At 45.1% G+C, this 57,671-nt stretch carries 54 protein-coding genes and 1 pseudogene (1 of these 55 running past the window's edge); 21 read left to right on the top strand and 34 right to left on the bottom strand.

Annotated features, from left to right (window positions below):
* A protein-coding gene (locus tag MHO32_RS08440) for a Cof-type HAD-IIB family hydrolase (RefSeq protein ID WP_239211179.1) crosses the window boundary here: on the top strand, positions 1–399 show its final stretch. Its footprint begins 399 nt before the window's first position; only the last 399 of its 798 coding nucleotides appear in the window; its start codon lies off the left edge, out of view; the stop codon is at positions 397–399.
* Between the two features lie 87 nt (positions 400–486).
* On the opposite strand, the gene MHO32_RS08435 is transcribed toward MHO32_RS08440, so the two are convergent.
* Genes MHO32_RS08435 through MHO32_RS08425 form a run of 3 tightly spaced genes read right to left on the bottom strand, consistent with a single transcriptional unit; the run spans position 487 to position 2,457 of the window.
* Positions 487–891 (bottom strand): hypothetical protein, encoded by a 405-nt coding sequence (locus MHO32_RS08435; protein WP_239211177.1) that lies wholly within the window; start codon positions 889–891, stop codon positions 487–489.
* Between the two features lie 10 nt (positions 892–901).
* Complete coding sequence (locus tag MHO32_RS08430) at positions 902–1,993, bottom strand: GGDEF domain-containing protein (protein WP_005447275.1); 1,092 nt, start codon at positions 1,991–1,993, stop codon at positions 902–904.
* A 2-nt stretch (positions 1,994–1,995) separates the two neighbouring features.
* On the bottom strand, positions 1,996–2,457 hold the full coding sequence (locus MHO32_RS08425) for a hypothetical protein (RefSeq protein ID WP_005447276.1): 462 nt from the start codon (positions 2,455–2,457) through the stop codon (positions 1,996–1,998).
* A 276-nt stretch (positions 2,458–2,733) separates the two neighbouring features.
* Between MHO32_RS08425 and MHO32_RS08420 the strand changes: the two genes are divergently transcribed.
* Positions 2,734–3,102 carry a DUF805 domain-containing protein gene (locus MHO32_RS08420; protein ID WP_017189737.1) on the top strand — a complete coding sequence of 123 codons (369 nt, stop codon included), beginning with the start codon at positions 2,734–2,736 and terminating at the stop codon, positions 3,100–3,102.
* A gap of 49 nt (positions 3,103–3,151) precedes the next feature.
* Here MHO32_RS08420 and MHO32_RS25890 read toward each other — a convergent pair.
* The 3 genes and pseudogenes from MHO32_RS25890 to MHO32_RS08400 form a co-directional block, all read right to left on the bottom strand.
* Positions 3,152–4,494, bottom strand: a pseudogene (locus MHO32_RS25890) (BamA/TamA family outer membrane protein).
* 200 nt (positions 4,495–4,694) lie between these two features.
* Positions 4,695–5,534 carry an S-formylglutathione hydrolase gene (gene fghA / locus MHO32_RS08405; RefSeq protein WP_239211173.1) on the bottom strand — a complete coding sequence of 280 codons (840 nt, stop codon included), beginning with the start codon at positions 5,532–5,534 and terminating at the stop codon, positions 4,695–4,697.
* A gap of 188 nt (positions 5,535–5,722) precedes the next feature.
* Complete coding sequence (locus tag MHO32_RS08400) at positions 5,723–6,871, bottom strand: S-(hydroxymethyl)glutathione dehydrogenase/class III alcohol dehydrogenase (RefSeq protein WP_005447284.1); 1,149 nt, start codon at positions 6,869–6,871, stop codon at positions 5,723–5,725.
* Positions 6,872–7,162: 291 nt separating this feature from the next.
* Between MHO32_RS08400 and MHO32_RS08395 the strand changes: the two genes are divergently transcribed.
* The 3 genes from MHO32_RS08395 (at position 7,163) to MHO32_RS08385 (ending at position 9,599) form a co-directional block, all read left to right on the top strand.
* Complete coding sequence (locus MHO32_RS08395) at positions 7,163–7,960, top strand: arylamine N-acetyltransferase family protein (RefSeq protein ID WP_049535081.1); 798 nt, start codon at positions 7,163–7,165, stop codon at positions 7,958–7,960.
* A gap of 188 nt (positions 7,961–8,148) precedes the next feature.
* Positions 8,149–8,661, top strand: a complete 513-nt coding sequence (locus MHO32_RS08390) for a GNAT family N-acetyltransferase (RefSeq protein ID WP_114320328.1) — start codon at positions 8,149–8,151, stop codon at positions 8,659–8,661.
* A gap of 68 nt (positions 8,662–8,729) precedes the next feature.
* Positions 8,730–9,599, top strand: a complete 870-nt coding sequence (locus MHO32_RS08385; RefSeq protein WP_005447289.1) for a LysR family transcriptional regulator — start codon at positions 8,730–8,732, stop codon at positions 9,597–9,599.
* Positions 9,600–9,668: 69 nt separating this feature from the next.
* Here MHO32_RS08385 and MHO32_RS08380 read toward each other — a convergent pair whose 3' ends face one another.
* From MHO32_RS08380 to MHO32_RS08370, 3 genes are all read right to left on the bottom strand, one after another.
* Positions 9,669–10,442 carry a siderophore-interacting protein gene (locus MHO32_RS08380; protein WP_239211171.1) on the bottom strand — a complete coding sequence of 258 codons (774 nt, stop codon included), beginning with the start codon at positions 10,440–10,442 and terminating at the stop codon, positions 9,669–9,671.
* A 234-nt stretch (positions 10,443–10,676) separates the two neighbouring features.
* Complete coding sequence (locus MHO32_RS08375; RefSeq protein ID WP_239211169.1) at positions 10,677–12,599, bottom strand: S9 family peptidase; 1,923 nt, start codon at positions 12,597–12,599, stop codon at positions 10,677–10,679.
* A 280-nt stretch (positions 12,600–12,879) separates the two neighbouring features.
* The gene (locus MHO32_RS08370) at positions 12,880–13,464 is read right to left on the bottom strand and encodes a LysE family translocator (RefSeq protein WP_239211168.1); all 585 of its coding nucleotides are present in this window, start codon (positions 13,462–13,464) and stop codon (positions 12,880–12,882) included.
* A 147-nt stretch (positions 13,465–13,611) separates the two neighbouring features.
* Here MHO32_RS08370 and MHO32_RS08365 point away from each other — a divergent pair, with 147 nt between their 5' ends.
* Both MHO32_RS08365 and MHO32_RS08360 read left to right on the top strand, forming a co-directional pair.
* Positions 13,612–14,052 (top strand): Lrp/AsnC family transcriptional regulator, encoded by a 441-nt coding sequence (locus tag MHO32_RS08365; RefSeq protein WP_045486755.1) that lies wholly within the window; start codon positions 13,612–13,614, stop codon positions 14,050–14,052.
* A gap of 215 nt (positions 14,053–14,267) precedes the next feature.
* Complete coding sequence (locus tag MHO32_RS08360; protein WP_239211322.1) at positions 14,268–15,446, top strand: lytic polysaccharide monooxygenase; 1,179 nt, start codon at positions 14,268–14,270, stop codon at positions 15,444–15,446.
* 56 nt (positions 15,447–15,502) lie between these two features.
* Here the strand turns inward: MHO32_RS08360 and MHO32_RS08355 are convergent, their stop codons facing one another.
* Complete coding sequence (locus tag MHO32_RS08355) at positions 15,503–16,132, bottom strand: HAD-IB family hydrolase (protein WP_017818360.1); 630 nt, start codon at positions 16,130–16,132, stop codon at positions 15,503–15,505.
* Between the two features lie 16 nt (positions 16,133–16,148).
* Positions 16,149–16,478: a DMT family transporter gene (locus MHO32_RS08350; protein WP_005428450.1), complete on the bottom strand. Its 330-nt coding sequence runs from the start codon at positions 16,476–16,478 to the stop codon at positions 16,149–16,151.
* Between the two features lie 187 nt (positions 16,479–16,665).
* On the opposite strand from MHO32_RS08350, the gene MHO32_RS08345 reads away from it, so the two are divergent.
* The gene (locus tag MHO32_RS08345; RefSeq protein ID WP_005447303.1) at positions 16,666–17,412 is read left to right on the top strand and encodes a hypothetical protein; all 747 of its coding nucleotides are present in this window, start codon (positions 16,666–16,668) and stop codon (positions 17,410–17,412) included.
* Positions 17,413–17,652: 240 nt separating this feature from the next.
* On the opposite strand, the gene MHO32_RS08340 is transcribed toward MHO32_RS08345, so the two are convergent.
* The 4 genes from MHO32_RS08340 to MHO32_RS08325 all read right to left on the bottom strand — a co-directional run bounded on the left by MHO32_RS08340 (position 17,653) and on the right by MHO32_RS08325 (position 20,575).
* Entirely contained in the window at positions 17,653–18,471 is an 819-nt protein-coding gene (locus MHO32_RS08340; RefSeq protein ID WP_239211167.1) for a helix-turn-helix transcriptional regulator, read from the bottom strand.
* 16 nt (positions 18,472–18,487) lie between these two features.
* A complete protein-coding gene (locus MHO32_RS08335) occupies positions 18,488–19,273 on the bottom strand; it encodes an EAL domain-containing protein (RefSeq protein ID WP_009695967.1) in 786 nt (261 codons plus the stop codon).
* Between the two features lie 331 nt (positions 19,274–19,604).
* Complete coding sequence (locus tag MHO32_RS08330) at positions 19,605–19,916, bottom strand: cupin domain-containing protein (RefSeq protein WP_005447308.1); 312 nt, start codon at positions 19,914–19,916, stop codon at positions 19,605–19,607.
* 8 nt (positions 19,917–19,924) lie between these two features.
* On the bottom strand, positions 19,925–20,575 hold the full coding sequence (locus MHO32_RS08325; protein WP_005447311.1) for a Qnr family pentapeptide repeat protein: 651 nt from the start codon (positions 20,573–20,575) through the stop codon (positions 19,925–19,927).
* Positions 20,576–21,081: 506 nt separating this feature from the next.
* On the opposite strand from MHO32_RS08325, the gene ompW reads away from it, so the two are divergent.
* From ompW to MHO32_RS08300, 5 genes are all read left to right on the top strand, one after another.
* Positions 21,082–21,726: an outer membrane protein OmpW gene (gene ompW / locus MHO32_RS08320; RefSeq protein WP_009695968.1), complete on the top strand. Its 645-nt coding sequence runs from the start codon at positions 21,082–21,084 to the stop codon at positions 21,724–21,726.
* 455 nt (positions 21,727–22,181) lie between these two features.
* Positions 22,182–23,153: a TAXI family TRAP transporter solute-binding subunit gene (locus tag MHO32_RS08315; RefSeq protein WP_017189728.1), complete on the top strand. Its 972-nt coding sequence runs from the start codon at positions 22,182–22,184 to the stop codon at positions 23,151–23,153.
* Between the two features lie 77 nt (positions 23,154–23,230).
* A complete protein-coding gene (locus MHO32_RS08310; protein ID WP_239211165.1) occupies positions 23,231–25,831 on the top strand; it encodes a TRAP transporter permease in 2,601 nt (866 codons plus the stop codon).
* A gap of 258 nt (positions 25,832–26,089) precedes the next feature.
* Positions 26,090–27,115: an HlyD family secretion protein gene (locus tag MHO32_RS08305; RefSeq protein ID WP_005447317.1), complete on the top strand. Its 1,026-nt coding sequence runs from the start codon at positions 26,090–26,092 to the stop codon at positions 27,113–27,115.
* Positions 27,112–28,599 (top strand): MDR family MFS transporter, encoded by a 1,488-nt coding sequence (locus tag MHO32_RS08300; protein WP_009695971.1) that lies wholly within the window; start codon positions 27,112–27,114, stop codon positions 28,597–28,599. The genes MHO32_RS08305 and MHO32_RS08300 overlap by 4 nt, the downstream gene beginning before the upstream one ends.
* Before the next feature lie 95 nt (positions 28,600–28,694).
* On the opposite strand, the gene MHO32_RS08295 is transcribed toward MHO32_RS08300, so the two are convergent.
* Positions 28,695–28,940: a Rho-binding antiterminator gene (locus MHO32_RS08295; protein ID WP_009695972.1), complete on the bottom strand. Its 246-nt coding sequence runs from the start codon at positions 28,938–28,940 to the stop codon at positions 28,695–28,697.
* A gap of 157 nt (positions 28,941–29,097) precedes the next feature.
* On the opposite strand from MHO32_RS08295, the gene MHO32_RS08290 reads away from it, so the two are divergent.
* From MHO32_RS08290 to MHO32_RS08275, 4 genes are all read left to right on the top strand, one after another.
* Positions 29,098–30,231 (top strand): MBL fold metallo-hydrolase, encoded by a 1,134-nt coding sequence (locus MHO32_RS08290; RefSeq protein WP_239211164.1) that lies wholly within the window; start codon positions 29,098–29,100, stop codon positions 30,229–30,231.
* Between the two features lie 456 nt (positions 30,232–30,687).
* Positions 30,688–31,455 carry a hypothetical protein gene (locus MHO32_RS08285; protein ID WP_005447325.1) on the top strand — a complete coding sequence of 256 codons (768 nt, stop codon included), beginning with the start codon at positions 30,688–30,690 and terminating at the stop codon, positions 31,453–31,455.
* 260 nt (positions 31,456–31,715) lie between these two features.
* The gene (gene ygjK / locus MHO32_RS08280; RefSeq protein WP_239211162.1) at positions 31,716–34,406 is read left to right on the top strand and encodes an alpha-glucosidase; all 2,691 of its coding nucleotides are present in this window, start codon (positions 31,716–31,718) and stop codon (positions 34,404–34,406) included.
* 516 nt (positions 34,407–34,922) lie between these two features.
* The gene (locus MHO32_RS08275; RefSeq protein ID WP_005447330.1) at positions 34,923–35,648 is read left to right on the top strand and encodes a hypothetical protein; all 726 of its coding nucleotides are present in this window, start codon (positions 34,923–34,925) and stop codon (positions 35,646–35,648) included.
* Between the two features lie 29 nt (positions 35,649–35,677).
* Here the strand turns inward: MHO32_RS08275 and MHO32_RS08270 are convergent, their stop codons facing one another.
* The 3 genes from MHO32_RS08270 to MHO32_RS08260 all read right to left on the bottom strand — a co-directional run bounded on the left by MHO32_RS08270 (position 35,678) and on the right by MHO32_RS08260 (position 37,088).
* Complete coding sequence (locus MHO32_RS08270) at positions 35,678–35,929, bottom strand: TIGR03643 family protein (protein WP_005447331.1); 252 nt, start codon at positions 35,927–35,929, stop codon at positions 35,678–35,680.
* A gap of 103 nt (positions 35,930–36,032) precedes the next feature.
* Positions 36,033–36,452 carry a VOC family protein gene (locus MHO32_RS08265; RefSeq protein WP_005447332.1) on the bottom strand — a complete coding sequence of 140 codons (420 nt, stop codon included), beginning with the start codon at positions 36,450–36,452 and terminating at the stop codon, positions 36,033–36,035.
* 39 nt (positions 36,453–36,491) lie between these two features.
* Entirely contained in the window at positions 36,492–37,088 is a 597-nt protein-coding gene (locus MHO32_RS08260) for a LysE/ArgO family amino acid transporter (RefSeq protein ID WP_009701836.1), read from the bottom strand.
* A 210-nt stretch (positions 37,089–37,298) separates the two neighbouring features.
* On the opposite strand from MHO32_RS08260, the gene MHO32_RS08255 reads away from it, so the two are divergent.
* Positions 37,299–37,760, top strand: a complete 462-nt coding sequence (locus MHO32_RS08255) for an ecotin family protein (protein WP_009695978.1) — start codon at positions 37,299–37,301, stop codon at positions 37,758–37,760.
* A 253-nt stretch (positions 37,761–38,013) separates the two neighbouring features.
* On the opposite strand, the gene MHO32_RS08250 is transcribed toward MHO32_RS08255, so the two are convergent.
* From MHO32_RS08250 to MHO32_RS08225, 6 genes are all read right to left on the bottom strand, one after another.
* Positions 38,014–38,880 (bottom strand): helix-turn-helix transcriptional regulator, encoded by an 867-nt coding sequence (locus MHO32_RS08250; RefSeq protein ID WP_239211160.1) that lies wholly within the window; start codon positions 38,878–38,880, stop codon positions 38,014–38,016.
* 153 nt (positions 38,881–39,033) lie between these two features.
* Positions 39,034–40,281: an MFS transporter gene (locus MHO32_RS08245; protein ID WP_239211158.1), complete on the bottom strand. Its 1,248-nt coding sequence runs from the start codon at positions 40,279–40,281 to the stop codon at positions 39,034–39,036.
* Complete coding sequence (locus MHO32_RS08240) at positions 40,281–42,254, bottom strand: TonB-dependent receptor (RefSeq protein ID WP_239211157.1); 1,974 nt, start codon at positions 42,252–42,254, stop codon at positions 40,281–40,283. Before MHO32_RS08240 ends, MHO32_RS08245 begins: the two co-directional genes overlap by 1 nt.
* Positions 42,255–42,305: 51 nt before the next feature.
* Positions 42,306–43,994: an ABC transporter ATP-binding protein gene (locus MHO32_RS08235; protein ID WP_152163927.1), complete on the bottom strand. Its 1,689-nt coding sequence runs from the start codon at positions 43,992–43,994 to the stop codon at positions 42,306–42,308.
* A complete protein-coding gene (locus tag MHO32_RS08230; RefSeq protein WP_239211151.1) occupies positions 43,987–45,657 on the bottom strand; it encodes an ABC transporter ATP-binding protein in 1,671 nt (556 codons plus the stop codon). The genes MHO32_RS08235 and MHO32_RS08230 overlap by 8 nt, the downstream gene beginning before the upstream one ends.
* 215 nt (positions 45,658–45,872) lie before the next feature.
* A complete protein-coding gene (locus MHO32_RS08225; RefSeq protein WP_101905787.1) occupies positions 45,873–46,364 on the bottom strand; it encodes a VOC family protein in 492 nt (163 codons plus the stop codon).
* Positions 46,365–46,727: 363 nt separating this feature from the next.
* Here MHO32_RS08225 and MHO32_RS08220 point away from each other — a divergent pair, with 363 nt between their 5' ends.
* On the top strand, positions 46,728–47,174 hold the full coding sequence (locus tag MHO32_RS08220) for a hypothetical protein (RefSeq protein WP_005447343.1): 447 nt from the start codon (positions 46,728–46,730) through the stop codon (positions 47,172–47,174).
* Between the two features lie 35 nt (positions 47,175–47,209).
* On the opposite strand, the gene MHO32_RS08215 is transcribed toward MHO32_RS08220, so the two are convergent.
* The 8 genes from MHO32_RS08215 to MHO32_RS08180 all read right to left on the bottom strand — a co-directional run bounded on the left by MHO32_RS08215 (position 47,210) and on the right by MHO32_RS08180 (position 54,687).
* A complete protein-coding gene (locus MHO32_RS08215; protein WP_005447345.1) occupies positions 47,210–48,148 on the bottom strand; it encodes a LysR family transcriptional regulator in 939 nt (312 codons plus the stop codon).
* 94 nt (positions 48,149–48,242) lie between these two features.
* Positions 48,243–49,493 carry a hypothetical protein gene (locus MHO32_RS08210; protein WP_239211149.1) on the bottom strand — a complete coding sequence of 417 codons (1,251 nt, stop codon included), beginning with the start codon at positions 49,491–49,493 and terminating at the stop codon, positions 48,243–48,245.
* Positions 49,494–49,555: 62 nt separating this feature from the next.
* Positions 49,556–50,284: a class I SAM-dependent methyltransferase gene (locus MHO32_RS08205; RefSeq protein WP_152163924.1), complete on the bottom strand. Its 729-nt coding sequence runs from the start codon at positions 50,282–50,284 to the stop codon at positions 49,556–49,558.
* Positions 50,285–50,423: 139 nt separating this feature from the next.
* Positions 50,424–50,741 (bottom strand): DUF4144 family protein, encoded by a 318-nt coding sequence (locus MHO32_RS08200; RefSeq protein WP_069687880.1) that lies wholly within the window; start codon positions 50,739–50,741, stop codon positions 50,424–50,426.
* 155 nt (positions 50,742–50,896) lie between these two features.
* Positions 50,897–51,607 carry an HAD family hydrolase gene (locus tag MHO32_RS08195; protein WP_017189718.1) on the bottom strand — a complete coding sequence of 237 codons (711 nt, stop codon included), beginning with the start codon at positions 51,605–51,607 and terminating at the stop codon, positions 50,897–50,899.
* A gap of 204 nt (positions 51,608–51,811) precedes the next feature.
* Positions 51,812–52,102 carry a putative quinol monooxygenase gene (locus tag MHO32_RS08190; protein WP_009695991.1) on the bottom strand — a complete coding sequence of 97 codons (291 nt, stop codon included), beginning with the start codon at positions 52,100–52,102 and terminating at the stop codon, positions 51,812–51,814.
* Between the two features lie 143 nt (positions 52,103–52,245).
* Positions 52,246–52,782, bottom strand: a complete 537-nt coding sequence (locus MHO32_RS08185; protein ID WP_009701579.1) for a DUF924 family protein — start codon at positions 52,780–52,782, stop codon at positions 52,246–52,248.
* 57 nt (positions 52,783–52,839) lie between these two features.
* The gene (locus MHO32_RS08180) at positions 52,840–54,687 is read right to left on the bottom strand and encodes a M3 family metallopeptidase (protein WP_239211147.1); all 1,848 of its coding nucleotides are present in this window, start codon (positions 54,685–54,687) and stop codon (positions 52,840–52,842) included.
* Positions 54,688–54,929: 242 nt separating this feature from the next.
* Between MHO32_RS08180 and MHO32_RS08175 the strand changes: the two genes are divergently transcribed.
* A complete protein-coding gene (locus tag MHO32_RS08175) occupies positions 54,930–55,301 on the top strand; it encodes a hypothetical protein (RefSeq protein ID WP_239211146.1) in 372 nt (123 codons plus the stop codon).
* Between the two features lie 79 nt (positions 55,302–55,380).
* Positions 55,381–57,069, top strand: a complete 1,689-nt coding sequence (locus MHO32_RS08170; RefSeq protein ID WP_239211145.1) for an amidohydrolase — start codon at positions 55,381–55,383, stop codon at positions 57,067–57,069.
* Between the two features lie 38 nt (positions 57,070–57,107).
* Here MHO32_RS08170 and MHO32_RS08165 read toward each other — a convergent pair whose 3' ends face one another.
* The gene (locus MHO32_RS08165) at positions 57,108–57,281 is read right to left on the bottom strand and encodes a hypothetical protein (RefSeq protein ID WP_005428284.1); all 174 of its coding nucleotides are present in this window, start codon (positions 57,279–57,281) and stop codon (positions 57,108–57,110) included.
* Positions 57,282–57,671: the final 390 nt, after the last annotated feature.

The raw sequence follows: 57,671 nt of genomic DNA, 5'->3' as shown, positions 1-57,671 counted from the left end.
TGCGAATACGTGCCGGATTTGCTGGCAGTAGAGGACGAATTTATCAAGGTCGCAATCTGTCACTTTGATGGCTCTGAAGAATTGGTATTCCCTACAATGAGTGAGAAGTTTGGTCACAGTCATCAAGTGGTGGTGAGTGCGAAGATCTGGCTTGATGTGATGAACGCAGAAGCGTCAAAAGGGGCGGCGATCAAGCACCTTCAACAAACCATGGGTTTCGGTCCTGAAGAGACGATGACGTTTGGTGATTACCTCAATGACCTAGAAATGCTGCAAGTGAGTGAGCATTCCTATGCGATGGAAAACGCACATGAAGCAGTAAAAAAAGTGGCGCGCTTCTCAGCACCAAGTAACCGTGATTCGGGTGTGATGAAGGTCATCAAAGAAAAAGTGCTTTAATCGCCGCTTAACGAATCTCAAGCATAAAAAAGCCCCGCCATTTGATGAGCGGGGCTTTTGTTTGTCTAAGGCTCAAACAGGTATGAGTTAGCGTACGTATTTCGCTGTCGCACTTACAAACCAGTGTTGTAGCTTGCCATCTGGGTTTTCTACCCACAAATCATTGTGGTAACGGTAAATACGACCATTCACGGTTAGAGCTAGCATGTTGTCGCCGGTTTGCTCCATACGAATAAACTGGTCAGAAGTTACCAAAAACGGCTCTAGGTTTTCGGTGCTTGCGCCTTTGTATACAACAAAGTAACCGAACATGTTACCCGCGTCAGGGTCTGTAGAGTGAATGCGATGACCAACTAGTGTGTAGTTGTCGTTGAGCGCCTCTTTGAGAGTTTGTGCGCCCACTGTCTCGTGGGATGGGATAAAGACCCAAGCCAACACACCAAGCGCGATCACTAGCAGTAATAACACCGCTCGCATGAAATTTTTCATCATGGTTATCCGTTTAACGTTGGAATTTCATTTTGTACATGCGCTTATCCGCTAAATTGATTAGGAAGTCAATGTTGTCGGCATCTTGCGGGTAGCTCGCTGCACCTAAACTGGTGGATAGGGCTCCGGCTTGGTCGGAGGCGAGAATCGGTTTCTCAAACACTACATGGACGTGGTGCGTTGCTTCGGTAATTTTGTTCTCGTCGGTTGTGTTGATGATTACGGCAAACTCGTCACCACCCATGCGATAGACAGTAAAGTCATCCAATGCCATGTCGTTTAAGCGCTTTGCTATCTCGATTAAAGCGATGTCACCCGCTTGATGTCCCAACGTATCGTTTATGTTCTTAAAGCCGTTCAGATCGAGTAGGAGCAGCGAAAACGGGGTTTTGGTTTCTTCCTTGCGATGTAAATCGAGAAACAAAGCACTGCGGTTGGCAAGATTCGTCAGTGGATCACTTAACGCGAGTTGTTTGTGGAACTTCGATTCTTGCTTATAGAAGTAGGTCAGCAGCGCCACAGTAAGCACGAAAATGCCCAATAAGATGTATTGTGCTTGCAGCAAATTGTACGCACGAACTTGCTGTTGCTGATAAAGCGGGCTTGCAACACGGAAGTTCTGGGTGACGTAGTCAATCATTTCCATGTATAGATTTTGCGTTGCGCGGTAAAACTGATTAGCAGCCACACTGCTGCCTGTTTTGGCTTCAACTAAGATGGGTTCGAGTTGTTGAAATTTATCGAATAGAGAGACAAAGTACACGCGTACTTCTTCTCTTGATAGGAAAGAGTCCGCTTCTTTGTTGTTGATCAGCAAATCAAAACGGCTCCAAGCTAACTCATATTGCAGCTCGGCTCCATCAATGTTCATCACGCTCTCATTGAGCCGACGCGCTTCACCCACTAATTCCGATAACTCTTTAGATAAATGAAATAAAAACCAAGTCGCTTGGTTTTGTTGGGCAGAGTAGCTTTGGGTAAGTGCTCGGGTTTCTTTCAATAATACGATGTTGGCGAGCAGCAATGTCGATGAAAAAATCAACAACAATAACTTACTCTTAGTCGAAAATGGACCTTGTTTTGTAGGATGGGGTTTCGCCTTCATTGTTATTCTTCTTTCACGCTGATCCTGTTGATTTGCCAGACCATTTGCGAATGGTATGGGGCAATGTCTAGTTCTGGGTATTTATTTATAGAATAGATCAACCAGTAGGGACCTTTGTTTCGGATCTTGATGTATTTATGATTTTGTTTGTACGCCACGATAGGCTGGTAACGAAGGATATCTTCACGAGATAAATCGGAGTGGTAGTCATTCAATGCACGTACTTCAACACGCTGGGGTACTTGTCCAAATGCATTTTGTAATAGGATGCTTAACTTAACACCTTCAAACTCGGCTGGCGTTTCGAGCCAAGGTAGTTTGGTGGTGTAGGTAGTTTGAGGCAATGACTCTAGGTCTTTTAATGCCACAACAACATCGGATTTCTCAGGACTGCTAAACTGTATCGTGTTTGCAAAAAGTGTCGGTGCAAACAAAAGCAAAGCGAGTGCCACTGTTTTTCTCATCTTGTGCCCTTTGATTTATTGCCCTTGTTTCGGCGGGATAGCGTCACTACATCGATCCGCAGAAATTTCGGTTATTTATTAATAATAGAGCCAACTTGATGGATTTATATAATACGTTATGGGTGAAAAGTAACCGTTGGTGGAATATACGTCAAGGTTAATGACATAGTTAAAAATAGAACTATTGGATGAATACATTATTTAGTCTATTTTGTGTGCAGTTTGCCTCACGTTGTCTAACTTTCGCGACACTTTCATCTCATTAGGAGAAGCGATATGTTTGATTGGTACTACAGGGTCATCCTCAATTACTCCAACTTTAGTGGTAGGGCTAGACGCCAAGAGTATTGGTACTTTACGTTAGTGAATGTGTTGGTCAATTTAGTGATGGGCATCATCGATCGAGTGATCGGCAGTGTGATGCAAATGGACAATTTTGGCTTCTTTGGTGTGATTTATGCCCTGTTCATTATGATCCCATCGATTGCGGTTACCGTGCGGCGTTTACACGACTCAGGACGAACTGGGTGGTGGGCGTTGATCGCTTTTGTGCCCATCATTGGTGTCTTAGTGCTGCTGTACTTTCTCATCCAAGACAGTGAAGAAGGCTCGAACCAATATGGTGCGAACCCGAAACATGAGTAGAGATTTGGCTCTGAATCCAGCATCTTGAAGTTACTGGGTATAAGTGGGTTTAGATGCCTGAGCCCACTTGGAAATACACTGCACTGTCTTCATCGCTAAAGGCGAAGTCCATGCCTGCTTGCAGACCATAACGACGAGCGATGAGGTAACGAAAGCCCACGCCGTAAGCGTATTCGGCGTTGTTTTCGAATAGTGATGCTTCGGTTGAAGCGTAGCCAAAGCCGCCGAAAACATTCGTCGACCAGCGCGTGTTCCACTGATAGCTCAGTTGTGATTCGACTGACAGTGTCTCGTCCCCTTGATAACGATTTCTCGCAACGCCACGCAGTTCAATGTCTGGATAAGACGCTGGTGGTAAAAAGCGTTCGTCAGTGTAAAGAGATTTGTATTGACCACGTAGCGCTAGCGACCATCGATCCGCTAACTCCCAATAGTTAATGCCTTCCACATCCAGTTGTTCGTATTCGTAATCACTGCCAATCGCGTCGTTGTACCAAAGGTATTCGGCTTTGTAGTTGTAGCCTTGCGTCGGACTAAAGAAGTTGTTTCTGCTGTCCCATTCCAGTGTCAGACCCAATCCAGAGGTAGTCGGAGAGGTATTGGTCAGGGTTTGCAATAACTTATCGGCAACAGGGGAGTTGGTGATTTTCTGATCGGTGACGAAATAGAGCTGTTTCACACCGATAAACAGCGGGGCATCAATATACCCAAGTGACTTCAAGATGCAGGATTCAGAGCGTTGTCATTGATTCGAGTTCGATTCTTGATTTAGACCCGCTAGACCTTTAAATCGCCGCCGCGTCTACAAACCCAGTCATTCTCGCTGAACCGAGCATCTCGAGGTTACTTGGGTATAATGCGGTATTGAAGATGGTTGAGCATGCCACCGCCAGTTATTTCGAAATCTAACCCTTTGCCGTTAAAGACGCTATCTAAGCCCGGCAAGGTGGATTGCGGATAGAAGGTCATATTGAAGTCGCCATAACCCACTCCACCTAGGTAACGCACCGTGTCTTGCGCCCACGTCCGGCGGTGCCCTAAGAAGCCCATCCAAGTGCCGTTTTCGGTGGCGAAACCACCGATTGCAGTAATGGCTGGTGTTAGTAGCTGCGCACCACCATCGAGAGAGGTTTCTGCCAGTTTGCGCCTTTTCTCCCGTTGCTCATCGGATTCATGCAAAAACACGCCAGTGAAGCCCAAGCCATAGCCCACGGCGGGCTCGGTAATCACTATCGGGACGGGCAGAAATCCATAAGCGTTTTCAGCCAGATATTCTCCCATGTCCAATTGCCCATCAATGGGATCAAAAAAGTTGATTGCCTGAGCCATTGGAGAGGCGAGCAAAAAGCTGAAACAGGTGGTACTAATGATAACTGACGATGGTTTTTTCATAGGGTCCTATTCGGGTCTATAGACCCTAGTAAGCGAATAGCGCTCCCTTACAAGTTAGACACCAATCAGAGCAATTGCAATGGTGGTTTTGTAAAGAGAAGGTGAGTGTTTTTAAAACGCAAAAAGCCACCCAATAAGTGGGTGGCTTTGTATATTTAACCATTCAGTTTTTTATCGTTTTTCTTATGTCACAACCAAGGTTAAGCAAATAAGTACTCAGCGTGGAAGTTCAAGTGTTCAGCGATAAAGCTAGAGATAAAGAAGTAGCTGTGGTCGTAACCTGGCTGCATGCGCAGTTCAACTTCAGAATCATGAGCTTTTGCTGCCGCCAGTAACGCATCAGGCTTCAATTGCTCAGCAAGGAAGTTATCAGCATCACCTTGGTCTACCAAGATTGGCAATGGTGATTTTGCTTGTTTGAGTAATTCACTTGCGTCGTATTGTTTCCAGCTTTCAATATCGGTGCCTAGGTAAGCGGTAAACGCTTTCTGACCCCAAGGGCATTGCATTGGGTTACTGATTGGGCTGAAAGCAGAAATTGAGCGGTATTGATCTGAATTCTTCAAACCAATGGTAATTGCACCATGACCACCCATGCTATGACCCGAAATCGACTTCACGTCAGAGACAGGGAAGTTGCTTTCAATGATCGCAGGTAGCTCTTGGGTGATGTAATCGTACATGTGGTAGTGACGCGACCACGGCTCTTGAGTGGCGTTTAGGTAGAAACCCGCGCCTTTCCCTAAATCGTAGTTCTCGTCGTCTGCAACGTCGTCACCACGTGGGCTAGTATCCGGTGCCACAATGGCGATACCTAACTCAGCAGCCATGCGAAACGCACCGGCTTTCTGCATGAAGTTCTCATCAGTACACGTCAAACCAGACAACCAGTAAACCACAGGCACTGGGTTTGATTTGGTTGCATTTGGCGGCAAGAAGATCGCAAAGCGCATGTTGCAATTTAAAGCGCGAGATTCGTGTGTATATTGTTTATGCCAACCACCGAATACTTTGGCTTGGCTTAGGCTTTCAATGGTCATGGATAATCTCTCGATAAAACAATGTTTGTTTAAAACTGTGAGTATTTAAAACAACGATTTTTAACGGTGGACAAGACCGTTAAAGACAGCGGATGGCTCTCTTCCCAAAAGAAAACGTGTCCAAGAGAGAAGAGAGCCTGTTTCAAATTTTCAAATATCAGTCACATTACGTGAACCGTTATCTTGGATTATTTATCCATGTGAAGAACGGTACGGATAGATTCACCTTTGTGCATCAGTTCGAACGCTTCGTTCACGTCTTGTAGACCCATCGTGTGCGTGATGAATTCTTGTAGACCGAACTCGCCAGCCATGTAACGGTTTACGATTTCTGGAAGCTCAGAGCGACCTTTAACGCCACCGAAAGCAGAACCGCGCCATACGCGACCAGTTACCAGTTGGAATGGACGAGTTGAGATCTCTTGACCTGCACCAGCAACACCAATGATTACTGACTCACCCCAACCTTTGTGACAGCACTCAAGTGCTTGACGCATCACGTTTACGTTACCGATACATTCGAATGAGTAATCAACACCACCGTCTGTCATCTCAACGATAACGTCTTGGATTGGCTTGTCGAACTTCATTGGGTTGATGACGTCTGTAGCACCAAGTTGTTTCGCTAGGTCGAATTTACTTTCGTTGATGTCGACACCGATGATGCGGCTTGCTCCAGCCATACGAGCACCGATGATTGCAGAAAGACCGATACCGCCTAGACCGAATACAGCAACTGTGTCGCCTTTTTCAACTTTAGCTGTGTTTAGTACCGCACCCATACCAGTGGTTACGCCACAACCTAGAAGACAAACTTCTTCAAGTGGTGCTTCTTTGTTTACTTTCGCTAGTGAGATTTCTGGAAGAACCGTGTACTCAGAGAAAGTAGAACAACCCATGTAGTGGAAAATAGTCTCACCGTTGATAGAGAAACGGCTTGTGCCATCTGGCATTAGACCTTTACCTTGAGTTTCACGAACTGCCTGACATAGGTTAGTTTTGCCAGATTTACAGAACTTACACTCACCACATTCAGCTGTGTAAAGTGGGATAACGTGGTCGCCAACTTCAACGCTTGTTACGCCTTCGCCAACCATTTCAACGATACCGCCACCTTCGTGACCAAGGATTGAAGGGAAGATACCTTCTGGATCGTCACCTGATAGTGTGAATGCATCAGTGTGACAAACACCAGTTGCTACGATGCGTACTAGCACTTCGCCCGCCTTTGGAAGTTGTACATCAACTTCTTCCATTTTAAGTGGCTCGCCAGCAGCCCATGCAACCATTGCTTTTGATTTAATGTGAGTTTGACCAGGTTTGATTTCAAGCGACATTGGATGTTTCCTTTATATTCTCAGTATATGGAGTGACGTCATAAGCGTAGTTGAGGTTTGTTCACTGCGCTGCGTCGTTTTGTTGGTGCCCATTTTAGGTGTTTCATGAAGAATGATAATCCGGCTAAATTGAAAATGATTTTTACGTATGTGTAATAATTAGTTCGATAACGTCATTGTTAGTGCGAGTGAGGTTAAGAAGAATGACAAAAATCGCATTGGTGTTTGACCTCAAGTGCAGTTGAGGGTTTAGTGTTGTTGCCACCGTAAAAACGTTGAATTGGAATGGGTATGAACCAAACAGATCTTCAAGCCTACTTAAAGAAAGTAGGTATCTCTCAATCGCTGAATATCAATACTGATACTTTGTTATTACTACACAATGCTCAGCATCGTCGTTTGCCTTTTGAGAACTTTGATATTGCGCTTGGGCGTGGCATTTCAGTTGCTGAACAAGACATTATTAACAAACTGATTTATCGCGAGCGTGGTGGCTATTGCTATGAATTGAATGCATTACTTTTTAATGTACTGAAAACCATCGGCTTTGATGCACGACCGTTGTTGGGGCGCGTTCATTTGTCTGGCACACCATCAGGTCGAACGCATCAATTCACTTTGGTGACCATGGGGGAAGATAAGTGGATCGTTGATGTGGGGTTCGGTTCTAACACGCCACGCGCACCACTACCCTTTGTACTCAACCAAGATATTCATACTGACCTTCAAACATTCAGATTTATCGAACATGAGTTGGTTGGCTATATGTTGCAAGTTCAATCCTATGATGACCCTGAGCAATGGATTGATTTGTATAGTTTAGACTTTGAGCACGTATTTGACGGTGACATCGTATGCGGCAATCACTACACATCGACTTCACCAAATTCCCATTTCACTTCGAGTCGAGTTGCAGCGTTGGCGACAGATAGCGGCATCATTACTTTGTTCAATCACAGTTTAAAGTACCGAGCAAATGGTGAGGTCGTTGAGATTGAGCTGGAAGCGGGAGAAACGTATCTATCTGCGCTTAAAACCCATTTTGGTATCGCTCTTGATGCTGATTACTCATCTTTAAAGCCAGTGTAAGAGTCGTAACTGAGGGGGAATCGTGCTCGAAATGAGACTTCAAGCATCGCGTTACGCTTAATTTCCTTACTTATCGGCTCAAAAATGGAAAGCGCAGCTCAACCTGCGCTTTTTTTATTTGCGCTATATCTCAGTAAGTGAGTTTTCAAAGGTTTACTTTTAACCTTGAAGAATAAATGAGGTAAATCATGCGCTTTGAATACTTGCTTGATGATGAAGTCACCCAAGAACTCGATGCTAAGTTAAGAGCTTTGCTGTCCACTTGCTTCACCAAGAAGCAAGACAAAATCTTTCAAACTCAACGTTATTTCAATGAAATACCTCGTCACCGCTATCTGATTTGGGATGGCGATAAACTCGCTGCCCACGTTGCCGTACACGAAAAACAAGTCATGATTGATGATCAATCTTTTCCCATTAGTGGTATTGCAGAAGTCTGTGTTGACCCCGGTTCTCGCGGGTTAGGGCTGGTGAAAATCTTGTTGGAAGCGGTTCATCAGGATGCATTGGAGCGAGGCGACGCATTTTCTGTTTTATTTGGTCGCACGCCAGTTTATCGATCCAGTGGTTATACACCCATCAATAACTTGAAGATAAAAGTTGCCCCAAATCATTGGGTCAGTACTGATGACACCATGGTATGCTCTCTGAAAATTATTTGGCCACAACAGACGGTTCATTTAGTCGGCTATCCTTTTTAAACGGGTTTTCTCCGCGATTAACTTTGTGTGAGAATACGCAATAAATTGAATTCCATAGGATCAAAATCATGGCGAATTGGGAAGGCGTCAGCGAATTTGTCGCCGTCGCAGAAACCAACAGCTTTACCGGCGCAGCCAATAAGCTCAAAACATCGGTCGCGCAAATCAGCCGTCGTGTATCAGCGTTAGAAGAACGCTTGGCAGTGAAATTGCTTCATCGTACTACGCGTAAAGTGTCGTTAACTGAAGCTGGTCAACTTTATTACCAACAGTGTAAGCACCTTGTGGAAGGGTTAGAGTTAGCTGAGTTGGCGGTAACTCAGATGCAAGCCGAACCGAAAGGTGTGCTCAAAGTGACTGCGCCCGTGACCTATGGGGAAATGAATCTTGCTCCGCTGCTGCACCAGTTTTTAGAAAAGTACCCGCAAGTAAATCTCGATCTGATTCTTACTAACCAAAAGCTCGATTTGATTGAGCAAGGTGTCGATGTGGCGATTCGTTTGGGACGCTTGCAAGACTCGAGCTTGATCGCTAAACGCCTTTCATCGCGTCAGCTGTATGTGTGTGCCAGCCCGGCTTACTTAGAGCGCTCTGGTGAGCCGCATACCTTGTCTGAACTGAGTCATCACCAATGCTTGGTGGGTACCGCTGACTATTGGCACTTCAAAGAGCAAAAACGTGAGAAGTCTCTGCGTGTCTCTGGTCGTATTAAGTGCAACAGTGGTTTTGCCTTGGTGGATGCAGCGAAACGAGGCTTAGGCTTGGTACAACTGCCAGACTATTACGTGCAAGAGGCGTTAGACAATGGCGAGCTGGTGGAAGTATTAACTGACTACCGAGACGATCGCGAAGGTATTTGGGCGCTCTATCCGCAAAACCGTAACCTGTCGCCAAAAGTGCGCTTACTGATTGATTTCTTGGCTGAGAGCCTAAATTAGAAATAGGTACTTATGTGTTTAAAAGCTAAGTAGCAAATCTTGTTACTTAGCTTTTTTTGCGCTCTTAAATCACTGTTCGTTTAGCTCGGCATCTTCGCGTTTGATGACCTTATGACCATCTTCTGATACGCCTTGTTTCCAGTAACTGCTGAGGTAAAGGTTTTCACGCTCCACTTCTTTTTCGTTGCGGAAGTATTGGCGTAGCGCGCGCATTGAGTCGAACTCACAAGCACACCACACTGCTGCTTCACCCGTTTTCCATTCTAGTGCGCGGACTTTATCTTCGAGTGATTGCTCGGTGACCCAATGGATTTCCATACCTGCTGGCGCTTCGAGAGCTTGGATATCCGCTTCAGAAATCACGCTGATCACGGCATAACCTTTTGCGTCTTCTGGCAGAGTGCGAATCTTCGCTGATAGCGCTGGCAACGCCGTCATATCCGCAGCCATAAAGAACCAATCAGCTTCTGTGTTTAAGTTCGAGATGCTGCCAGGACCTGCGATGTTGATGGTGTCGCCTTCTTTGGCAGACATTGCCCAACGCGCGGCAAAGCCACATTGTAGGTCTTTAGTAATGTGGCGAACGAAGTCGACTTCAATCGTGCATGCTTGTGGATCGAAGCGACGAATGGTGTAGGTACGCATAACTGGACGGTTTTCTTCAGAAAAGCCTTGGATGTCAGTACCGCCTGTTTCGTTGAACAGCAGCTTGATGTAGCTGCCTTCGCAATCTTGTGGAAAGTTGCCTAGTGCTTCGCCTTGCAGGGTAATACGCTGCATGTTAGGCGTTACTGTTTGTGTGTTGATAACAACGAGGCTTTTTGGTTGTGGTTTCTTTTTCATTTTAATTCACATTTCACTACATTTGATAACTATTCTCTTTCTCATCTAAGATTAACAGCATCTCAGTAAGGCAGATAGCGTCTTTATCTAAATTTACACTCTGATGTGAAAATCGGCGATTTAATTCCGACAGACCTCGCCCGAATGAACACTTCGTCATCCATGTTTATAAGATTTGGGTTTAAAGAATAAAAAAGGGCACCGAAGTGCCCTTGGTAGAATGAGAGAGGTTGCTTATTGCGTTTGCTCTAACAAATGTGTCTTTAGGAATCGATCCATCGCTTGGTAACCATCGAGGCGATTTTCAAGAGAGCGGAAGCCATGACCTTCATTCTCTTTCACGATGTATTCCACTTCGACGCCACGTTCACGAAGAGCATTGACGATTTGGTCAGATTCGCTTTTCACTACACGCGGGTCTTTCGCGCCTTGTAGAACCAATAATGGAGCTTTGATTTGGTCAACATGGAATACCGGTGAGTATGCTTTCATCATCTTCGCATCTTCTGGGTTATTCGGATCGCCAACTTGCTCATGCAGCATAGCTAGGAATGGTGCCCAGTATGGTGGAATGGAATCCATGAAAGTAAAGAGGTTGGACACACCAACGTAGTCGATACCACACTTATATAGGTCTGGCGTGAACGTCACACCAGCTAATGTGGCGTAACCACCGTAGGATGCGCCGTAGATACATACTTCACCATCTTGTGCGTAGCCTTGGTCAATCGCCCATTTAACGCCGTCAGTGATGTCATCCTGCATCGACTGACCCCATTGCTTAAATGACTTCTCCCAGAATTCACGACCATAACCTGTTGAACCACGGAAGTTCATCTGTAGAACGGCAATACCACGGTTTGCAAACAACTGAACTTCTGGTTGGAAGCCCCAGTGATCGCGAGCCCAAGGACCACCGTGCGGCAGAACAAGCAGTGGCAAGTCTTTCGCTTCACGGCCTTTTGGTAACGTTAAGTAGCCATGGATGGTTTCACCATCACGAGCGGTATATGTGATTGGCTTCATCTTCGCCATATCTTCTGGCTTATGCCAAGGTGCGTTTGCAGCTAACTTCTCAAGTTGGTCTGAATCACGATCGTAGTAGTAGTAATTAGGACGGTCGGTGTCGCTGTAGGTCACGACGATCATTTTTCTCTCGTCGCGAGTGGTGTTGTTCACCGAGATTTCAACACCCGGTAGCTTTTCTTGCAGACGCTCAAAAGTCTCTTCATAACCTTTATCAAGGAAATGGTACTGACGTTTGTCTGTCACATAAGAGATCGTTGTGAGCTTGTTGAGTGCATTTGAGTAACTTGCACTGGTGACGTCCACTTCTGGGTGAGAGAAGATCTCGCGCACTTCTTTGTTAGCCTTCACATCATATTCGATGATCGCTGATTTATCGCGAGTGATACGTGAGGCAACGTACAGGTTCTTGTTATCTGGTGTAAATGAGATTGGAGAGAAGTCTTCTTTGAAGGTGAGGTTCTTCAATGGACGGAACTCTTCATCCACGGCATCACGGTACAGAACCGCTGTATTTACGCCGTCTGAAGTTGAAATCACGCGGATGTTCCCATCGTGGTCTGTACCCCAGTAACGCACATTCCCTGGGTTTTGAGCCACAAGCGTGTTCTTACCCGTTTTTAAGTTATGACGATAAACATCAAACACTTGCGGGTTACGTTCGTTGGTCGTGATAAGAATGTCATCTGGTTGGCTTTCTAAAGTGTCGATCACATAAGCCACTACGCCAGATGTAGGTGTAATGGTTTGCTCTTCACCCGTTTTGACATTGACCGTTACGAGATAGAAGTTTTCATCACCGCCCGTATCGCGAGAGTAAATAATGGTGTCATCACCAACCCAGTAGTAGTAAGCGATGTCACGACCAGTAATTGACGTAATACGTTTCACATCCTCTGGCTTACCAACTGGATGAACAAATACGTTTTTACGGTCTTGCCATGGTTTCATCATTGAAATGTAATCTCCAGCAGGGGAGATTTGGTAGCTAGAGACTTCAGCATTACGGAAGAAGTAATCTACGGGATATTCCGGTGGGATAACTTCGGCAGTCGTCGTGGTTGAAGTTTGGCTACAACCCGCGAGTAGTAGACCAAAAGCGGTAGCAAGAATAAGCTTGCGAGTACGCATTGTATAACGCTCCTTGTGTGACGGACCTGTCAGCATCGTGCTTGTCGGTCAGAATGAATCGATAGTCGCTATTCAAGAACAAAAGCGACAAAGCAGTGAAAGAAAAGCCAAAATCGAATATATCGATAGGGCTTATGTTTGAGGGTTTTTAATATTCTTGTCACTGCTGTTGCTACTATGACCCAATCCATCCTTGGAAGTGGCGATTTTTTGTACTTACCGAACAAGGGACTAGTCGAAATTTGGCATAAGTCACACTTATCTTTCGCTGTTTTGTCATTTATATCATTGGGATAGTCGACAAAAGCAAAAGTGCTGCCATGCCATAGTTGAATCCTTTCACTCGTTTGGAGGTAGTAAGCCAGCGCTGAAGCTGGATACCAGCAGCGGTCCAAAAGGTCACGGAAGGCAGATTCGCGAGGCAAAAAATACCCGCGATGAATGCCAGTTCTAGCCAAGAGCCACCACTGCTGTATACCGTGATTGCGGTTAATGCCATTGACCAACCTTTCGGGTTGACCCATTGAAATGCTACTGCACCTAAAAAGCTCATTGGGCGGTAATCATCGTTGACTTCCGTTTTACTGCTGGTGGCAATTTTATATGTTAGGTACAGCAAGTAAGTCAGACTCAATACTTTAAGAATGCTATGCGTGTTCGGGTAAGCATGGAACAAGCTCATTAAGCCAATGCCAACTAAGATCAGCATTGCGCCAAAGCCGAGGGTAATCCCCAGCATATGGGGGATAGTGCGTTTAAAGCCGACATTGGCGCCAGATGTCATGAGCATGATGTTGTTTGGACCCGGAGTGAAGGTCGAGACAAACGCAAACAGCGCGAGTGCACCAAGTTGAGAGTATTCCATAGTGTGTTCCTACAAATATGTTTGCCACAAAGTGATGGGCAAGGGGTTACGTTTTCTGACCGGTCAAACACAATGATAGGTAGAAGTGTCATCAATTTTGTGCTTTTATTTGATGAAAATGCTTCGCTTAAACAACAAAAGAACATTATGGATAGATTTGACGAAAGAATATTGCAAGCACTGAAATCGGACGGAAGAATTTCCAATGTAGAGCTGTCTGAGCGCGTTGGATTGTCGCCGTCTGCTACTTTGCGCCGCGTACAAGACCTCGAACGCAAAGGGACTATCAAAGGCTATCGCGCAGTGTTGGACAATCAGCAAATGGGCGTTGGTTTTGTCGCTTATGTGTCGATAGGTTTGGCGTCGCACTCAAAGCAAGCGCAGCTCGGTTTTGAAGATCATGTACGTTTTGTGGATGAGGTGGTGGAATGCCATAACATCACAGGGGCAAATGAATATTTGTTGCGTGTCGAAACTCAAGATCTTGCGGCATACAAAGCGTTTCATGCAGACGTGCTTGGTGAATGCGAATATGTCAAAGCAATCACGACCATGGTGGTGATGGACACACCAAAAGATGAACGATAACCGCTATAGGGAACATTGTGTTGTAGCACATCAATTTGAAGTGACTCGAAAGAGTGAGTCGAGTATGACTGCAGTCCACATAAAATGCTGGAAAGCAGGCTACAATCTGACAATTCCAGCATTTATTCTCACCTTCTAAATAATCGCATCCTGCTAGTTTTTCTACGTCGTTGCTTGGTTCGCGAGCAGCGTGATAGAAAATTTAAGGATGAATGATGAAATCATACGTAACCCTTCCCCTAGTGAGCTTGGGCGCGATTGCAGCGTTAAGCTCATTTAATGTTAATGCCCACGGCTGGGTCGAGTTTCCAAGCGCACGTCAAAATACCTGTTATTTAGACGGTGGCTTTTGGACCAATGAAATTCCAAACCAAGCGTGTAAGGCTGCTTATGACGAGTCGGGGGCATACCCATTTGTTCAGCGCAGTGAAGTGGCGGCTAACGTGCCAAATTATCGTGATATGGCACATGTACAAGCAATCGTTCGTGATGGAGTGCTGTGTTCTGCAGGCGATGCGGCGAAAAAAGGTCTAAACATTCCATCGCCAAATTGGCAGCGTACCAATGTCACCCCAGACGCCAACAACCAAATTGAATTGGTGTTCTATGGCAAAGCTCCACATAACCCTTCTTATTGGGAGTTCTACCTTTCCAAGCCAACTTATGACGACACGCAACCTCTTACTTGGGACGATTTAGAACTGATCGATACGGCTGGTGACGTTTATGTTGATGCAGAAAAACGCTACCGCATGCAAGTGACCTTCCCTGCTGATCGTTCGGGTGATGCGATCCTTTACACTCGTTGGCAGCGTATTGATGTAGCGGGTGAAGGTTTCTACAACTGTAGTGATATTACGTTGAATGGTAATGGCACCACACCACCAACTGACCCTGTCGATCCCACCGATCCGGGTAATAACCTCACGTCACTTGGCTATTTTGTTCCACAAGGGTTTGGTCCTGTCGAGGCGGGTGATACCGTGCGCTTTCGTACGTTTAATGAAACAGGTACTGAGATCGTCGACCTTTCACTCCCTATTAATGCCAATAACACGACGACATGGGCAGCAGAACTGGCAGATCAATTTAACTCACAGCAAACCGGTGATTGGTATGTAGGTATTTGGCATGAAGCGATGAATCACTACATGTTCGATACGAACAATGTTTATGCGAACCAAGTATTGGCTCCGAGTGCCAATTTTAGTTACGCATTATCGTTGATTAAAGGCGATACTCAACCACCAGTCGAGCCAACCAATCTTTGGAGCAAAGACGCGGTGTACAACCAAGGCGATGTCGTAACGCACAATGGTCGTGAGTGGACCGCACAATGGTGGACTCGTGGCGAAGAACCTGGAACAACAGGTGAATGGGGCGTTTGGCGCTAGCATTCTTTCTTCCCAAATAAATAAAACCCTTCTCGATTGAGAAGGGTTTCTTGTTTTTAACTGTCGGAACGACTAGCAGACCAAGGTTGCCAATTCATCGTGGCATGCTTTGCCAATTTGAGCATGGGGATGTCTTCATGTGTATCGCCATACGCGTAGATGGCTTGATATTGACTAACGTCGAACTTTGCTTGAACGCGTTCGACTTTCCTTTCCAAACTGCAGTCTTTACTGTGATAGAGCCCGCTAATGCGTTTGCTGTTCCCAAGGAGTTCACTGCACAGCAAGTGGTAACCTTGAGTGTCGCACCAAGGTTTTAAGTAGGCGTTAAGTGACGCGGAAACGACTACGATCGTATCTCCTTGAGCATGATGCCAATCTAATCGTGTTTTGGCTTCAGGGCGGATGTGTTGCACGATGATCTCTTGAGCAAACCGTGCTCCTAGTGTTTTCACTTCTTCGGTTTGTCGCCCCACAAAGGCAACAAAACTGGCGATTGGACGCATTCGTCTAGCAGGGAGGAACCCAGCTTTGTACATCGCATAAAATGGCAAGATGATAATGTTGCCTAGCCACTTGCGTGGACCCGTCACCGAGTAGTGAAGGAACAGGCTAAACATGTCCTCATCGGTGATGGTGCCATCAAAATCAAACAGTGCTAAAGCGGGCTTTCGAGAATCTGACAATCTACTGCCTTAAGGGTTAATGTGCGTGTCCGTGGGAGAAGTTTATCACCATCACGCCTGCAGCGATAAGTGCCATACCAATCCAAAGGCTGGTATCCATATGCTGGCGATACACTAGTTGAGAAATTAAGGTAACAGATACGATAGCTAAGCCAGCCCAAAGTGCGTGAACGATACCCACAGGCATACCGCCTTTCATTGCTTGTGCTAAGCAGACAAATGCTGCCAAGTGACCCAGCAAAACTAGTGTTGCTGGCAGTGGCTTGCTAAAACCGTCAGTCGCTTTAAGTGCAACATGTGAAAGGGCTTCTGCGCCCACGCCTAAAAGTAAGAAAAACCAGCTCATTGTTATCATTCGTCTTCAGTTGTTGTGGAGTGCGCTTAGTATATTGATGTCGAATAAAATGATAATCCTGCAAAAAATCAAATAACTTTTACTTAAATGTAATAATAGTGGCGTCTTACATACGCTTACACCAAGTCTTGGTTGTAGTCGTTACACTGCCGCCGTCTTTAGAGAGGAGCGTGTATTGATGCATAAAGCGATAGCGGCGACTGCGGTGATATTGGCATTGAGTGGGTGTGGCGGTGAAGGGATGTCAACGGATTCAATTCCCAAGTTCAAAGACCCTAGAGCAAGCTATCAAGTGGATGGGATCGATTTGCTCCATCACTCTATTACTGATGCAATCAGCGATGATTTACTTGGTTTTGAAGCAGAAAACTTATCGCGCAAAGTCACCTATACCCTAGACAGACTTTCTTTGGGTTTGCTGTGGGAGTTTAACGTGAGCACTTTAGAAGAGCTGCAAGCGCTAGTGCCCAATGTCGGTGACAGCAAAACCTCTTCATTCTGGAAATACCATCTCATGCGTCTTTCGCCTGATATGGTAATGGTGAGCACACCAGAGGAAATTGCGCACTTCTATTATGAACAAGAAATCATTGAAACACGCTTTGGTATCTCTACCTACAAGTTCAGTGAAAAACCGACACGTATCACCATGGTGGTCTACCCTGAAGGCATCAGTATTGAAGCATTCAATGAAGGCTATCAGGCAGAATATGACGAGAGTAAAGGCACTTACACAGTGCGACTGCAATATGAAGACGCAAATCAAAGCAGTCATTACGAAAAGCTGATTGTCGAGTTGAACGGTGATCAAGTTCGGCTTGAGAAGGGCACAAGTACGATGGAAGGTCTGGAAGTAAAAGACCACGCTAAGCAAAGCCATCGCTTCGAATATAATCGCAAACAAAACACACTCTCTATCCAATAACGATTTATTGAATATTGAAGTGGTGACTAGGTTCATTTCTGAGTAACGGTTGGGAGACTGGCTCGGAGGTCATGACTTCAATTCTATTTGCGCTTTACCAAGACCCTTTGCGCATTGGGGGGAAGAGATATTTCTTCCCCCCGTTTTTCTTGTGACTAACAGCGCCAATTAACTGCGATTTTCGCTTCTAGAAGGGGGAGTAAAAGTGTGGTCTTGGACGCAATAGATGACGTTGGATGATTACAGCTTGGCTTTGATGAAGTCCAAACCATCAGTATCAACAAAACCGGACGACTTGATCAGTCGACTCGGTTGAACCCCATAACGTCTCTTAAACACCCGACTAAAGTAATTAGGGCACCCAAACCCACTTTTGATCGCTGCTTGCTTGATCGACATACCTGACATAATGAGCGAAACTGACTTTTTTAACCTGATATTATTGGTTAACTGGGTAAAGGTAATGTTCGAGTTTTTGAGCTCAGTTAATAAGTAACTCTTGCTGATCCCTGTTTTTATCGAAACATTCTCCAACGTCCATGGGTACTCAGTGTCTGCTTGAATACAGTTAGTCATCTTATTTATGAGCTTTACAGATGATAAAATGTTCGCTTTATCGAACTCACTACAACAGCTTAAAAAAGACGTAAGTGCGAAGACGCTGATTGAGTGAACCATACATGACGAAACGTCAGATAAACAATATTCAATCGAAGAGTCGAAGTAGTCATTTGTATTAAATAACTTCTCTTGATCATCTCCCGTTCCAAAATCGAAGAAGTAATAATTATCTACAATGACTCTTAGCATTTCTTCTGTGTAAGTGAAGCGTTCAACTTCTATTTCTTTGTCCTTATTGATTGGTCTAAGTGAGACCCAACATTTAGAGTGCGCGGGAACATAAATAATGTCCCTTCCTTTAATCTGTATCATTCGACCACTCACACTAACAAAGCCTATCGCATTGGACACTCTGACTAATAAATGCCGAGAGACGTATGCTTCTATTAATAACTGTGGACTTTGATATTTGAGCGCTTTAAATGTAACTTTTTTCATAGGAATATAAACAAGTCTACGCGGACAAAACTGTTTCGAATCGAGGTGTTTCCTTTATCTCTCTAAAGTTCAATAAATCGAGAGTTTCAGAGAGTGAGAGCGGGTAATAATAGTTGTAACCTTGATGAAAGACCTCAGGATGAAGAAATGCAACTCGTTGAGAGGATGTTTCTACACCTTCTACAATGATCTTCTTGCTATGGAATTTAAGTAAAGGAATCAGCATTCCGATCATGGTCAAGCCATCTTGGTATAGCAAGTAACTCTTATCGAGTTTTATTGCATCCCAATCAATGCATTGCAACGCAGAGGTTTTGAGCTTCTCATCATGATGATAGTCGTCCAACCAGAATTGGTGTCCTTGTTTTTTGAGTTTAACGATGTTTCTTTTGGCAGCGTTGACCTCTTTAATACTTTCTATCTTCGTCACTTCGATGATGATGGGATTTTCAGTATTTTCTATGACTTCATCAACGAAGGATGAATCAAGTAAACAACTAAGAGGTAGGTTGAGTGATATATTTAGGTTAAACTGAGATAAATTGTCATTTAAGAATCTGATTTGACATAGAAAAATCTTTTTTATGAACTCATCATTGATATATTCAAAAAACTCCTCGCTATTCAACCTCTCCCCACTTGAATTAACTAAATGAGACAGCACTTCATAACCGTGAATCTTATAGTTCTTTGGATCTACGATTGGCTGAAGCTTGAACTCAAGGCTGACAAAATTTTGATTATTCCAGAAAACACTAACAATATTATTGTCAATTGATATTTCTTCTATTTTTATAGTCATCTGTTTTTATTCCTTAGGCAAACGTTTTTATAAAATACTAGATGACAGAATCACGTCAAAGAAATTATTTTAAAGATCCCAATAATATCTTTTTAAGATATTTTGTCAGAATTATGACGCCATCTCTATAGCGTCAGTGAAATCTAATTACCCACTAATATATATAATACTAATATTTTCATCTAACTCTTAATAGGCATGGTTTTTTATGCGGATTTTAATGGTTGGCTTTATTATTAAATAATAAAGCCAATTGCTTGAAGTGATAAAAGTGTCAATAAGTGAGCTTTTAAAGAAAGTTTAAAAGGGAGGGAATAGGCGGTGAACTATCTCATTGATAGAAGATCGCTAGCCATATTGTCTCTTGCTCTGGGTCGGTCCAACTTACTCGATGCTTCGTGTGCGCTGGAATGTTGACGTGATCGCCCGCTTCCAAACGCTTCTTCGTGCCGTCCTCATAAGTCAGTTCACCTACGCCTTTTAGCACCAATACCCACTCATGGTCTTCTTGATCGTACCATTCGCCTTCTGGCGTCGTTTGCCCCTTCGATACAATACGCTCAATTCGGAGCTGTCTGTGTGTGAGTAAATCTTCAAATACCTCTTCACTCAAATCACAAGGTAGGTCTTTTAAAAGGTTCATAATGTTTCCTAAATAACGATCAGGCCAAATGGCGAGAGCAATTGTTCTTGTTGCCAGTCGCAAATCTTAACACCGTATAAAGAGACGCGGCGGATGTCCAAACCCTCTAAATCAACATGGGTCAGGTCGCTTTCTTCTATATTAAAGCTGCCCCATTGTTCAGGGCTGAATTCTCCACGTGATAGATCCGCACCTTTAAAGCTTGCACCCATCAAGTTGGCACCATTCCATCGGTTCTCAAATAGATCGCATTTCTCTAGCAGTGCGCGCTCAAAATTAGTGTAAGCCAAGTTGCAACCCGTAATGTAGGCGATACAAAAGAACACAGTATTGCTGACACGATTAGCGAAATTAGCACTTTGAAAGTTTGCACCCTTCAAATCGCATTTACGTAACTCAATGCCGACGCAGTCTGCGCCATTAAACTGAGACATCGCTAACATGCAGTTGCTAAAACTGGCATCTTTAAGTTTGGCATAGCGAAAGGTACAGCCTTCAATGTCGCTTGGTTGGATAAAGCGGCAATCAATAAACTTCACATCACTGAGATCGGCGTGGTCAAAGTTGCATTGATAAAAGCGGCAATTTTGAAAAGTGGTGTTTTGCAAATCGTGATGCGAAAAGTCTTCCTGTTCGAAAGTGAGATCGGTCTTAATCATGGCTTTTTATCTTTTCCTTACTTGGTTAGATGCAGACTATCACTCTAAGTAACTGATTTTCCAGAAATATAACTCCTTGTATTTCAGTGGTTTACAGACCCCGAAAATCGCCAATTTAAGCGGTCAAACAGGCTGTTTAAAGTCGATGTTTTTTAAAAATAACCCGAGCGTATCGAGAAAAAAGTTTTGTTGAGCACAGAGGCTTACAGAAGAATTGAAATGAGAACTGCGACGTACTCTTCTCACACGCACAGTTTGCATTACAGAATTGTATCCGATTTGCATAATTTGTTGATCAAATTGGCGTTTTTGTATACGGAAAAGCTATATTTTTCACAAATTGATTTCCATCAAAATAGTAGGGTTTCTATATGCTATTTTGCGCGCAGCTCAAGAAAATAGTGATACTCGCGTGCTTCAAGGTTTTGGATTGATAACAGAACCGTCCGAAAAGGAAGAGCATAGCGGAGTACAAAAGAAACAAAGCCCTACAAAAGGAAATAACAATGAAAAAAACAATCTGCAGTTTAGCAGTGGTTGCTGCGTTAGTGTCTCCAAGTGTTTTTGCTCACAGTGAAGGTGACTTCATTCTACGTGTTGGTGCGGCATCGGTTGTACCAAACGACAGCAGTGACAAGATCCTAGGTTCTCAAGAAGAGTTAAAAGTAGATTCAAACACTCAACTGGGTTTGACGTTTGGTTACATGTTTACTGACAACATCAGCCTGGAGATTCTAGCGGCAACACCATTTAGTCACGATATCTCGACTGATCTTCTTGGTCTTGGTGATATCGCAGATACTAAACACCTACCACCAACAGTGATGCTGCAATACTACTTTGGTGATTCGCAAAGCAAGTTCCGCCCATACGTAGGTGCGGGTTTAAACTACACCATGTTCTTTGATGAGGGCTTTAACGGTAAAGCCAAAGATGTAGGTCTTACTGATCTAAAATTGGATGACTCATTTGGTTTGGCTGCCAATGTAGGTGTCGATTACATGATCAATGAAAGCTGGTTCCTAAACGCATCCGCTTGGTATGCAAACATCGAGACCGAAGCGACTTATAAATATAAGGGCGCAGCACAAAAGACTGACGTAAAGATCAACCCTTGGGTATTCATGATCAGCGGTGGTTACAAGTTCTAAGAAAAAGCAGTAGCAAAAGAACAATAAGATTATTGGCATGACTTTTAGGGGCAGTTGCGGGGATTGCCCCTCTTTTTTATCTATTCTTTCTGGTTTTCTTTTCCTTCCCTATACCTCTTCTCTCTCCCCATATGACTACGATAGTGGTGCACTACTTTGGTATTTGTAAACACGTGACCAAAAAGATGAATTTTCTGTTAATTCTCGGTTGCTGAGAAAAGTGCAAAATTACCATAGCTAGGTTTTGAAATTGTTCTGATAAATTCGATTGGAAGTGTTCGGTTAATTATTAATCGAACGCTGAAATAAAAATTACAAAATGAAGCTAAGGACTGGCTGACTAAGGAAAATTACTCATGAAGTGCGAAATTTTCACACGAGTATTTTCCGGTTTTGCTGTCTTTAGCTGAGAAAAATGTCTTTATTTTTCAATCGATAGACAGGAAGAACCTAAAATGAAAGGAACCACACTCATTGCAGTATTTGCTTCGGCAGTCTCGCTGTTCTCATACAGTGAGAAAATAAGTGCGGCAGAGAAATTTATTACTATCGGCACCGGTGGTCAAACGGGCGTTTATTACGTTGCTGGACAGTCGATCTGTCGTTTCGTAAACCGTGGCGCAGCAGACCACAGCATTAAGTGTAATGCTCCAGCTAGTGGGGGTGGCGTGGCAAACGTAAATGGTTTGCGCAGTGGTGAATACAACTTCGGTATCATGCAGTCAGACCATCAATACAAAGCCTTAGAAGGCGTGGCTCCTTTCCAAAATAACCAACCAATGACGGATATTCGTGCCGTTTTCTCCCTACAAAGTGAAGTGTTCACGATTCTTGCGCGCAAAGACGCGGGTATCACCAGTTTCGACGATTTAAAAGGCAAGCGCGTCAACATCGGTAACCCTGGTTCTGGTCAACGCGATACGTTTGAACAAGTGATGCAAGCAAAAGGCTGGTCGCAAGATGTGTTCAGTTTGGTATCGGATCTGAAGCCAGCAGAACAAGCTTCCGCAATGAGTGACAATAACATCGATGCAATGAGCTACTTCGTCGGTCACCCAAACGGCGCGATTCAGGAAGCATCAACCACCACCGATGCTGTGCTAGTACCAGTGACTGGTCCTGAAATCGACAAGCTACTTGCTGAGCGTGCGTACTTCACCAAAGCAACTATTCCGGGCGGAATGTACCGTGGCAACCCGAACGATACTCAATCTATCGGCGGTAAAGCGGTACTTTCAACCACAGCAGAGACGGACCCTGAGTTAGTGTATCAACTGACGAAATCTGTGTTCGATAACCTAGACCGCTTCAAACGCCTGCACCCAGCATTTAAAGACCTGAAAGAATCAGAAATGATTGAGGTGGGTCTGTCTGCGCCACTGCATGAAGGTGCGGTTCGCTACTACAAAGAGCGCGGCTGGTTGTAACTCTTAACACCTTCGATTTTTAGCAAGCGCTGCGATGGATTCTCAGCGCTTGCTTCTCTGTTGTTTGTGAGAAAATTATGGATAAGACGATCTCCACGTCCCATGCTGACATGCATCCGAATGAGCTGTCGGCAGAAGAACTGATTGCCCAAGATGTGGGTGCTCGCCTGCCAACCGGAATCATGGAAAAGCTGATTGCGGGTTTGGCGTTACTGTGGTCTTTGTTTCAACTTTGGATAGCGTCTCCGCTCCCATTTATTGTCGGTTTCGGCGTGATGAATGACACCGAAACGCGCGCCATTCACCTTGGTTTTGCCCTGGTGCTTGCCTTCCTCGTTTTCCCCGCTTTTAAGCGCTCTCCACGCGATCGTGTTCCTGCCTTCGACATCATGTTGGGTTTGATTGCTTGTGCCTCTTCGCTGTACTTATTTGTTATGTACGAAGCACTAGCACAACGTCCGGGCAGCTTAACCACTGAAGACTTTATTACCGCATTGATCGGCTTGCCTTTGCTTTTAGAAGCCGCGCGTCGAGTGCTTGGTCCTGCTTTGCCGGTGATTGCATTGGTGTTTATCGGCTACAGCTTAGCTGGTCCGTATATGCCGGGTTTATTGTCCCATCGCGGTGTTCAGTTGGATGCGCTGGCTAACCACCAGTGGATCACCACGGAGGGTGTGTTTGGTATTGCGCTTGGCGTATCGACCAGCTTTGTCTTCTTGTTTGTTCTATTTGGTGCGTTATTGGAACGCGCTGGAGCAGGGCACTACTTCATTCAATTGGCATTTAGCATGTTGGGGCACCTGCGTGGTGGTCCTGCAAAAGCAGCCGTGGTTGCTTCGGGCTTAACGGGTTTGATTTCGGGATCGTCGATCGCCAACGTGGTAACCACGGGGACGTTCACTATTCCTATGATGCGCAAAGTTGGCTTCTCTCCTGAGAAAGCGGGAGCAGTCGAAGTGGCATCATCGGTGAACGGGCAAATCATGCCTCCTGTTATGGGAGCCGCAGCGTTTTTGATGGTGGAATACGTCGGCATTCCTTATGTTGAGATCATCAAACATGCCTTCTTACCTGCCGCAATTTCTTACATCGCATTGCTTTATATTGTCCATCTAGAAGCACTCAAGTTGGGCATGCAGCCAATTGATGCCGCACGCTCAAAACCTTGGCTAGCGAGACTCACGGGATTTGCATTTGGCGCGGCGTTGATTTCTGGATTGTCGATGGCAGTCTACTACGGTTTAGGATGGTTGAAGCCAGTATTGGGTGACTTTGTATTACCTGGGATGGCGTTAATTCTGGCTACGGTTTACTTGGCACTGCTAAAAGTCGCCGCAAGTAATGAGCCGCTACCAGAAGAAGATCCAGATGCTCCACTAGAACAGTTACCAAATACACGCGCAGTCTTACTCTCTGGCTTGCATTACCTACTGCCTGTGGTGGTTTTGGTGTGGTGTTTGATGGTCGAGCGTCTGTCTCCGGGGTTGTCTGCTTTTTGGGGTAGTGTGATTCTGGTGGTGATCGTTTTGACTCAGCGTCCTCTTTTGAGTTGGATGCGTAAAGATGGCAAACACGATTATGGCAACTTCAAAGACGGCTGTATCGACTTGCGTGAAGGCTTGATTGCTGGTGCGCGCAATATGATCGGCATTGGCATCGCGACCGCCACCGCAGGCGTAATTGTTGGTGCGGTATCGCAAACGGGGGTTGGCTTAGTATTGGCTGATTTGGTTGAGATGCTGTCTATGGGTAACTTGCTGTTAATGCTGATGCTCACGGCGGTATTGAGCCTGATTCTAGGCATGGGCTTGCCAACGACGGCGAACTACATCGTGGTATCGAGCTTGTTGGCGCCTGTTATCGTTACGCTGGGTCAACAACACGGCTTGATAGTGCCGTTGATTGCGGTGCACTTGTTCGTGTTCTACTTCGGCATCATGGCGGACGTAACACCGCCAGTAGGTCTGGCGTCTTTTGCTGCAGCTGCGGTGTCGAAAGGCGATCCGATCAAGACGGGCTTAACCGCGTTTTACTACAGTTTAAGAACCGCGGCTTTGCCGTTCTTGTTTATCTTCAATACGGATTTGTTGTTGATTGACGTGGATTGGGCGCACGGTATCGCCATCTTTGTTATCTCTACTATTGCGATGTTGATATTCGCTGCTGCGACGCAAGGTTGGTTCCTGACTCGTAATCGTTGGTACGAAGGCGTGTTGTTGTTGCTCGTAGCATTTACCTTGTTCCGTCCAGGGTTCTGGATCGACATGGTGGTGGATCCGTACCAATCGAGCAATCCTGCCCAACTGGCACAAACGCTTGAACCGCTTGAAGAGGGCGGTGTACTCAGAATGCGAATCAGCGGTGAAGATGCGGTAGGTAAGATGCGTGAATTCTCGGTGCTGCTTTCGGTTCCTGAAGGGGAAACCGGACAAGATAAGCTGGATGCACTTGGCATAGCGACTTATCAGCAAGATGAACAAACTTTGATTGATATCGTTAGTTTTGCTAGCCCAGCAGAGGCGGCAGGATTGCAGTTCGACCAACAGATTGTCGATGTGCGTGTGCCAGTTGAGCGTTATCGCAAAGAGTGGATGTGGATTCCAGCAATGTTCTTGTTTGGTGTTGTGATTTGGTTACAACGTCGACGTGTGGCAATGCAGAACGACACAGCATGTTGATAGTTAAAGAAAAATAACCTAACAGCCCCGTTGGAGCCAAGACTGACGGGGCTTTTTTCTGTCTGAAATATTCATCATTTCTATTTTCAATGTCGCGGAATTATTAGCGCATTCTATACTTTATGTTTGATTACTTTGCGCATCATTTGAACAAATGATCAACGCTCAAAATCGGATCTTAACCTTTCAGATCATCTTGTTGTTCGAAAGCGGAAAAATCCTACACTGATCACATAATTGAACACTTGGACAATATAAATGAGCGACGATATCGCGAAGAAATCCTCTTCGAAATCTAAAATGACCAAAATCCTTTTCCTACTCGTTTGTGCAATCGCCTTTGGTGCGATGTACTGGTCTTGGCAATATTCCGATAGTCACCCGAGTACGGAAGATGCGTATGTAAGAGCTAAAATCCTATCTGTCGCTCCACAGGTTCAGGGTCAGGTGGTATCAGTAGAAGCGAAAGATTTCCAAGTCATCAACAAAGGTGACTTACTGCTTAAGATTGATTCTCGCCCTTACTTATTGGCAGTGAAACAAGCGAAAGCCGCTTATCAGTTGGCCGTTCAACAACACGATGTGGCAGACAAACAAGTGACCGAAGCCGTGGCTGGTTTGGATGCGGCGCGTTCTAACTTGACTGAAGCGCAAGTGGAGTACAAACGTACCGATTCTCTTGTGAAACGTAAGTTAGCGTCTGACCAAGACCTTGATACGGCGAAAAACAAACTCGCTAACGCGCAAGCTGGTCTAGAGCAAGCGCGAGCAACAGTTGAAAAAGCAATCGCAAACCGTGGTGAAGAAGGTGCAGAAGCGGCGGTTGTTCAACAAGCAGCAGCGCAACTTGCACAAGCTGAATTGAACCTGAGCTACACCGACATCACTTCTCCAGTCGATGGCATTGCAGGTGAAATCAACACTCATACGGGTTCGGTAGTAAGCATCGGTCAAACACTATTCCCTGTGATCATCAAAGACAGCTACTGGGTGCGCGCGAATTTCAAAGAGACTGACTTAACTCACATCAAAGCAGGTATGCACGCTGAAGTCGTGATCGACATGTACCCAGATGTGGTTTGGGATGCAAAAGTGGAGCAGTTATCGCCTGCAAGTGGTACCTCTTTCTCATTGATGCCACCAGAAAACGCAACCGGTAACTGGGTGAAAATTAAACAACGCTTCCCTGTGCGTTTAACTTTAGAGGTACCTGAAGGTGCGCCACAGTTGCGTGTGGGGGCGAGTTCTGAAGTCACTGTTGATCTAAAAAGTAACGCACAATGAGTAACGAAATTACGGCAGATAAACGGGGTATCGCCACCGTCGCCGTGATGCTTTCTGCCATCATGGTGCTGATAGATATGACCGTTGCCAACGTGTCGCTTTCGCACATGATGGGTGCACTAGGCGCAACGGCAGACCAAATCACTTGGGTGCTGACTGGCTACAGCATGGCAGAAGCGATCTTCATTCCGATGACCAGTTTTTGGGTATCGCGCTTTGGTGAACGCAAAGTCATGCTGGTGGCGGTGATTGGTTTTGTCATTGCGAGTGCCTTCTGTGGACAAGCCAGCTCGCTCGAAGAGATGGTGGTATTTCGTATCATTCAAGGTGCGTTTGGTGCTTCGGTTATTCCATTGGCGCAATCCACATTGGTTCAGATTTACCCTTCTGAGCAAAAAGGCAAGGCGATGGCGATCTTCTCTATCGGTATCTTGCTGGGTCCTATCTTAGGTCCGGTGGTGGGCGGTGTGATTACCGATAACATCAACTGGCGTTGGATTTTCTACGTTAACTTACCATTTGGTTTGGTGTGTACCGCGCTGATTTATCGCTACATCCACATCAGCAACAAGTCGAAACCAAACTTCGACTGGTGGATCATTGGCTATATGGCGCTCGGTGTAGGTGCGTTGCAGTTCGTGCTCGATAAAGGGAACGATGAAGACTGGTTTAACTCACGCATCATTCAAACCGCTGCACTGCTAGCGATAATGGGCTTAGTCATGTGGATCTACCGCAGCTGGAAGACTAAGAGTCCAATAGCGCCGCTGTGGCTCCTCAAAGACAGAAACCTCATGGTCTCATCTTTGATGATAGCGGTCGTTTCGATGGCGATGTTTGGCTTGACCACTCAACAGCCTATGCTGCTTGAGAGCTTGTTGAACTATCCAGTATCGACCACAGGTATGTTGATGGCACCACGAGGGTTAGCGTCCGCCTGTATGTTAATTTTGGTCATCATCATCAACCCGCAATTTGATCCAAGGTTGAAGATTGTATTCGGTTTAACCTGTATTGGTATTGGCAGTTATTTTATGACCCTATACTCGACAGAAATTGACACTTTCTGGATCGTGATGCCAAGTATGATTCAAGGTATGGGCTTAGGTTTGACTTTCTCGACTTTGTCGACGCTGGCTTACATGACGCTACCAAAAGAACAGTCAGTAGCAGGGGCGAGTATTTTTAACTTGTTCCGAACCATTGGTAGCTCATTTGGTATTTCCATCGCTACCACATATCAGTACCGTGATGGACAACAGCAATGGCACGCTTTGGGTGAAGGTTTCAATCCTTACAATCCTGTGTTGCATGATTGGGCTGCTAAGCAAGGATTGTCGATTACTGATCCTGCTGCATTGGAGCAGTACCAAAGCATGCTCCATCAGCAATCGCAAATGGTCGCGTTTGTGCACACCTTCCAGTTGGTCGGGGTGATGTTCGTGATCATGATGCCGATGTTGGTATTTATCCGTTCAAAGTAAACCTCTAAACATAAACTAAAGCGCCCTTAACTCAGCCAGTTAAGGGCGCTTTTTTACATCTGATTCTTAGGGGCTTAGGAGTTGATATCGGACAATCAACCGAAGGTGACTTCACTGAAATGCGGATTGTCTTTGAGTGCTTTCATCGCGACTAACTGTTCGGTTGGAAACGAAATGCGTTCACCTTCAATATCCAAAAATAAGCATTCTTGGCGTTCCATATCGTAACCAGTATCGAACGCGCTACCTTGGTGCTTCTCACCGTTCTTGAGCGTAATTTCTACGGGTAGCTTAAACATACAGGCGATTTCAATAAAATCGTATTGGCTGCAGGTCACCATAATTTTTCTCCTTTTCTGTTCTTTATCAAGACCGACTAAGAACAGGAATCCTTCTCTGAAACCTAATCTTCATCTTACGCCCTATTTTGGTCATGAAAAAGACACACAAGCAGGCTTAACTAAAACCATAGTTTAGTGAACAAGACGTAGATAGGACATGTCTGAAACGACACTTAAAAACACGTACTTGGCTCGTGAGCGCGCAACGCAATCACTGATTACTCCTCATACTTACTACGCGCAGTTGGCGCATCGCATCAACCACTCAGCTCAATTTGAAAATGGACGCGTCAAAGATAAGATGCCAAACGTGCCAAACCCTCAGTCATTTTGGCAAGTGTGTTGGGCTTACATGGGCGGGCGTTCGCCGCTCAGTCCTGATAAGCAACTGCCTTATTCAGCGATAGAGCCCACGCGGTTTTTAGAGCGACAACAAGCGATGCGAGTCACTTGGCTGGGGCATTCCACTTTGATGATTGAGACCGATGGTGTGCGCATCCTGACTGACCCTGTGTTCGACTACGCGTCGCCGTTGATTGCGAAGGCGTGGTTTGAGCGCAATATTCCCAATACATCAGTTCGCGACAGCTTGCCGACTCCCGATGTCATCCTGATCTCTCATGATCATTACGATCACCTCGAAGCATCGACTATACGTTATTACTCTGATAGATCTGTAACATTTTACGTGCCACTAGGTGTCGGTAAGCATTTGATTCGTTGGGGCGTTAGACCAGATAACGTAGTGGAATTCGATTGGTGGGAGAGCGTTCAGTACGCCAACGTCGAGTTGATTTGCACGCCCGCTAACCATAATTCAGGTAGAACTTATCTGGATAAGAATGCCACTTTGTGGGCGTCTTGGGTGGTGAAAGGACAACAAGAGACGCTTTATTTCAGCGGGGACACTGCTTACGACAATCACTTTGTACAAATCGCTCAGCGCTGCGGACCGATAGACATTGCTTGTCTGGAAGTCGCGGCAGATGTGAAAGGCAATCAAGGTTATCCGGTAGAGAATTGGGGGCACATGCAAGCCCATCACACAGTGCAAGCTTTTAAAGATCTGCAAGCAAAGAAGCTGTTGCCAGTACACTGGGCAACGTATGAGTTGTTTACTCATAAATGGGATGAGCCGATTGAGGATTTGATAGCACATTGCCAAGTGGATCACATTGAGTTACTTACCCCTATGGCAGGCGAGAGTTTTTATGTCGCGCAACAATATAAAAACAACGCATGGTGGCAGGTGGAAAAATTATGTGAGCAAGCTAGAAAAATAAGGGTATAATATGACGACGCTTCAATAATATCCCTACCAATTTAACCAACTTTCTTGGTCCTTATAACAAGCTTTTTACTGGTCATCGAATCAATAAATTACCAGCAAGTCACCGTTTTTCTGTGATCTCTCACGTGACTAATTTTCTAAGTGCAACTTTTTGATACTCACCACCTAAAAATTTAATCTTTAAAAAGAAAACTTTTACTAAAAAACTAGGTGAACTTAATTTTATGCATCAAAACAATTATACTCATCGCATACTGATAAGGCTTGCAATAACTGGTTAAAGCTTAATCTTGGTGGGTAAAAATTGATCGGTTAATGCTTGGTAAAAAGTCTCATCATTGAAACATATTTAATAGATAGAAATTGCTGGAAATATTTGGAACCGGCATCACAAGAGTAGGGATTTCTTGAATATATCATCAGGGATGCTGACAAAAATAAAATAGGCATTGTTCGATGAATAATTCTGCAACGTATTTACTTGCTGCTTTGCGAGAAAAAATTAAAGAGAAGGGTATTTGTTATTCTGACCTCTCTATTGGAATGGGAATTCCTCTATCAACGATTAAAAGGCAGTTGCATAACACGTCTTTAGGGTTGGATAAAATACTCTCGTATGCCACTCATTTAGATACCGACTTAGTCGAATTGTCCATGCGTGGTAAACAGCTGCAACAAGAAAATGAGCAATTTATCACCGACACTAACAGTGAAATATTTCACCAGTATCCGTACCTATTTGATTTTTTGTATTTATTACGTCGGAAGGAATGGTCTCCGCAAGATATTGCGAGCAAATACCAATTGACCCATACCTCGATCACGCTTTATTTCCGTGCGTTGGAAATGATGGATTACATCGAGCTAAAAGGTGATGACCAATACCGTTTTAAAGACCAAGGTCGTTTTATTTTCGAAGAAGGTTCTAAGCTCGATACTTTGTTTGCTAAGCGCTTTCGAGATGAAGTGTTTAGCCATGATGTGCGACCACCGATTTGCATGGGACGCATTGCTATCACTGAAGAACAGGAAGAGAAACTGGCGAACGAGGTGTACAATAAACTGATAGAATTTGATGTGCAAAACAAGAGCGGAGAAGGCAGTAAGCGACTCCGAAACGTCTTGATGACTTACACTCCGGGCAATCAGATATTCCTTTCGGATACGATTCCGAATATTGACGGTGAATTATTAAAAGCCATCTCAATGGCGAATGAAAAATAGTGACTATTTAATCATAAAATAAAGAATTTATATTAAGTGGATGTGTTTGATAATGAATGCATCAAAGACCCACTATTATCCAAAATTAATGACCTGTTATTTAAATAGGTCAAACGAAGAAGAGACAAATTAACCGATCTCTTCTCAAATCCAAAAGTGAAATAAATAAGGCTGAATCTTCATCATCGAAACTCGGCAGGGTATGTCTCGACCTTTTTTCGCCTGATCAGGACCAAAAGCCAATAAATGAGGGATATAACATGCACTTTAAGACTTCTTTATGTGCGATTGCTGTCGGGGTTGCTCTAACACTAAGTGGATGCAACAGTAGTGATAATGACTCTAACGTGGATGCGCCATTGAAAGCGGCTGAATTCCATAACACCATCAACCGTGCAGGTGTGCCAGTGGCACTGCGCGATTTGCATGGTGGTCACCTTCGCTACATTCCTATGTTTGATAATGGTTCGTGGCATGGTCACACGCTAGACACCAAAGGTGGTGAGATCACGTTAGGTGGTACCGCGTTGCTAACCGAAGAGTATGTGTCATTCATGGCGGCGCGTTTCGACCGTTTGGCGTTAACGGTTGATGGTAAACCGATGCCGCTTAAGCTGACAGAAGCATACTCACAGCCAGGTGCGCTGATCCAAACATACACGGGTGATGATGGTGTCGAAGCGAAGCTGGAAATGCGCTTTGTCACCGACCGTACTTCTTTGGTTAAAACGACAATCAAAAACCCAAATAAACTGGCTATTCAAGGCGAATGGGATGGCGAGTTAATGCAAGATTATCGCGCGGATGATGGTCAGCTATACAAGAACGATGACAGCACAGTTCGCAGCGTTGAAGAAGCTTACCCTACCTATTCTCGTGCTATCACAGCCACCGATAACGGTGTAGAAGTATCTTTTGGTGCAGTTCGTGACTCATGGTCTCTACTGACTTCGGGTGATTCGAAATTCGAAGTGACACGCTCTATCAAGCCAGAAACTTCAACCATCAGTGATGACAAAAAAGGTTTTGTACAAACCGCGTCCTTAGGTAACGGCGAAGAAATCACATTGTACACGGCTTACACTCACGTGCAAAACACCAAAGAGCAAGCTTCTGAGTTTGCTAAATTGGACGATGTGATGGCAGACCCGAACGGTTACATGCACAAATCGGCAATGCGCTGGGAAGAATACCTAGAAAAAGGTCTAACGAATGACGCGGCTTCTAAAGAGCATGAATTCGTTGCAGTAAAAGCGATGGAAACGCTCAGTGCGAACTGGCGTGGTGCTGCTGGCGCGATTGACCACGACACCGTAACGCCTTCTGTTACCGCGCCGTACTTCTCTGGCAACATGACTTGGCCGTGGGATACGTGGAAACAAGCGTACGCGATGTCTCATTTCAACCCAGACGTTGCGATGGAAAACATTCGCACGGTATTCCAATACCAAGTTAAGTCTGACGACCCTGTGCGTCCATGGGATGAAGGCTACTTGCTTGATGTGGTGACATACAACTTACCGGCTGAACGTTGGCAAGGTATGTCTGCGGAATACAAAAAAGTCTTCCCACTGGCAACAGACGGTTTGAACTGGAACGAACGTAACACCAAACCATCTCTTGCGGCATGGGCAGTATGGGAAGTGTATACCGCACTAAAAGACGAACATAATCGTCCGGAAGAAGCGAAACAGTGGTTAGAAGAGATGTATCCGAAGCTCGTTGCATTCCACGATTGGTGGTTACGTGCTCGCGATACCAACAAGAACGGCATTCCGGAATACGGTGCAGCGAAAGACCCAATTCACACCGTATTTGAAGATGACGTGAATGATGGATCTTGGGGACCAGATGCGTCTGTAGACGACATGAAATTCCAGTACAAAGACGAAGCAAATGGTGACCAGTGGATCAAAGAGACTGGAATCGAGAAATACAATGAGTTGCTGACTTCTGGTGATTACACGGCGATGAGCATTCCGGCAAAAGTGGCTGCTGGTTGGGAATCAGGGCGCGATAACGCGGGTGTGTTTGGCTTTATCGATACCATCGATGACTTGCAAGGTAAGTCTGATCTACCAACGCAAGAAGAAGCAGAAGTGATTGACCAAATGGGGCGCTATGCTCACAACACCAATGGTTTCGACAACACGTACGATATGGTGATGGGTGCACAAGGCTCGGAGATCACTTACCGTGATACTTCAGCTGCGAACTTGGACAAACTGGCTCAGGCGAAGAAAGACTGGGAAGTGAAGTTCAATGAGAACACCAATGACGAGAACAAGTTGTCAGGTTATTCGCTCATGCAAGAGTCGGTAGACCAAGCCTCTTACTGGTACTCAGATAATCTGTACCTATCGCAAATTGCAGAGGTTTTGGGTAAAGCGGAGAAAGCTGCTGAGTTTAAAGCGAAAGCGGATGACACCAAAGAGTACATCAACCGTTGTATGTTCGATGAAGCGACAGGATTCTACTACGATATCGAAGTGGTACCTGGAGGTTTGAGTAACCAATGTGCGGGTCCAGCTCTAGTCAAACGCGGCATGGGTCCTGAAGGTTGGTCACCATTGTTCAACAACGCAGCGACACAAGAGCATGCTGATAAAGTGGTGAAGAACATGCTTGATACCAGCAAGTTTAACTCGCCGAAGATCCCGCTAGGTACCGCATCAATGGATAACCCAGCTTACGGTCCAGACATTTACTGGCGCGGTCGTGTGTGGCTCGATCAGTTCTACTTCGGTGTTCGTGGTATGGACAACTACGGCTACGGCGTGGAAGCTCGTCAGATGGTCGATAAGTTATTCAAGAACGCTCAAGGTCTAACGGAAGCAACGCCAATTCAGGAAAACTACAACCCAGAAACTGGTGCAGTACAAGGTGCAAATAACTTCTCATGGAGTGCTGCCCACCTCTACATGTTGTACAACGGTTTTGTGGGCAAATAAGTTTTGCGCCCCTGACAACGTAAAGCATTAAGCGTTGTAGATGACCCCCTAGCATCTACAACCGCTTAACCCCTTCAAATTAGGCTCAATAAGATCAAACCGGACAGTGAAAGCTGTCCGGTTTTTGTAGAGCTAAAACACTAATTTTCCGCTGTTTTTGAAAAGTTGTTTGCCATAGAAATTGCGCTACAGAGAGATTTTTCTTTACATATTGGTAAGTTAGTTGTCCGCATTTCATTCTGTCGATTTGCAATAGATAACATTTATAAAATGATCGTTTAACCATGCTGTAACAATGCATATGCTGCAAGTATTAGTGAGGTCATTTACATTCATGCAAAAGCATTAGAGTAACCCCAAATCTCGCCGCTGTTCAGCCGCTCCGAGCCAAAATCATTCCAACACTCTACTCTGCCGCCTGAATTTTCCTCACCTTGAAGAGCGTATTGATAAATACCTCACTTTCTACGTTGTCAGCATGACGTGTTGCGTTGCAACACCATCAAGGAAGGTGACATGAATTGTTTACAGACCAGCCTTTATAATTTGTTAGAAGATAATAACTTTGTGCCCTCTAATGAGTACAAAGCCTCTATTGCAAGCTACCTTTATTCGGATTCTTCCCTTACACCAAAAGCGATGAATGAGCTCACTCAAGAGATTTTTCAGAGTAAGCAAACCATGGCGTATTACCTGTTGCACAACGCCATCAATGAGGAAGAGGGCGCAGAGCGGCTCAAGATGATTGCCAATCGTTATGCGCAAGGGGAAATGAAGCAGCAAATCATGCACCATTGTCAAAACGACTTAAATCACTCCGCTATGTATGCCAGCTTAATCCCGTTGACGGGATACCAAACTGAGGTATACCAAGAAGCCAAGTCGAGTGATTTCAATTTTAACAACGTTAGCAACTTCTACGACGATATTAAAATTCACCTTTTCCGCGCGCATTCTGTTGAAATCCGTTCATGGTGTTTGCTGGTCGCGCAGCTTAGTTTTATTGATCAATCTGATGTGCCTTACCTGAAAGAGATGCGCCCAACCATTCAAAAAATACTGGATGATGAGGTGAAGCAGGTCTCTTATACGGCTCAGCACGTCAGCCAGTGGCTGGAAGAGGACCCGTCTTTGTGTCAGGTGTTCACCCAGTGTATGAACCACACTTACCGAGAGACATGGGACTATCTAGCCTCAATGGCTGAGTTCATGCGCGATAGTGCGCCGTATTTTATGGTTTAAGCACATAGCATTAGAAATTTAAGAGAGGCTCAACGTTGTTTGTACTGTGTTGGGCAATAGCCACGCTTCACTTCTGGAGAGCGCAGTTTTAGGTGTTTGGTTTTCCTGCCGGAGACTCGGTGTCGCCAAAGCTTAAAACTGCTCGGTTGTAAGTGGTGGCGCATTAAGTTAATAACCCCTTTCTCGTCCAAACCAAATTGATGTTGGATGGCTTCAAACGGGGTTCTATCTTCCCATGCCATTTCAATAATTCTTGATAGCATGTCATCGCTAAAGGTCATTCGTTAATCCTGTTCTGCTGTTGGATACACACATACGTAACGCGCAGCGATTGGGATTCATTTAGGGATGTTTCTGGTCGAAAATGGGTGGTTTTCTGGTGCATTATTTCTGTGGTTTCAGCTCGACCACATTGCCTTCTGGATCTTCCAAGTAGACAGAGCGCCCGAAGCCTTGGGCACCATATCTTTCAGCAAACTCTGCAACATGCACATTGTTTTGGCGTAAGTAAGACAGCAGTTCTTTTTCCTCGAAAGGGGCAATTTGCACGCAAAAGTGGTCAAGGTTACGACCGTTTTGACTGGGCGATTTTCCACCTAGCTTTCCGAGTTCGCTATCGACCGTCACCAAATCAATGATCGCCATTCCTGCACGAAGCTGAGTTAACCCCAAGTCTGGTAATTCACGCTCTATTGGGCATCCTAATATATCTCGGTAAAAGTGCAGCATCGCGCCGAGATTGTCTGTTCTTAGTACCACGTGGTCGAGCGCTTTTACTTCAATTGGATTGCTTGTATTTGCCATGACGTTGCCCTTTTTTCCATGATGAGAAAAGTATACGCACTAAACCAGCAAGCTGATCGCCAGAGCCAGCATGACAAAGCCAATGATGAATTCCAAAATCTGCCAAGAACGCGCATGTTTGAAGATCGGGATAAGCAGTTTTGCGCCATAGCCTAGGCTGAAAAAGAATACGAAAGAGGCACAAACAGCACCTATCGCAAACTGCCATTTATGTGGTTCATATTGAGTGGAAATAGAGCCCAGCAACACCACTGTATCAAGATAAACATGCGGGTTTAACCATGTGAATGCCAAGCAAATCAGTGCTGTCTGCCATGCACTTTTTGAGGCATCACCTTCAGGGTTCATTATGTGTTTTTGTGTGAATGCAGAGCGTAGGCTACTGATGCCGTACCAAGTTAAGAATGCTGCGCCAGCGTAACGTGCAATTGTCTCGATCAAAGGAAACTGAGTTACCAAGTAACCGAAACCCGCGACACCAAGAGAAATTAAAATGGCATCAGACAAGGCGCATAAGAAGCACACTAAGAATACATGATGCTGTTTGATGCCTTGTTTTAAAACGAAGGCATTTTGCGCCCCAATAGCCAGAATTAAGGAAATGCCCAGCGTAAAACCAGCAAGATAGGTGGTCATTTTCTCTTCCTTGAATTGTGACCAAATCAGGTTTTAAACCATAACCTTGTCGCCAAATCGCTGCAAGGTCCAGATTAGAGACTTGCCAGAACTGTTCGATAGGGGGATACGTCGTAATTGTGAGAGCCGTGAGCAATTTGCATCGCATATTTACACTAATTTGGTGTTCCCAGTTACAATATGCACGTCCATATGAAAAAGGAAAAAACGATGAAAGCAGTTTGGTTAGCTGCCGGTGCTATGGCACTGAGCGGATGTTCTGCAATGAATTCAGCAAATGATGTATCTCGCCCATCAGCAGAGATGTTTCCAGAAATGGAGAGCATGACAAAACATGTTTTCTATGTAGACCCAGCAAGCAACGAAGCAGATAAGCGTGTAGAGTTGGTGGTTGGTAAAATGATGGAAACAGATTGTAACCGCGTATCTTTAGGCGGCTCTGTGACGGAGCATACATTGGAAGGTTGGGGTTATACCTACTATCAAGTTGATTCTTCAGCGGGTGGTGCTATCTCAACGTTAATGGCTTGTCCTGAAGATATGGAGAAGGTCGAAACGTTCGTGCAAATGCCGACTCGTGATTTGTACCGTTACAACAGCAAGCTACCAGTCGTGGTTTACGCTCCCGCTGATTTGGATGTCGATATCCGCGTATGGGCTCCTGAAGAGTGATCTTGAAGCCTAGCAAAGCCGCTCTGACTTATAGTGGCTTGTTAGGATTAGTGGCTTGTTAGGATTAGCGGGTTGTTCGTCGTCTGCACTTTGCGCCTGAATATTCATATCAAAGGTGATGAAGCCATCTTGGCTGTCAAAGAGGTATCTCAAAGCGCACCCCGCCTCAACAAGTCATTTAATAAGTGAAAGGCTTGGTTCAGTACCAAGCCTTTTTTCTATATCACGCTTTTTCGTCGCTGTGCGACACCGATTACTGTTTTGGAGAGCGGCTGCGAAATGTTTTGGGCGTAAGTCCGGTGTGTTGTTTGAATACCTTCGAAAAATAGCTACCACTTTGATAACCCAAATCTAAGGCGATTTTGGTGATGGACTCATTAGGGTTGGCTAAACGTTCTTTGGCAAGGCTGATGCGATAAGCTTGGATCCAGCTTGCGACGCCCATATTGAACTGCTCTCTAAAGGATTGCTTTAGATAACATTCATTCGTCGCGAGTTCTTTAGATAAGCCCGGTATGTTCCAATCAATATGGGGCTGCGTTGCAATGAGATCGCACGCTTGCTCGGCGAGAGACTTAGGCTCTTTGTGCACCATGAGTAACGCAAGCAGTTCTAAGATTTTTCCTCTTAGCCATACTGTTCGGGCTATACCTTGGAAGTCATTGTTCCAAATCGATTTGGCAACGTTAAGAATCTCTCCTGTAAGTGGCATTTGCCAACCTGTTTCATAAAGATCGAAAGGCTTAAATGATGAGCCCCTATTTTGAGGAAGAAGATTTTTAGTCAAGCTATGGTGTAATGGGAAATGAATCCGAATGTTCTCAATTCGACCTCCTTCTCCTAGCTCAATAGGATTTACAGGTTCAGGCTTCGGCAAAAGGGATGCTATGCATCGAGAAGCAAAAGATGCTGCAGGGTAATCAGGGTATTTGGGGCTGAAGGCGTGGTTAATACCAGCAAAGCTGATATAGAACCCCGCGTCTGCCGGATCATTGAACTGAATGTCCGTTGTTGCTGTACAGTTAACGATGTAAGCATTCACATCATCATCGAGAGCAACAACATCAAACGTTCCATCTACGCCACCTACTAAGTTTAAGCTCTTCACGATATTACTCATTGTTTCAGCCTTCGTCGTTTTCTCGTGAGCATCTCCCTGATCAATTAATATAAATGATAATAGATATCATTTGTAGGGATTATTGAACTAAGTCGAGTTCACAGAGAAAGAAGCTCTGGATATACCTAGAGCATCTTTAACGACAGGGCTTGGTTAAATTTGTGAGATGAGACTCGCCTTCTCATTTGGTTTTAAGACTGGGATTATGAAGATAGCGACGAGGCTAAAAGCGATCATTAACATAAAATGCACTGAATACCCGAAAGCGCCGATCAGTGCCCCGCAAATGATAGCCATCACGATTGCAATGAACATATCCATCGATTGGAAAAGAGAGAAGTTCACACCTGACTGATGTCCGGAGGCAAACCCCATCATTAGAGTATAAAGCGCAACAAATTTAGCCGACGTAATGATGCCATTAACGACAAAGATACCCGCGATTAACCATCCTTGCTCAGCAATATTTAAGTCGTATGCTAAATAGAAGCTAAAAAACACAACTTCAAAGACCATCATTTGTAGTAACACATTGAGTGCTAGACTTTTTTTGATTAGCCAGCCACCTAGCACTACGCCAATTAAACCGGTAATCACTCCTCCACCTGCAACCAAAAGACCCAAACTTTCTAGCTGTATACCGCTGTCGACTAAGAAAGGCATCATCATTGATAATGCCCCTCTCGTTCCGAGTTGCGATACGGTCACAAGGAGCAGTCCAATCCTTACTTCAGGGTTAGAAAATGCAGCTTTAAGGGAGGGCGTGCGAGCTGTTGGCACGCTTTTCTGATTGGCGCCGTGATTCCAGAATAAACAAAGCGTTGGCATACTGAATAATAAAGTCAGAAGAGCCAGACCGAATAATGCGGTTTGCCAATCGAGCAATGAAGTCGCATAGATAAATAATCCACCGCCAAAAACAGCCCCTAGATACGAACCACCAACTTGCATGACGTTGCCTAGGTATCTTCTTTTTGCCTCCAACTGGTCAATCGCCAGACCGTCTGTAGCGATATCAGCGAAGCTGGAAAATAAGCTGATAACCAAAACACCAGCAAACAGGGTCATTCGATTCTCGATCGTTCCAATGACGCAAAGCGCAACGAGTATGGCAATTAAAACTAGCTGAGAACCAAAAATAATGATGGCGTGATTTTGTAAACTCGCTCCCTTTTTGCGTTGCCGTTCGATCCAAGGTGACCACAAAAATTTAGCGACCCAAGGAAGCATTGCAAGGTAGAACAACCCTATTTGGGAGGTATCTATGCCCTCATGTCGCATTATCGCTGGCAAGCCTTGAAGTGTGAACATACTGACTAAGCTTTGGATGGTATAAACGCTCACCAGAACGGCGAGCAATGGTTTGAGTTTGATTCCTTGAGCGCTAACCATAGGTTTCATTACCACTCGTACTTCGCTTTCACACCAACTTCTCTACCTGTACCGTAATTGCTGTATGTCTGACCATAAGAGAATGCGTAAGTGGTGTAGTCTTTGTCAGTAATATTGTTGCTAAAGAGCGAGATAGACAGAGCTTCGCTATAGTCGTAGTTAATGGATAGATCGACGAGAGTGTACGCACTTTGTGATAGTGAGTTAGCTTCGTTAAAGTAGATTTTAGAGTTATAACGAGCTTGAGAGTTGATCGAAATGTCGCCTTTGATTCCTGTTACTGGTAGGTAATAGTTAAAGCCCAACGTTGCCGTGGTGTCTGGCGCGTAAGGCAGTCGATTCCCTTCAAAGGTACTGTTGTTTGATTCAAATGTTGAACGTCCAAAAGTCCCGGCAGCAGTGATGGTCAGATCATCGGTTGGGTAGAAAGCGAACTCAGCTTCGATACCTTTACTCAGAGCCTCGCCCATATTTTTAAGAGTTTGATGCCCTGGCGTACCGGTATATAGTTGAATATCATCCGTTTTAATCCAGTACAATGCGCCACTAAAATCGATTTTTTGATTCGCAAAGTTGGTGCGCCAGCCTAGCTCGCCATTCAGTGATTTTTCCGCGTCATAACCGCTTGCATCTGCATTGCTCAGAGGAACAACGTTGTAGCCCCCCGGTCGGTAACCACTGGTTATGGAAGCGTAAAGTCGAGTGTCCTCATTCGCTTGCCAACCAATTGCAGCTTTTGGTGAAACCGTCGATTCTGTCTGTTCCTTGTTATAAGGATTGATAAACCATGCCGGGTTACCGTTGAAGTCAGAGTTTACTTTTAGGTATGAAGCTCGGACGCCAAGAGTGACATCCCACTGTGGTGCAAACTGGTAGTTTGTCTGCCCAAACAACGCGTACGTGTCATAGTCCAATTTATTTCGTGCGTTATTGGCTGAAACGTCCAAACGGCGATATTCCAAGTAGCCGCCAACTACGTAGCTAAAATGATCGTTGTATTGTTGGTTTAGACGTAGCTCTTGGCTGAACTTGTTTTGATCTTCTTGGTAGTAGCCATAGACATATTCGCGGTCTATCTCGCGTGTTTGATAAGCGGTGATACTTGTGATTTGAGAGGAATCTAAATCGTAACCAAGATTCAGCGCGAAAGTATTAACGTCTCGCTTAAGTTTGGGGATTGGTGCGTCTTTTACACCAGAGTCATGTTCACTCTCAGTGAGGTACCACTCCTCATGGCTGTCGAGCTTATCTGCGGCGACTGATAGGGTTGCGCTAAGTTTTGAGTCATTTGGTAAGTAGTGAAAGCGAACTTTTAATGCTTGCTCATCGGCATCGTTTGCGTCTTTTTTCCCGCTGGTGGCGTGTTTAATATCACCTTCATCGTAGATATATCTAGCTGCAATATCCGCTGAAATGGAGTCAGATAAACGGGTAGCGGCGACAGCATCAACTTGCTGACTCAAATTAGAATATAAAGCAGAAGCTTTAACTTCGGTGGCGTCAGTTTCACGACGAGTCACGATGTTAATGACACCGCCTTGCGCGTTCCCACCGTAAAGTGTGCCTTGCGGACCGCGCAGCAATTCGACTTTTTCCACGTTAATCAGCGGTTGAGTGACAAAAGCGTTATCTTGCAGGACGCCATCAACATAAATGCTCACGGTTGGCGAATAGTAGTCAGGTGAACTAATCCCACGAACGGTGGTGTTGGCGTAAGTTCGGTTCCCGCGAGTTTGTATAAGCAGTCCAGGGAATACCATCTCGAGATCTTTGACCTGATAAATGCCTGCTTTTTCGAGTTCTTCTCCCGTTTTGACCACAACTGAATTGTTCACTTGCGATAAAGGAGTATCGAACTTGGTTGCTTCAACGATAACCACTTCCATTGCTGGTGGCGTATCTTCGGCATAGGAGTATGAAGTACCTAAAATTGTGAGGATAGCGCTCGCAATGACGGTGCGCGGCGAAGAAATCTTGTACATACTGTTTTCCTTGAATCTGAATAAGTTAGCACTACTCACAGCGCTGAATTTTTAATTGTTATGTTGAGCTTCCCACAGAGACTGGTAGTGGGAAGAGGTTGCGATTAATTGGTCGTGCGAGCCAAAATTCTCAATGCGACCGTGGTTCATCAAATAGATGCAATCTGCATCAGCAATGGTGTCCAAACGATGCGCTACTGTGATCATGGTTTTTGAGGCAAAACACTCGGTAATGCTATGCAGTATTTCCCGTTGTTTGGGTTGGTCGAGTGCGGATGTAAACTCATCAAGCAGCACAATGGGCGCATCATGAAGCAACGCTCTTGCGAGGGACAAGCGTTGACGTTCTCCACCCGATAAATCCTTGCCATTCTCGTTTATTTCGGTGTTTAGTCCTTGTGGCAAGCGAGCGATCAGCTCATCAAGTCCTGCGGTAGTGATTGCAGTTTCTAACTCTTCGGTGCTCGCGTCTTTTTTGGCGATGAGCAAGTTTTCTTTTAGCGTCCCAGCGAACAATTGCACATTTTGGGTAACGTAGGAGATGTGCTGGTACCAGTGCATTGTCCCTGTTGCTTCTACCGTGCAACCACCAATTCTTACCGCTCCATGAGTGGGGATGTGGAATGCAGCAAGTAAATCTAACAAGGTGGTTTTTCCCGCTCCACTGGTACCGATGAGCGCGATATGTTGCCCATATGGAACCTGCAAATTGATGTCTTTAAGAATGGTGTTGCCATCCAGAGTTAACTCAACTGCTTTGAATTCGATGTCGTGGTGATGTGCTTGAACACCATGCACAGGTTGCTGCGGTTCTTGGCTTAGGGCATATAGACGATCGGCAGATTTAGCCATGTATCTGAGTAACGTAGAGAAAATAGTCATGCGTACAAATGGTCGGATACAAGCGACGGCAGCAATGATTGAAACTAACCACTCCCCGAGCGTAAGGTTGCCCAGGCTCATTAAGTAAGCGCCGAGCGCCGCAACCATCGGAATAGAAAGCTCAAGTAACAAGCTTGCTAAAATGACGCCAATTCCACCAGCCCATTCAACCCCTAACCCTGTTTTGCGCAAGTCTGCTAATTCTTGATTAAGTGGAGTCGCTAATACTTCACTGCGACCAAAGCGTTTTAGCGTTGGTAAACAAGCTATGTATTCGAGCAGTTTGTTGGTGCAAGAAGCGTTTTTATCGACATGGCGTTGTGCTTGCTTGGAAAAGTTATCTTCGAATTTCCACAGCAATAGGCTCGCGATCACCATAACAATCAGCATAAGTGAGGCTAGGTAAGGTGAGCAAAATAGCAGTACACAAAGCATCGCGAACGGAACCACCAAAGCTGCGATCAAGTCAGCAATTAGGTGACTAAAAATGTCTTCGAATGCTTTTAAATCACGAGTAATTAGCTTAATGCGCTCTCCCAGACCTTGCCCCGTGATCTTGGAAAACGGTTGGCTACGAATGTCATGTAGTAGCACTTTTCTCAGTTGGTGAGTAATGTCATAAGCGCCTAAGAAGCTCTGTTTGGTGGATTGTCCTAACCGCCACTGAACGACAACCGTGATAAGTGAAACTGCGAATAGGGCTTCAAGAGAAAGTAACCATGTTTGGGTAAGGGCTCCGAATATCAGTAGCCAACAAAATAATGGCAGAATCTCACTGAACACTTTGCCAGCGATGCCAACCAAAAACGTTTTTGGATTGATATCGGCGTGATCGAGTAGCTTGAGAATGTTATGCACAGACGGTCTCCTCAAGATGAATTTGTTTAAGCTGCCCGTGTGATAATGAAAACGCTCGGTTAGCGATAGTTAATGCTTGTGAACCATGACTGATGACCAATTGGATTTGCTGCGGTGCATGTTGACGTATTGCTTCTAGAACACGATTTTCCGTTACCTTATCTAGATGAGAAGTCGCTTCATCTAAAACCAGAATGGCAGGGCGTACGAGCATGGCGCGAGCGATGGCTAACCGCTGTAGTTCCCCTCCACTAAAATTGCGTTCGGTTTCATCCATACTGGAATACAAACCATTCGGAAGCTGTTCGATAAGTGCAGAAAGTCCAAGCATATCGAGGAGTTTGATAATCACGGAGTCGTGTATCAATCGATCTCCTAAGACCAAGTTTTCGCGTATTGATGCGCTGAAGAAAACAGGGTGTTGGTCGACAACTGAGATAAATTGGCTTCGTTCTCTATCGGACATCGAAGACACGGCTTTTTGGTTAATAAACCAATCGCCTTCGTAAGTTGCTAATTCTCCGTAGAGCGTTGCCAGTAGACTACTTTTCCCTGAGCCTGATGCGCCTTGAATTACGATGCACTCGCCATGAGATAACTGAAGGTTCAGTCCACTGACGATATCGAGTGAGTCACGTTTGACTGCTAAGTTTTCACAACAAAGCTCGACATAAGGCGTTGCAATGGATTTGAAATGTTGATCCGACGTTGCTGAGAACAGAGGTAGTATTCGCTCTACAGAAGAAAAGGACTGCTGCACTTGCCCAAATATCTGTGTTAGATCCAACCATGGTTTAAGGATGCCGGCACAAAGAATCACGATCATCGCGAGCTCGACCGGGCTTAATGAACCTTGGGTCAATTTGACGATGGCGAATGGAATAACAAGAACCAAAGACGCCTGAGCTAAGGTAGTAAAGGTGACCCATGCTCCAACCATTTGGTTGGTATAAGCGTTAACCAGCTTGTGGTGCTTAGTCATGTTATTGCTTAACTGGCGGTAAGAGTCCGCGTCAACGCCGAATAGTTTCATCACGCCGATGCTACGCAAAAACTCTAGTTGCGCTTTGTGCATATTCGCAACGACTTGATTGTACTTTTTTTGTCTATCTGAAAAGCCACGCATCATGACTGTTTGGGCAATCACGGCGAGGGGGAGAGGACTTAATGCGATTAAGCCTAGTTGCCAGTCGATGCTGACCATAAAACCAAGCAAAACAAACGGAAGTAAAGTACCAGTAATAATATCGGTCGTATGATGAGCAATAAGAGGTTCAAGGCTCTGACAATCGTCGCTGAGTCGTTTTTCTATATCTCCACGATGGTATTGCATCAGTTTAGCGGTTGGCATTTCGGACAGAGCACGAACGAGCTTCTGCCTAATGGTCTGAATAATTTGATAAGCCGCAAGGTGCGCCTGCCATACCGAAATCGTATAGAAAAAATAGCGCACACAGACTGCAATGGTCATAAGGGCTAAGTAGAAATAGAGACTTTGGGTATTTAGGTACTTGCTCAATGCGGCGTATAAGCAAATCCAAGTGGCGAGTTCTGCGAACACACACAACACCGCGCTAACACCGGTATAAGTGATGCGTTTTTTTTCCGTTTTTAATAATGAGATGAGTGCTTGAGTGACGCTCATCTTGTCCGTTAGATGCATAGATGACTCCTTAATGGGAGGTATTCTCATCTAAGCGTTATTTTAACAATAGCAATATCGGGAAATAGAAAGCGAATATCGGGAATCTTTATGTGCTAGCAATATTAACGTGGGAGTTAAAAAAGAAGAAATATAGATTGGTTGAGCTTAATAAACTGATGTTATTTAAAAAAGACTGGCTTAGTGCCAGTCCTTTTTTGTTCTTAGACGTTTAATTATTCGTAATCAGACGCGTAAGTATCTTCGTAAGTGTGTGAGTAAAGCTCGAATAGGTTACCAAACGGGTCTTCCATGTAGATCATTTGAGCTTGTTTGCTGTCATCTTCTGGGTGGTAGCGCATGATGTCCATGCGAGCTTTACCACCAAACTCTTCAATACGTTTGATTGTTTGTGGGAACTGCTCTTTCGCTACTTGTAGACAGAAGTGGAAGATGCCTAGGCGAGAGAAGTCTACTTCGTGACGCTCTTGACGCTCTTTCATTTCAAACAGCTCTACACCGATGCCGTCAGACGTCACTAGGTGAGCGATGTTGAAGCCTTTGAAGCCTTCACCGAATACGGCGATACACATACGACCGATTGCTGATTCGCGCTCTTCGATAACTTTTGTGTTGTTCATTACGATGCGAAGACCAAGCGCTTTAGTGTAGAACTCTACTGCTTTGTCCATATCGCCAACCATGATGCCTACGTGATTCATTTTCATAATTCTGCTCCAAAAAACTGTGATGTTTAATTCGTGTTTCGTTTCGATGGAGGTGAGTATATGGAGAATTTCTGATTACATGAAATTATCAATAATTTTTATAATGATAATTTTTTGTTATTGGTGGGTAAGGAGAAGAATAAACAAATGTATTCCGCGAGCTTATCAAACGGTTATCTTATAAATTCCTTTGCTTTTTGATTGTTTTATATCGATTGTGAATGGTTTTGTGAGGTAAACTTCAGGCCGATGTTGCTGCTAGTTATCTGTTTTTATTGATATTAACTAGTTGTGTTTGAACGTTGGTAGTTAGGGTTTTAGGGGAGCCTTAAATCTGAGCTCACATATAAAAGGAATAAGGATTTGTACATTTGGAAAACATCAAAGCTGTCTGAGGAGCTAAGAGACAACAAAGTGCCAGACAGTGATTGGATTAAATACGCTTTAATATTCTTAATCTTTTATACGGTAACCCCGTACTTGATGATCTTGGCACCGTATGCAAGCAATGAAGCTATGATAACTGAGGCTATCGGTATCTTAGTCGTGTCAATTTTGGGGGTAGGTGTCACGTATAGAACGAACAATAGAGATGGTAAAACCTACATTCTTCGCTCTATCGCTTTATCTATCCCTTTGTCTTTTAGGTTTGTCGCTTTATCTGTGCTTGTTGGGATGGCTATCGTATCTTTTGATTTTGGCGATCAACATTATTTTATTATTGAATTACTTTCGACATTCTCTGTTATCGCTTTGCAAGCACTCTACTTTTGGCGCTTGAATGTTCATCTAAAGTACATCAACTCATAGCTTTGCATTTTCTACTTTGGTAACAGGCTCTGAGATTAAGCGTAAGACTGACTGACGATTAGCTCTCTTAACCATTTATGGCTTGGGTCGTTGTCGAGTTGCTTGTTCCAAAGTAGAAAGAACCCACCGGGCTCCATCTCTATCGGGAGCGGCTTGATCACAATGTCTGATTTACCTTCGAACTCGCGGATGCTTTTGTAGGGGTAGGTCAGTACCAAGTCGCTTTTTTCACACAGTTTTACCGCGCTGGAAATGTCGGACATGTTGACGGCGTTATCAATGCGCAGTCGTTTTGTGTCGAGCACCTCGTGCAGTAGCCAACTAGACACACCTCCTGTGATGACTTGTATATGGCGATACTTTAAGAACGCATCAAGGTTCCATTCTTCCTCTAATGCAGGGTGTCCTTTTCTCAATATACATGCCGAAGTATCGCGCATCAGTTCCGCGTAATTCAGTGTGTCAGGGATGGTGTCGACATGGGTTTTCGAACGATCATCAAACTCAAAAATACCGACACCAAAATCGATTTCTCGCCTTTGTAATCGAGTAATACTGCTGTGGCTCCAATCGGCACTTTTGATGGTGATGTTCGGTGCACTGGATAACGCCTGAGGCAGAAAACGTGGGTAAATTGTGGAGTAAGCGGTTTCGATAAGATCGATACTAAAAACGCGAGTCGAGCGTTCTGGGTCAAATTCTTCTGGTTCACGAAGCTGATCAATTTGCATCAGGATTTGTTGCAGTTTGCTCTCCAATGCCAACGCTTTTGGGGTCGGCAATAAACCTTTGGATTCTCGCTCGAATAAGGGGTCATCAAACTCCTGGCGCAATTTAGTAAGTTGTTTACTGACGGCCGATTGAGATAAGAATAGCTTTTCTGCGGTTCTGCTCACGCTGCGTTCTTGCAGTAAAACGTACAGACAAATCAGCAGGTTCATATCATTTTTGATTAAGTGGGATAGATTTATCATGATATTCCTATCATTCAACTTACAAATTGAAGGGTATGAATAGAAACTATATCACTTAATTGAATTGAGCCAGAAATACTGACTCGTTGCCCATTTAATGAATCAAACTGTTGAGGTATTGACTGAGCTCTTTCCTAATCTCTAGCTCTGCTTCCGATAGGTATTTGGGCATGTGTTTATCAACCACGGTAATGTTTCGTTCGCGAACTTGATGGGTATCGCCGATGGCGTCAAATACGCAGCGCAGCAAGTTCATCGATTGTGACATCAAGGCTTCGCTTTCTTGTTGTGAGAGCAAAGGCTCTGCGTCAAAACCAAGCGCGCATAGGATGTCGTTAAAGTGCATTGCATAACCTGAGCCAGAAACATCAAATGTGGTGCTCTTGATGCCATTGGGGCTTCTCTCCCAAAGATAAGGAGGATGCTTGAGTGTGCCAAAGCCAATTGCGATGACGCGGTCTGTGTAGTGCAGTTCCAACCGTCTGTCCCAAATATCACCCGCTTTTCCTGCCTCAATCACTACCTCAATATTGCCCTCCGGAGGTGTGAGTTCGCCTTCGATATAGAGATGGGTTTCAGCGCCTTGTGTATACTCCAATTGCGATTCGTTAATACGTTCGGCACGGATCTGTTTTAGTTCAACTTGCGAGTCTCCTATGCCGGATTTATGCAGGTAGCGAACTAGCCCTGCAATCGCATGAATGCCCATATCAAAGCCATAACCTCCGCCGCCGCTGGTGGCTAAGTTAAGTAGCTTTCTCGCGTTGAGTAACTCAATGCGGTTTTCAAAACGGAAGTCTTGGATTGCTTCATCATTGTCGATGGGGTTGTCGGCTGCAATCGCGATGATCTTCCGCGGGGCAGAGTCAGGTAGTGCGATAGATGAATCGGCAAAGAGTGCTTCCAACGAAGGGGAAACCAAAGCGGTATCAATAAAGTAAAACAGTGCTCCGCGACGTTTAAGCTCAGGGATGACTTGGTTAAAGCCTGTGTCGATTTCAGCTAAAGAGAAGGACGGTTTCTCAACCACAAACAACAGGTTTTGAATGTCGAGGGCATTACTCACTTGTTCAATGATGGAAAGATGTGTGCCGACCGGTGTTAGAACGAAGGTGGCAGCAACGTCAGTGTGTGAATGAGCTTGTAAAAACGCATCAAGATCGGCGTAGCGAGCGGAGTAAGGGAATTGGAACTGCGATGCACAGGACTTGGGATGTTGAACTGCAGGGTCAATGGCGACGACATCAAAGCGAGAACTTAAGGTGTGCAGAAGGTTCTTATACAAACCTACCACAGACGATTTGGCGCTCCCCAATCCACCAAATACCAATACGACCTTGTTCATAAGCGGCTTCACTATTCACACGTTTCATCGTGCCAGATTAACAAATTTTAAGAGCGGATTAGCTACTTTTTACCAATCAATAATCCCACATTTTGTTTTCGCAAATGCAACGCTTTGGTCTTGAGACTACTCAAATTGCCAAAGGCATAGAAGGGAACGTGCAAGACGGTTTTAAAGCCCGCTTCAATGATCATATCGTGCCAAGTAGTACGACTATGGAAGCAGACACCAACGCCCGCAGTGTTCGCACCTAGTCGTTGAGTGAGCGGTGCTAGTAGCTTGGATGAGGTAGATCGATAAATCAGTGAACTGGGTAAATTGTTCACTAAAAGCCCTTCGTAGAAGTTTTCAAACATGACAATCAGCCCTCCTGGGGTTAAATGCCGGTAGGCACAATGAAGAGCCTCTTGCTGTACTTGCTTGGTGGACTGATAGGTGTCGGTAACAAAGTGATGCAAGACCCAGTTGAACTGGATGATATCAAAACTGCTTTCAAGCGCAGCATCTTGGAAAAGGTGGCAGACCAGATGTTTGTTTGGGTTGGGACGGTTTTTGGCGATGAGTGACGCTTCTGGCTCGATAAGCGTGACTTGAGCATTGGGATAATGATTCAAAATCTTATCTGCATACATTCCATTCCCGCCACCTACATCGAGTAGGTGAAAAGGCTGCTGGGTAGGATAGAGCATGTTGAGTTGTTTGGTTAGTACTTCAAACATGCCTTTATCGATGTATTCCGTGTCAAATGAGGTGGTTTGCTGCGCATCCAATTGGCGAACTTTGTCTTGCATGTCATTTTCCTCAAAGCCAAAAGATTGAAGTAGCAAGAATCACTCCGCTGTTTTTAGTGATTATGAGTCTCAAAATGAGAAAGTATCGAAATTCAGGTGCTTATGTTTTTATCTCAGCATAAAAACAAGGGCGTAATTGTTAATCAGCCAACGCTTCAATCGCTTGCTGGACCGACACAAAATGGATTTTGATGATGCAACGTTGTGCTTTGCTAAATTCGTGTTTTTGAATCAGCTCTGTCACTTGCTGCACATTCAATGTTTGTGGCAAAAGACCCAATTTCACCGTGTTGTTGGCACCGGTTTTCAATGCAAAGCAATGACCTTGCGTATCAATCACTATGTCATCCTGACCCCAAATCAACGCTTGGCATTCTGCATTTAGCTGCTTTGGTGAAGCTAAATACACCAGTTCATCGTCACCATCGAGTTTAAGTAAACAAGGCCATGTGATCATTGCGTTACCTTAGGTATTGAGTGTGAATGGTCTGAAGTTGCGCGTGAGCCGAGTAAGCCAGCACAAGGCATGTACGATACACAAAGCCTTAAGAGAGCAAAAGGCTTTCTGTCTTCGAGATGGTTTTCGGGTTTTCAGTGTTGTGCATGTTGAGGCTAAGCGTAATTACCAATGATGTCGATTAAGTCGTCTACTTGATGTGCCACATAATCTGGCTGGGCGTTCCAGTGCTGCGGTTGAGCGCCACTGTACGCTGCTGCTACGGCAATCACTTTGCAGTTGCTACCTAAATGTTGCTCGATATTGCGTGCAAAAAGCGTGTCCGCTTCGTGGTCACCAATGTACATCAGCAGCTGTTTATCCGTGTGCCCAAAGATGGATTCAATGCATTTGATGCCACCAAAAGGATCCGGCTTCTGATGTCCATTGGACACATCATCGTAGCCCACGACGGCTTTAAACGGTGCATTGATTTGGTTGGCGCTAAGTACGTTGCGAATGTTGGATTGCGAGTTCTGAGAGCAGACTCCGTGTGGCAGGTGCGCGAACGCATTCACCACATTGGCAATGCCATTGAATAGATCCACTGGTGTTTGGTTTTGTTCTTGGTGCTCTGCCCACATGGTGCCAGCTATGAGCATTTCGTCTTGGGACATACCATAGTAGTTTACGTACAGTTCTTGCCAGTTTTTCGCTGCGTGATTGGCATGATGATAATCCATTTCACTGCGTAGGTATTTCGGTAAGTTATCCCCGGTCAGGTGCGGCGCTACAACGGACAATATCGCTTTGGTGATGTCGATATTTTTCGGAACAGAATTTACTAGGGTGCCATCGTAATCCCACAATACGGCGTCTAACTTCATGCAAAACCTTTTGATACAGCAGAGGGGGAGTAGCTTTAAATCTTGCCAGTCTTAGGGGGGAGATAACCAGATCTTGCTCATGTTTTCATAAGCTTGCTTTGAATCGCTCGGAAAGGAGGGAAAAGAGAACAAGCGAAAGAAAAACAAAAAGCCAGCAAGGTGATGGTTGCTGGCTTTCTAGTGCGTGCTGCGTAGTACAAGGCGTTAAGCGATGTGCGACATCTCGTTTAGAGTGAAGGTGTCTACCGCGCCTTCTGTTGCTTTCATGTATTGTGCTAGGTGTGCGTTGTCCATGTGCTTGCGCCATAGTTCGCGTGATTCCCAGTTTTCGTAGAAGGTGAAATGCGCTGGGTTTTCGTTATCTTGGTGAAGGTCGTAGTTGATGCAACCTTCCTCGGCACGAGTGACATCAATCAGTTTCAGTAGCTCAGCTTTTACCAATTCTACTTGGTCTGCTTTGGCAATGATGTTAGCGACGATGGTCAATTTAGCCATGGTGGAAATCCTCTGTTGATCGTGATGTATCGTGTTGACGAGGTAAAGATTAGTCGCGAATCACCAAATGATAAACAGCACAATGATTGATTTATTATCAAATATAAATTGATAATCCTGCTTTAATTTTGTGCTAGCTGTGTTTAAAAACTGGAACCAGGCTGCTGTAAGAATTCCACTTCTTCTGCGGTGCTATCACGGTCCAAAATCGCATTGCGGTGTGGATAGCGACCAAAGCGATCAATGATCACCTTATGCTTTAGTTCGAACTCGTAGTTAGATTCTCGCCCAAGCGCTTTGAACAGCTTTTCTGCCTCTTCATGAATCCGCTTAGATTCACTGTGCATAAATGGCATATACAAAAAGCTGCGTTCAACGTCGGTCAATTCTTGGTCCAACCCTAAACGAATCGTCTCTTGCGCCAAGGCAAGTGCGAGGGCATCTTGAGCGAACGCTTTTGGCGTGTTGCGGTAAACATTGCGAGAGAATTGGTCGAGCACAATGATCTCTGCGAGGCGACCTTGTGCCGTCTCTCGCCAGTCAAACAATTCAGATTGAGCGGCTTGCTCTAAGGTGGTGAGAAAGCGCGTTTCGATCTGTTTATCGACGTCTGCATTACTCACAAACCAGTCTTTTGGTTCCAGTTCTTCAAACCAGAAATTCAGGATATCTTGGTACATGGTTGCTTACCTGATAGAAAAAGAGCTAGGAGTATATACCCTAGCTCTTGGTTTCGCTTATCGACCGTAAGTCTCTTCGATGTAGTGCTCAAACTGCTCGCACATCTGCTCGTCTGAGATCGTATTGCTTGCAAGCTCTTTGCTGCCATCCACCACTTTGATGCTGGCATTTAAAGACGCTACCGGAGCACGTTCACGAGTTTGCAGCGAAGCAATCTTCTGCTGCTGAACTTCCCATGCTTGTTCTGGGGATAGGTTACACATGTCTGCCAGATACTTAGCGTTAAAGCCTTCACCCGTGAGACTAACGATAGTCTCGTTGTGCGATAGGTGGTTACCCGCATGCCAATAATGTTTCGCCAGTAGTGGACCAATCTCTGGGTTGTCAGTCAGGTAGCCAAACTTATCGAGGAAGTAAGCGCGAGTCTGGTAAACCGCCATATGTGCTAGCAAGTAACCGTGGTAGGCACACGCTGCTTCATCAGACAGAAGGTGTGGAATCGCCATCAATGGGCGTGGGCTGCACTCCAAACCAAGGATTTGCTTTTCGCAATCGCGTGCCAGCTTTGTGATGCGTTCTGGCGTCAGTTCTTCATCGCTTAATTGGTAAAGTGCGCGTTCAAAATACGGCACGACCAAAATGCTGCGCTCTTCATACGCTTTGAATGGCTGACGGCTGTTTATCATCGCTTGGATGATCTCATCCGGTACTGGGTTACCTTCTGCGTCCAACGCGTATTGTTTTAGCCAATCGGCATCGGTCAGCAGGCTGTCACAGAACATAGATTGTGTTTCTGCGTATGCCATGGAAGTTGGTGCGAACTCTTGAGAGAAACACGGCGCGTTCATCTTGACGTTAGCGAAATGCGCAGCGTGACCACCTTCGTGGAACAGAGTATTGATGCCATCATAGCCGCTGCCCACTTGGTCTGGCTTCGCGTTACTGGTGAAGTTTACCTGCGCGGCAACCCATTCGCCTTGGTTGTAGAACGATGGGATAGGGCCATGACAGAAACCGTTCGGGTATTTGCCTTTACGATCAAGCAGGTCTAGCGTCAGCTCTGCGCCTGAGTATTCGATGTTTAGGCGACCGAATGATTCTACCCAGCGACGTAGTGATTTTGAAAACGGTACGTACGGGTCTAAGTCACGCATGACGTCACCGGCGAACGAGTACACAAAGTTGTAGCCAGTCAGTGCGCTTTGACCTTTCTGCTCTGCAAGGTTTGCCAAGCTGCTTAGGTGGGCATCGCGCGTGCGCAGTTCAAAGTCATCTAAGATGCTGAACAGTTGCTCAGAGCTCATCTTTTCCGTCTTCTTCACTGAGTAGTCAAAGAAGGTTTCGTAGCCCAAAGAACGTGCGAATTGGTTACGCAGCTTGATCAGCTCAATAAAGCCGTTTTGAAGCAACCATTGCTCAAGGTCGAGTAGTGTTTGGTGTGCTGATTGACGCACTTCTTCGTGATTATTGGCGCGAATGGTCGAAGACAATACTGGCAAAGAGCCCTCGGCTTGTTCACCGTTTTCATTGGTAAACGTCAGGACGTGATTTTGCTTTTTCTCGAACAACTCGGCTTCAAATGCAATCAGAGCATTCTTTTGGGCTTGAGCTTGTTCGCCTTCAATCGCATGAGATTCAAATGTTGCCAACCATCCTTGTAAACCAATTTGCGTTTGCTGTTTCTCTTGTGGATTAGCGATCGCTTCAGCCGATTCAAGTTGCGCTTTGATGGCTGAGATTTGTTCGGCGTTGCTTAAGAAATTGGTCCAAGCGGTTTGTGCTTTTGTCGAACCATCGTGGTCGTCGCTGATGCCCATGTAGGTTTCCCAAAAGAAGTCTTCTTTGGTGCGATGGATAGCGAGGTAACGTTGGTTGAGGTCGTTTAGGTATTCCGTTGCAGTCATTTTGATCCTTCAAATGTTTGCTTTATTGAGGTTTTTATCGTCGTTGATTATGGCACGCCTAAGCAGCAGAAAGGAATGCGAAATCCATTTGTCTTCTTTATGGCTTGTAAACAGTAATTTACCGCACTTTTTACATGTGCAGACGTCAGTCACAAAGTTTTTCCGTTTTTGATTAGAAATCGTGGAGCGCAGTTTATAAAATTCGGTCTTTCGCAGTGGTGCTAAAGGTAAGGAAAACAATAATGAAAACAAGAATAACAATGGGTCTAATAGGTCTAACATTAGCAGGATGCTCAACGACGCTGCCAACCAATGACCGAGTTCAGGTCATCGAAAAAAACTGCGCTGTGATACTGAGTGAATCGGCAAACGCAGAACAGCGTCAGAATGCCTACAACCAGTTAATCGAAAGCTATGGTGAGCGTTATGTGGATGCCAACAATCCAAAACAGTCGGCAAATTGGAACTTGTTTCGCCAAAACGTCATTCATGATGAAAATGGTCAGTTAACGCGTGAATTTATCGAAGTGAGTGACTGGGGTTGTGCGAATGGCAACTATCTAGAAGAGGTGCGTCTGTTTGTAGAGGAAATCCAAGCAAGCGCTCAGAAATAATGACGCCTAACCCGCACCGACAGCAAACTAAACCAGTTTGCATATACTCAATGTGTTAGCGAATACAACGGAAGGTGTCATGTTAACTCCTCATAGACGGATTCTTGGTGCTGTGTTGCTGTCTGCATTTAGCGCATGGGCGAATGCTGCTGAGCAAACGGCAGACATGGTGTACATCAACGCTGGTATTTATGGTCATCCGCAAGCCGATGCTGTCGCCGTGCGTGACGGGCGGATTGCTTTTATTGGCGATAAAGCCAAGGCACAAGCGTGGGTTGGTGATGGCACGGAAGTGGTGGATTTAAGCGATACCTATTTGTTACCGGGCTTTGTCGATAACCACAACCATGTGTTTGAGGCGGCTTCCGAAGCAGGCGGTACGTGCTTGTTGCAAGCTGGCGTAATGTTGGATGAGCAAATCCCACAACTGCAAGACTGCAAAGAGTTTGTCCAAGATGGCGAGTGGTTGATGGGTTACGGTTTTACGCTTGATGCTACTTTGTCGGAAGAAAACCAACGCACACCTCTCGAAGTGATCGATGAGGTGTTTCCTGATACGCCTGTGGTGTTAATGGAGCAAACCTCTCACTCGATGTGGGTTAACTCGGCTGCGCTGAAAGTGGCGAACATTGATAAAACCACGTCCGATCCGCAAGGCGGTCGCATTCTCAAAGATCCGGATACAGGCGAGTTGAATGGCATCTTGCTCGATAACGCGGGTGATTTAGTGATGGAGCTGGCTTGGAACAGCATGAGTGCGCAGTTTGCGGTGAGCTACCAAGGCTTGTTGACCGGATTAGAAGAAGCTGCGCTCTACGGCATTACCACAATTGGTGATGGACGAATGTACTGGAAGCGAGGTTGGTATGAAGTATGGAAAGAGAGCGAAAAACGAGGCGATTTGACCGCTCGTGTTTCTTTACGACCATGGATCTATCCGACCGACAGCATGGACTCTCAACTGACGTATTTGAAACGCATTCAGTCCGACGACACCTCTCGCTTGTTACTGGTAAACCAAGTCAAAATGTACAGCGATGGTATCTTTATAAATGGCACCGCAAAAACCCTTGCACCTTATCTTGATACTTACTTGCCTGATTCACCATATGGGTTGAATTACATCTCACCAAAAGTGATGCCTGAATGGCTAAACAAGCTCGATAAACTCGGTTACAGCGCGCACATTCATGCTATCGGAGATGGTGGCATTCGCGAATCACTCAATGCGATTGAAAAAATGCGCAGCCAAGGTAACCAGCGTCGTTATACTTTGACGCATGTGGAACTGGTGAACAGCAAAGATGTACCAAGGTTTGCCAAGTTGGACGTTACGGCAGACTTTCAAGTCGGTTCCGATTATGTGGCGTATCACGATCATCAATGGGCAGAAGCCTTTTTAGGCGCTAAGCGAACTAGAGCCTTAATGAACCTACGCGCGCTTTATAATACTAAAGCTAACGTGACGTTAAGCAGTGATTGGAATGTGCATGATTTGAACCCATTGGTTGGCATCTCCAACAGTTTGGTGATGGGAGATACTGGCTTGCCAAACGTTACCGCCGCGATTGATGCATATACAATTCATCCGGCTTACAGTTTGGGTTTAGAGAAGGACATTGGCTCAATAGATGTTGGGAAATCGGCAGACTTTGCCGTATTGGATCAAGATATTACCCAATTGAAAGCACAAGACATAGCACAAGCGCGTGTCCTCATGACAGTGCTGCGCGGGGAAGTGGTGTATGAACAAATTGATGATGAATAAGCCGAGCGATGATTCACTCGGCTAAAAGGTTCTATAGATTATTCTTCAGGGTATTCGCCCATACCTTGCGTTTGTCCTTCTGCTTTCCAATGTTCGCCTGGATCAAAGGCTTCATCGCATAGATCGACGGTGTAGCCCATTTCGGTTATTTCTTTCAAGGTGAGGTTGTCAGCAATTTTGGCAATGTCGCCCGCCTTGTTCCGCAGTTCCATAGTCTCCCTCCGGTCACTGTTTGGTTGTCGGTTCAAGTCGCGCCAAGTACAAAAACTTGGGTGGCTCGACTATAAGTATAAGCAGTGATGGCTGACTTTTTGGCTTAATAGCCGTAAATAATTTAAGGTTATACCCAAGTAACCTCAAGATGCTAGGTTCAGCGAGAATGACTTGGTTTGTAGACGCGGCGCCGATTTAAAGATCTAGTCATTCTAAATCAAGAATCGGCAACAAAGTATACAAGCCAAGGCCCTTACTATTTGCAAAGAGTGCCCTTTGGGAGCGTGTCTTTGACTCGCTTTTTTAGTCAAACAAATGGCTGCGTCAAACAACTTGGAAAGAGCTAGCTATTACACTGCGTTGTTTTCCTTACTCTCGAATCAATGACA

It is taken from the genome of Vibrio sp. MMH1-50, from assembly GCF_022347645.1.
GTDB lineage: Bacteria > Pseudomonadota > Gammaproteobacteria > Enterobacterales > Vibrionaceae > Vibrio > Vibrio harveyi.
Note: the sequence above shows the minus strand (reverse complement) of the source record. Positions and strands in the feature narration are given on the sequence as shown.

What these genes read in the sequence shown, in the direction of transcription:
- MHO32_RS08435 (WP_239211177.1), bottom strand. Translation starts at nt 891, where the DNA reads ATGATGAAAAATTTCATGCGAGCGGTGTTATTACTGCTAGTGATCGCG.
- MHO32_RS08430 (WP_005447275.1), bottom strand. Translation starts at nt 1,993, where the DNA reads ATGAAGGCGAAACCCCATCCTACAAAACAAGGTCCATTTTCGACTAAG.
- MHO32_RS08425 (WP_005447276.1), bottom strand. Translation starts at nt 2,457, where the DNA reads ATGAGAAAAACAGTGGCACTCGCTTTGCTTTTGTTTGCACCGACACTT.
- MHO32_RS08420 (WP_017189737.1), top strand. Translation starts at nt 2,734, where the DNA reads ATGTTTGATTGGTACTACAGGGTCATCCTCAATTACTCCAACTTTAGT.
- fghA (WP_239211173.1), bottom strand. Translation starts at nt 5,534, where the DNA reads ATGACCATTGAAAGCCTAAGCCAAGCCAAAGTATTCGGTGGTTGGCAT.
- MHO32_RS08400 (WP_005447284.1), bottom strand. Translation starts at nt 6,871, where the DNA reads ATGTCGCTTGAAATCAAACCTGGTCAAACTCACATTAAATCAAAAGCA.
- MHO32_RS08395 (WP_049535081.1), top strand. Translation starts at nt 7,163, where the DNA reads ATGAACCAAACAGATCTTCAAGCCTACTTAAAGAAAGTAGGTATCTCT.
- MHO32_RS08390 (WP_114320328.1), top strand. Translation starts at nt 8,149, where the DNA reads ATGCGCTTTGAATACTTGCTTGATGATGAAGTCACCCAAGAACTCGAT.
- MHO32_RS08385 (WP_005447289.1), top strand. Translation starts at nt 8,730, where the DNA reads ATGGCGAATTGGGAAGGCGTCAGCGAATTTGTCGCCGTCGCAGAAACC.
- MHO32_RS08380 (WP_239211171.1), bottom strand. Translation starts at nt 10,442, where the DNA reads ATGAAAAAGAAACCACAACCAAAAAGCCTCGTTGTTATCAACACACAA.
- MHO32_RS08375 (WP_239211169.1), bottom strand. Translation starts at nt 12,599, where the DNA reads ATGCGTACTCGCAAGCTTATTCTTGCTACCGCTTTTGGTCTACTACTC.
- MHO32_RS08370 (WP_239211168.1), bottom strand. Translation starts at nt 13,464, where the DNA reads ATGGAATACTCTCAACTTGGTGCACTCGCGCTGTTTGCGTTTGTCTCG.
- MHO32_RS08365 (WP_045486755.1), top strand. Translation starts at nt 13,612, where the DNA reads ATGGATAGATTTGACGAAAGAATATTGCAAGCACTGAAATCGGACGGA.
- MHO32_RS08360 (WP_239211322.1), top strand. Translation starts at nt 14,268, where the DNA reads ATGAAATCATACGTAACCCTTCCCCTAGTGAGCTTGGGCGCGATTGCA.
- MHO32_RS08350 (WP_005428450.1), bottom strand. Translation starts at nt 16,478, where the DNA reads ATGAGCTGGTTTTTCTTACTTTTAGGCGTGGGCGCAGAAGCCCTTTCA.
- MHO32_RS08345 (WP_005447303.1), top strand. Translation starts at nt 16,666, where the DNA reads ATGCATAAAGCGATAGCGGCGACTGCGGTGATATTGGCATTGAGTGGG.
- MHO32_RS08340 (WP_239211167.1), bottom strand. Translation starts at nt 18,471, where the DNA reads ATGAAAAAAGTTACATTTAAAGCGCTCAAATATCAAAGTCCACAGTTA.
- MHO32_RS08335 (WP_009695967.1), bottom strand. Translation starts at nt 19,273, where the DNA reads ATGACTATAAAAATAGAAGAAATATCAATTGACAATAATATTGTTAGT.
- MHO32_RS08330 (WP_005447308.1), bottom strand. Translation starts at nt 19,916, where the DNA reads ATGAACCTTTTAAAAGACCTACCTTGTGATTTGAGTGAAGAGGTATTT.
- MHO32_RS08325 (WP_005447311.1), bottom strand. Translation starts at nt 20,575, where the DNA reads ATGATTAAGACCGATCTCACTTTCGAACAGGAAGACTTTTCGCATCAC.
- ompW (WP_009695968.1), top strand. Translation starts at nt 21,082, where the DNA reads ATGAAAAAAACAATCTGCAGTTTAGCAGTGGTTGCTGCGTTAGTGTCT.
- MHO32_RS08315 (WP_017189728.1), top strand. Translation starts at nt 22,182, where the DNA reads ATGAAAGGAACCACACTCATTGCAGTATTTGCTTCGGCAGTCTCGCTG.
- MHO32_RS08310 (WP_239211165.1), top strand. Translation starts at nt 23,231, where the DNA reads ATGGATAAGACGATCTCCACGTCCCATGCTGACATGCATCCGAATGAG.
- MHO32_RS08305 (WP_005447317.1), top strand. Translation starts at nt 26,090, where the DNA reads ATGAGCGACGATATCGCGAAGAAATCCTCTTCGAAATCTAAAATGACC.
- MHO32_RS08300 (WP_009695971.1), top strand. Translation starts at nt 27,112, where the DNA reads ATGAGTAACGAAATTACGGCAGATAAACGGGGTATCGCCACCGTCGCC.
- MHO32_RS08295 (WP_009695972.1), bottom strand. Translation starts at nt 28,940, where the DNA reads ATGGTGACCTGCAGCCAATACGATTTTATTGAAATCGCCTGTATGTTT.
- MHO32_RS08290 (WP_239211164.1), top strand. Translation starts at nt 29,098, where the DNA reads ATGTCTGAAACGACACTTAAAAACACGTACTTGGCTCGTGAGCGCGCA.
- MHO32_RS08285 (WP_005447325.1), top strand. Translation starts at nt 30,688, where the DNA reads ATGAATAATTCTGCAACGTATTTACTTGCTGCTTTGCGAGAAAAAATT.
- ygjK (WP_239211162.1), top strand. Translation starts at nt 31,716, where the DNA reads ATGCACTTTAAGACTTCTTTATGTGCGATTGCTGTCGGGGTTGCTCTA.
- MHO32_RS08275 (WP_005447330.1), top strand. Translation starts at nt 34,923, where the DNA reads ATGAATTGTTTACAGACCAGCCTTTATAATTTGTTAGAAGATAATAAC.
- MHO32_RS08270 (WP_005447331.1), bottom strand. Translation starts at nt 35,929, where the DNA reads ATGACCTTTAGCGATGACATGCTATCAAGAATTATTGAAATGGCATGG.
- MHO32_RS08265 (WP_005447332.1), bottom strand. Translation starts at nt 36,452, where the DNA reads ATGGCAAATACAAGCAATCCAATTGAAGTAAAAGCGCTCGACCACGTG.
- MHO32_RS08260 (WP_009701836.1), bottom strand. Translation starts at nt 37,088, where the DNA reads ATGACCACCTATCTTGCTGGTTTTACGCTGGGCATTTCCTTAATTCTG.
- MHO32_RS08255 (WP_009695978.1), top strand. Translation starts at nt 37,299, where the DNA reads ATGAAAGCAGTTTGGTTAGCTGCCGGTGCTATGGCACTGAGCGGATGT.
- MHO32_RS08250 (WP_239211160.1), bottom strand. Translation starts at nt 38,880, where the DNA reads ATGAGTAATATCGTGAAGAGCTTAAACTTAGTAGGTGGCGTAGATGGA.
- MHO32_RS08245 (WP_239211158.1), bottom strand. Translation starts at nt 40,281, where the DNA reads ATGAAACCTATGGTTAGCGCTCAAGGAATCAAACTCAAACCATTGCTC.
- MHO32_RS08240 (WP_239211157.1), bottom strand. Translation starts at nt 42,254, where the DNA reads ATGTACAAGATTTCTTCGCCGCGCACCGTCATTGCGAGCGCTATCCTC.
- MHO32_RS08230 (WP_239211151.1), bottom strand. Translation starts at nt 45,657, where the DNA reads ATGCATCTAACGGACAAGATGAGCGTCACTCAAGCACTCATCTCATTA.
- MHO32_RS08225 (WP_101905787.1), bottom strand. Translation starts at nt 46,364, where the DNA reads ATGAAAATGAATCACGTAGGCATCATGGTTGGCGATATGGACAAAGCA.
- MHO32_RS08215 (WP_005447345.1), bottom strand. Translation starts at nt 48,148, where the DNA reads ATGATAAATCTATCCCACTTAATCAAAAATGATATGAACCTGCTGATT.
- MHO32_RS08210 (WP_239211149.1), bottom strand. Translation starts at nt 49,493, where the DNA reads ATGAACAAGGTCGTATTGGTATTTGGTGGATTGGGGAGCGCCAAATCG.
- MHO32_RS08205 (WP_152163924.1), bottom strand. Translation starts at nt 50,284, where the DNA reads ATGCAAGACAAAGTTCGCCAATTGGATGCGCAGCAAACCACCTCATTT.
- MHO32_RS08200 (WP_069687880.1), bottom strand. Translation starts at nt 50,741, where the DNA reads ATGATCACATGGCCTTGTTTACTTAAACTCGATGGTGACGATGAACTG.
- MHO32_RS08195 (WP_017189718.1), bottom strand. Translation starts at nt 51,607, where the DNA reads ATGAAGTTAGACGCCGTATTGTGGGATTACGATGGCACCCTAGTAAAT.
- MHO32_RS08190 (WP_009695991.1), bottom strand. Translation starts at nt 52,102, where the DNA reads ATGGCTAAATTGACCATCGTCGCTAACATCATTGCCAAAGCAGACCAA.
- MHO32_RS08185 (WP_009701579.1), bottom strand. Translation starts at nt 52,782, where the DNA reads ATGTACCAAGATATCCTGAATTTCTGGTTTGAAGAACTGGAACCAAAA.
- MHO32_RS08180 (WP_239211147.1), bottom strand. Translation starts at nt 54,687, where the DNA reads ATGACTGCAACGGAATACCTAAACGACCTCAACCAACGTTACCTCGCT.
- MHO32_RS08175 (WP_239211146.1), top strand. Translation starts at nt 54,930, where the DNA reads ATGAAAACAAGAATAACAATGGGTCTAATAGGTCTAACATTAGCAGGA.
- MHO32_RS08170 (WP_239211145.1), top strand. Translation starts at nt 55,381, where the DNA reads ATGTTAACTCCTCATAGACGGATTCTTGGTGCTGTGTTGCTGTCTGCA.
- MHO32_RS08165 (WP_005428284.1), bottom strand. Translation starts at nt 57,281, where the DNA reads ATGGAACTGCGGAACAAGGCGGGCGACATTGCCAAAATTGCTGACAAC.